This window comes from Stenotrophomonas sp. STEN020 (assembly GCF_056760195.1).
The window spans coordinates 1-51,996 of record NZ_JBRREI010000034.1 but is presented as its reverse complement, the minus strand read 5'-3'; the positions used below and the strand labels follow the sequence as shown (position 1 = coordinate 51,996).

The 51,996-nt window shown below is 61.7% G+C and carries 54 protein-coding genes and 5 tRNA genes; 56 read left to right on the top strand and 3 right to left on the bottom strand.

Going from position 1 to position 51,996, the window contains the following annotated elements; translation table 11 throughout:
* Window positions 1–167 precede the first annotated feature (167 nt).
* Both prfA and hemA read right to left on the bottom strand, forming a co-directional pair.
* Entirely contained in the window at window positions 168–1,253 is a 1,086-nt protein-coding gene (gene prfA, locus ACVOLZ_RS14680; RefSeq protein WP_481516767.1) for a peptide chain release factor 1, read from the bottom strand.
* The gene (hemA, locus tag ACVOLZ_RS14675; RefSeq protein ID WP_481516766.1) at window positions 1,231–2,514 is read right to left on the bottom strand and encodes a glutamyl-tRNA reductase; all 1,284 of its coding nucleotides are present in this window, start codon (window positions 2,512–2,514) and stop codon (window positions 1,231–1,233) included. The genes prfA and hemA overlap by 23 nt, the downstream gene beginning before the upstream one ends.
* Before the next feature lie 67 nt (window positions 2,515–2,581).
* Here hemA and ACVOLZ_RS14670 point away from each other — a divergent pair, with 67 nt between their 5' ends.
* From ACVOLZ_RS14670 to ychF, 8 genes are all read left to right on the top strand, one after another.
* A complete protein-coding gene (locus ACVOLZ_RS14670) occupies window positions 2,582–4,264 on the top strand; it encodes a tetratricopeptide repeat protein (protein WP_481516765.1) in 1,683 nt (560 codons plus the stop codon).
* A complete protein-coding gene (gene lolB, locus ACVOLZ_RS14665) occupies window positions 4,261–4,920 on the top strand; it encodes a lipoprotein insertase outer membrane protein LolB (RefSeq protein ID WP_481516764.1) in 660 nt (219 codons plus the stop codon). The genes ACVOLZ_RS14670 and lolB overlap by 4 nt, the downstream gene beginning before the upstream one ends.
* Window positions 4,917–5,795 (top strand): 4-(cytidine 5'-diphospho)-2-C-methyl-D-erythritol kinase, encoded by an 879-nt coding sequence (gene ispE, locus ACVOLZ_RS14660; protein WP_481516763.1) that lies wholly within the window; start codon window positions 4,917–4,919, stop codon window positions 5,793–5,795. The genes lolB and ispE overlap by 4 nt, the downstream gene beginning before the upstream one ends.
* A gap of 3 nt (window positions 5,796–5,798) precedes the next feature.
* Window positions 5,799–5,875: transfer RNA gene (locus tag ACVOLZ_RS14655), tRNA-Gln, on the top strand.
* 107 nt (window positions 5,876–5,982) lie between these two features.
* Entirely contained in the window at window positions 5,983–6,942 is a 960-nt protein-coding gene (locus tag ACVOLZ_RS14650) for a ribose-phosphate diphosphokinase (RefSeq protein WP_346498821.1), read from the top strand.
* A gap of 105 nt (window positions 6,943–7,047) precedes the next feature.
* A complete protein-coding gene (locus ACVOLZ_RS14645; protein ID WP_481516762.1) occupies window positions 7,048–7,650 on the top strand; it encodes a 50S ribosomal protein L25/general stress protein Ctc in 603 nt (200 codons plus the stop codon).
* Between the two features lie 53 nt (window positions 7,651–7,703).
* The gene (gene pth, locus ACVOLZ_RS14640) at window positions 7,704–8,285 is read left to right on the top strand and encodes an aminoacyl-tRNA hydrolase (protein ID WP_481516761.1); all 582 of its coding nucleotides are present in this window, start codon (window positions 7,704–7,706) and stop codon (window positions 8,283–8,285) included.
* A gap of 80 nt (window positions 8,286–8,365) precedes the next feature.
* A complete protein-coding gene (gene ychF / locus ACVOLZ_RS14635; RefSeq protein ID WP_481513051.1) occupies window positions 8,366–9,457 on the top strand; it encodes a redox-regulated ATPase YchF in 1,092 nt (363 codons plus the stop codon).
* Window positions 9,458–10,108: 651 nt separating this feature from the next.
* On the opposite strand, the gene ACVOLZ_RS14630 is transcribed toward ychF, so the two are convergent.
* The gene (locus ACVOLZ_RS14630; protein ID WP_481516760.1) at window positions 10,109–12,898 is read right to left on the bottom strand and encodes a TonB-dependent receptor plug domain-containing protein; all 2,790 of its coding nucleotides are present in this window, start codon (window positions 12,896–12,898) and stop codon (window positions 10,109–10,111) included.
* Between the two features lie 161 nt (window positions 12,899–13,059).
* Here ACVOLZ_RS14630 and ACVOLZ_RS14625 point away from each other — a divergent pair, with 161 nt between their 5' ends.
* From ACVOLZ_RS14625 to ACVOLZ_RS14390, 48 genes are all read left to right on the top strand, one after another.
* Entirely contained in the window at window positions 13,060–14,103 is a 1,044-nt protein-coding gene (locus ACVOLZ_RS14625) for a cyanophycinase (protein ID WP_481516759.1), read from the top strand.
* 187 nt (window positions 14,104–14,290) lie between these two features.
* A complete protein-coding gene (locus ACVOLZ_RS14620) occupies window positions 14,291–15,310 on the top strand; it encodes an isoaspartyl peptidase/L-asparaginase family protein (RefSeq protein WP_481516758.1) in 1,020 nt (339 codons plus the stop codon).
* Between the two features lie 137 nt (window positions 15,311–15,447).
* Window positions 15,448–15,533 (top strand) — tRNA-Tyr (locus ACVOLZ_RS14615).
* 28 nt (window positions 15,534–15,561) lie between these two features.
* Window positions 15,562–15,635, top strand: a tRNA-Gly gene (locus ACVOLZ_RS14610).
* Between the two features lie 38 nt (window positions 15,636–15,673).
* Window positions 15,674–15,749, top strand: a tRNA-Thr gene (locus ACVOLZ_RS14605).
* Window positions 15,750–15,798: 49 nt separating this feature from the next.
* Window positions 15,799–16,989: an elongation factor Tu gene (tuf, locus tag ACVOLZ_RS14600; protein WP_481513040.1), complete on the top strand. Its 1,191-nt coding sequence runs from the start codon at window positions 15,799–15,801 to the stop codon at window positions 16,987–16,989.
* Window positions 16,990–17,093: 104 nt separating this feature from the next.
* Window positions 17,094–17,169, top strand: a tRNA-Trp gene (locus ACVOLZ_RS14595).
* A gap of 50 nt (window positions 17,170–17,219) precedes the next feature.
* Entirely contained in the window at window positions 17,220–17,630 is a 411-nt protein-coding gene (secE, locus tag ACVOLZ_RS14590) for a preprotein translocase subunit SecE (RefSeq protein ID WP_346498829.1), read from the top strand.
* Between the two features lie 10 nt (window positions 17,631–17,640).
* Window positions 17,641–18,201 carry a transcription termination/antitermination protein NusG gene (gene nusG / locus ACVOLZ_RS14585; protein ID WP_057630031.1) on the top strand — a complete coding sequence of 187 codons (561 nt, stop codon included), beginning with the start codon at window positions 17,641–17,643 and terminating at the stop codon, window positions 18,199–18,201.
* 194 nt (window positions 18,202–18,395) lie between these two features.
* On the top strand, window positions 18,396–18,824 hold the full coding sequence (rplK, locus tag ACVOLZ_RS14580; RefSeq protein ID WP_057630030.1) for a 50S ribosomal protein L11: 429 nt from the start codon (window positions 18,396–18,398) through the stop codon (window positions 18,822–18,824).
* Window positions 18,825–18,828: 4 nt separating this feature from the next.
* The gene (rplA, locus tag ACVOLZ_RS14575) at window positions 18,829–19,527 is read left to right on the top strand and encodes a 50S ribosomal protein L1 (protein WP_481516757.1); all 699 of its coding nucleotides are present in this window, start codon (window positions 18,829–18,831) and stop codon (window positions 19,525–19,527) included.
* A 465-nt stretch (window positions 19,528–19,992) separates the two neighbouring features.
* Window positions 19,993–20,529: a 50S ribosomal protein L10 gene (gene rplJ / locus ACVOLZ_RS14570; RefSeq protein WP_481516756.1), complete on the top strand. Its 537-nt coding sequence runs from the start codon at window positions 19,993–19,995 to the stop codon at window positions 20,527–20,529.
* 63 nt (window positions 20,530–20,592) lie between these two features.
* On the top strand, window positions 20,593–20,958 hold the full coding sequence (rplL, locus tag ACVOLZ_RS14565) for a 50S ribosomal protein L7/L12 (RefSeq protein ID WP_303749025.1): 366 nt from the start codon (window positions 20,593–20,595) through the stop codon (window positions 20,956–20,958).
* Between the two features lie 313 nt (window positions 20,959–21,271).
* Window positions 21,272–25,462 (top strand): DNA-directed RNA polymerase subunit beta, encoded by a 4,191-nt coding sequence (rpoB, locus tag ACVOLZ_RS14560; protein WP_481516755.1) that lies wholly within the window; start codon window positions 21,272–21,274, stop codon window positions 25,460–25,462.
* A gap of 89 nt (window positions 25,463–25,551) precedes the next feature.
* Window positions 25,552–29,775 carry a DNA-directed RNA polymerase subunit beta' gene (gene rpoC, locus ACVOLZ_RS14555; protein ID WP_481516754.1) on the top strand — a complete coding sequence of 1,408 codons (4,224 nt, stop codon included), beginning with the start codon at window positions 25,552–25,554 and terminating at the stop codon, window positions 29,773–29,775.
* Window positions 29,776–30,003: 228 nt separating this feature from the next.
* A complete protein-coding gene (gene rpsL, locus ACVOLZ_RS14550) occupies window positions 30,004–30,378 on the top strand; it encodes a 30S ribosomal protein S12 (RefSeq protein ID WP_004145320.1) in 375 nt (124 codons plus the stop codon).
* A gap of 10 nt (window positions 30,379–30,388) precedes the next feature.
* The gene (rpsG, locus tag ACVOLZ_RS14545) at window positions 30,389–30,856 is read left to right on the top strand and encodes a 30S ribosomal protein S7 (RefSeq protein ID WP_057630019.1); all 468 of its coding nucleotides are present in this window, start codon (window positions 30,389–30,391) and stop codon (window positions 30,854–30,856) included.
* A gap of 136 nt (window positions 30,857–30,992) precedes the next feature.
* Window positions 30,993–33,134 carry an elongation factor G gene (fusA, locus tag ACVOLZ_RS14540; protein ID WP_481516753.1) on the top strand — a complete coding sequence of 714 codons (2,142 nt, stop codon included), beginning with the start codon at window positions 30,993–30,995 and terminating at the stop codon, window positions 33,132–33,134.
* Window positions 33,135–33,184: 50 nt separating this feature from the next.
* Window positions 33,185–34,375, top strand: a complete 1,191-nt coding sequence (gene tuf / locus ACVOLZ_RS14535; protein WP_481513040.1) for an elongation factor Tu — start codon at window positions 33,185–33,187, stop codon at window positions 34,373–34,375.
* Window positions 34,376–35,505: 1,130 nt separating this feature from the next.
* Window positions 35,506–35,817 carry a 30S ribosomal protein S10 gene (gene rpsJ, locus ACVOLZ_RS14530; protein ID WP_010341589.1) on the top strand — a complete coding sequence of 104 codons (312 nt, stop codon included), beginning with the start codon at window positions 35,506–35,508 and terminating at the stop codon, window positions 35,815–35,817.
* 11 nt (window positions 35,818–35,828) lie between these two features.
* Window positions 35,829–36,479 (top strand): 50S ribosomal protein L3, encoded by a 651-nt coding sequence (gene rplC, locus ACVOLZ_RS14525; RefSeq protein ID WP_282270285.1) that lies wholly within the window; start codon window positions 35,829–35,831, stop codon window positions 36,477–36,479.
* Between the two features lie 12 nt (window positions 36,480–36,491).
* Window positions 36,492–37,097 (top strand): 50S ribosomal protein L4, encoded by a 606-nt coding sequence (gene rplD / locus ACVOLZ_RS14520; protein ID WP_481513039.1) that lies wholly within the window; start codon window positions 36,492–36,494, stop codon window positions 37,095–37,097.
* Window positions 37,094–37,393 (top strand): 50S ribosomal protein L23, encoded by a 300-nt coding sequence (gene rplW / locus ACVOLZ_RS14515; protein WP_057629589.1) that lies wholly within the window; start codon window positions 37,094–37,096, stop codon window positions 37,391–37,393. The genes rplD and rplW overlap by 4 nt, the downstream gene beginning before the upstream one ends.
* A gap of 10 nt (window positions 37,394–37,403) precedes the next feature.
* Window positions 37,404–38,231, top strand: a complete 828-nt coding sequence (gene rplB, locus ACVOLZ_RS14510) for a 50S ribosomal protein L2 (RefSeq protein ID WP_057629590.1) — start codon at window positions 37,404–37,406, stop codon at window positions 38,229–38,231.
* Window positions 38,232–38,237: 6 nt separating this feature from the next.
* Window positions 38,238–38,507, top strand: a complete 270-nt coding sequence (gene rpsS, locus ACVOLZ_RS14505; protein WP_057629591.1) for a 30S ribosomal protein S19 — start codon at window positions 38,238–38,240, stop codon at window positions 38,505–38,507.
* Window positions 38,508–38,519: 12 nt separating this feature from the next.
* Window positions 38,520–38,855 (top strand): 50S ribosomal protein L22, encoded by a 336-nt coding sequence (rplV, locus tag ACVOLZ_RS14500; protein ID WP_017355410.1) that lies wholly within the window; start codon window positions 38,520–38,522, stop codon window positions 38,853–38,855.
* A gap of 18 nt (window positions 38,856–38,873) precedes the next feature.
* On the top strand, window positions 38,874–39,608 hold the full coding sequence (gene rpsC, locus ACVOLZ_RS14495; protein ID WP_057629592.1) for a 30S ribosomal protein S3: 735 nt from the start codon (window positions 38,874–38,876) through the stop codon (window positions 39,606–39,608).
* Between the two features lie 5 nt (window positions 39,609–39,613).
* Entirely contained in the window at window positions 39,614–40,027 is a 414-nt protein-coding gene (rplP, locus tag ACVOLZ_RS14490; RefSeq protein WP_057629593.1) for a 50S ribosomal protein L16, read from the top strand.
* On the top strand, window positions 40,027–40,212 hold the full coding sequence (gene rpmC, locus ACVOLZ_RS14485) for a 50S ribosomal protein L29 (RefSeq protein WP_054657204.1): 186 nt from the start codon (window positions 40,027–40,029) through the stop codon (window positions 40,210–40,212). Before rplP ends, rpmC begins: the two co-directional genes overlap by 1 nt.
* Before the next feature lie 11 nt (window positions 40,213–40,223).
* Window positions 40,224–40,493 (top strand): 30S ribosomal protein S17, encoded by a 270-nt coding sequence (gene rpsQ / locus ACVOLZ_RS14480; RefSeq protein WP_481516752.1) that lies wholly within the window; start codon window positions 40,224–40,226, stop codon window positions 40,491–40,493.
* Window positions 40,494–40,506: 13 nt separating this feature from the next.
* Entirely contained in the window at window positions 40,507–40,875 is a 369-nt protein-coding gene (gene rplN, locus ACVOLZ_RS14475; protein ID WP_125358566.1) for a 50S ribosomal protein L14, read from the top strand.
* Between the two features lie 16 nt (window positions 40,876–40,891).
* A complete protein-coding gene (gene rplX, locus ACVOLZ_RS14470; protein WP_017355416.1) occupies window positions 40,892–41,209 on the top strand; it encodes a 50S ribosomal protein L24 in 318 nt (105 codons plus the stop codon).
* A gap of 10 nt (window positions 41,210–41,219) precedes the next feature.
* Window positions 41,220–41,762 carry a 50S ribosomal protein L5 gene (gene rplE / locus ACVOLZ_RS14465; RefSeq protein WP_057629596.1) on the top strand — a complete coding sequence of 181 codons (543 nt, stop codon included), beginning with the start codon at window positions 41,220–41,222 and terminating at the stop codon, window positions 41,760–41,762.
* An 18-nt stretch (window positions 41,763–41,780) separates the two neighbouring features.
* Window positions 41,781–42,086 carry a 30S ribosomal protein S14 gene (gene rpsN, locus ACVOLZ_RS14460; protein WP_481513037.1) on the top strand — a complete coding sequence of 102 codons (306 nt, stop codon included), beginning with the start codon at window positions 41,781–41,783 and terminating at the stop codon, window positions 42,084–42,086.
* Window positions 42,087–42,301: 215 nt separating this feature from the next.
* Complete coding sequence (gene rpsH, locus ACVOLZ_RS14455; RefSeq protein ID WP_057629598.1) at window positions 42,302–42,700, top strand: 30S ribosomal protein S8; 399 nt, start codon at window positions 42,302–42,304, stop codon at window positions 42,698–42,700.
* 15 nt (window positions 42,701–42,715) lie between these two features.
* Window positions 42,716–43,243, top strand: a complete 528-nt coding sequence (rplF, locus tag ACVOLZ_RS14450) for a 50S ribosomal protein L6 (RefSeq protein WP_481516751.1) — start codon at window positions 42,716–42,718, stop codon at window positions 43,241–43,243.
* Between the two features lie 33 nt (window positions 43,244–43,276).
* Window positions 43,277–43,630, top strand: coding sequence for a 50S ribosomal protein L18 (gene rplR / locus ACVOLZ_RS14445; RefSeq protein WP_303749035.1), 354 nt, complete (start codon window positions 43,277–43,279; stop codon window positions 43,628–43,630).
* A gap of 162 nt (window positions 43,631–43,792) precedes the next feature.
* Window positions 43,793–44,335: a 30S ribosomal protein S5 gene (rpsE, locus tag ACVOLZ_RS14440; protein ID WP_057629601.1), complete on the top strand. Its 543-nt coding sequence runs from the start codon at window positions 43,793–43,795 to the stop codon at window positions 44,333–44,335.
* A complete protein-coding gene (gene rpmD / locus ACVOLZ_RS14435) occupies window positions 44,328–44,519 on the top strand; it encodes a 50S ribosomal protein L30 (protein ID WP_481513035.1) in 192 nt (63 codons plus the stop codon). Before rpsE ends, rpmD begins: the two co-directional genes overlap by 8 nt.
* 6 nt (window positions 44,520–44,525) lie before the next feature.
* Window positions 44,526–44,969: a 50S ribosomal protein L15 gene (gene rplO / locus ACVOLZ_RS14430; RefSeq protein WP_481516750.1), complete on the top strand. Its 444-nt coding sequence runs from the start codon at window positions 44,526–44,528 to the stop codon at window positions 44,967–44,969.
* Window positions 44,970–44,976: 7 nt separating this feature from the next.
* Entirely contained in the window at window positions 44,977–46,332 is a 1,356-nt protein-coding gene (gene secY, locus ACVOLZ_RS14425) for a preprotein translocase subunit SecY (protein ID WP_481516749.1), read from the top strand.
* Between the two features lie 347 nt (window positions 46,333–46,679).
* Window positions 46,680–47,036, top strand: a complete 357-nt coding sequence (rpsM, locus tag ACVOLZ_RS14420) for a 30S ribosomal protein S13 (protein ID WP_057633111.1) — start codon at window positions 46,680–46,682, stop codon at window positions 47,034–47,036.
* Between the two features lie 12 nt (window positions 47,037–47,048).
* Window positions 47,049–47,441 carry a 30S ribosomal protein S11 gene (gene rpsK / locus ACVOLZ_RS14415; protein ID WP_057629606.1) on the top strand — a complete coding sequence of 131 codons (393 nt, stop codon included), beginning with the start codon at window positions 47,049–47,051 and terminating at the stop codon, window positions 47,439–47,441.
* A gap of 14 nt (window positions 47,442–47,455) precedes the next feature.
* Window positions 47,456–48,085: a 30S ribosomal protein S4 gene (rpsD, locus tag ACVOLZ_RS14410; RefSeq protein ID WP_057629607.1), complete on the top strand. Its 630-nt coding sequence runs from the start codon at window positions 47,456–47,458 to the stop codon at window positions 48,083–48,085.
* A gap of 54 nt (window positions 48,086–48,139) precedes the next feature.
* A complete protein-coding gene (locus tag ACVOLZ_RS14405) occupies window positions 48,140–49,138 on the top strand; it encodes a DNA-directed RNA polymerase subunit alpha (protein ID WP_062169013.1) in 999 nt (332 codons plus the stop codon).
* Window positions 49,139–49,332: 194 nt separating this feature from the next.
* Window positions 49,333–49,719 (top strand): 50S ribosomal protein L17, encoded by a 387-nt coding sequence (rplQ, locus tag ACVOLZ_RS14400; protein ID WP_481509903.1) that lies wholly within the window; start codon window positions 49,333–49,335, stop codon window positions 49,717–49,719.
* Between the two features lie 145 nt (window positions 49,720–49,864).
* Complete coding sequence (locus ACVOLZ_RS14395) at window positions 49,865–50,380, top strand: disulfide bond formation protein B (protein ID WP_481516748.1); 516 nt, start codon at window positions 49,865–49,867, stop codon at window positions 50,378–50,380.
* Window positions 50,381–50,408: 28 nt separating this feature from the next.
* Window positions 50,409–51,776 (top strand): class II 3-deoxy-7-phosphoheptulonate synthase, encoded by a 1,368-nt coding sequence (locus ACVOLZ_RS14390; RefSeq protein WP_481516747.1) that lies wholly within the window; start codon window positions 50,409–50,411, stop codon window positions 51,774–51,776.
* The last annotated feature ends 220 nt before the right edge of the window (window positions 51,777–51,996 follow it).

The following is a 51,996-nucleotide window of genomic DNA, read 5'->3' as shown; positions in this document are numbered from 1 at the left end:
ATAAGGGAGGGAGCAAAGCCTATGCTGCGCATAAGGGAGGGAGCAAAGCCTATGCTGCGCATAAGGGAGGGAGCAAAGCCTATGCTGCGCATAAGGGAGGGAGCAAAGCCTATGCTGCGCATAAGGGAGGGAGCAAAGCCTGCGCTGCGCGCAAGGGAGGAGGCGTATTACGTCCCTTCAGCCAAGCGCGCCAGTTCATCCACCTGATGCTCGTGCTGCAGGCGTGCGATCAGGTCGTCCAAGCCGCCTTCGATGATGTTGGGTAGGTCGTACAGGGTCAGGCCTTCGACGCGGTGGTCGGTGATGCGGCCCTGCGGGAAGCTGTAGGTGCGGATGCGCTGGCTACGGTCACCGCTGCCTACCTGCAACCGGCGCGACTCGGCCTGGGCTGCGGCCTGCTTGCTGCGCTCGGCATCCAGTAGTTGCGCTTTCAGGCGCTTCATCGCCTTGTCGCGGTTGGCGTGTTGGCTGCGCTCGGTCTGGCATTCCACCACCACGCCGGTGGGGATGTGGGTGATGCGGATCGCCGACTCGGTCTTGTTGACGTGCTGGCCACCGGCGCCGGAGGAGCGGTAGGTGTCCACGCGCAGGTCGGCAGGGTTGATCACCACGTCTTCGACATCGTCGGCTTCGGGGATGATCGCCACCGTCGCTGCCGAGGTGTGGATGCGGCCCTGCGATTCGGTGGCCGGCACGCGCTGCACGCGGTGGGTTCCGGATTCGAACTTCAGCTTGGAATAGGCGCCGCGGCCAACCACCCGCGCTACCACTTCCTTGTAGCCGCCGTGTTCGCCGGGGTTGTCGGATTCGATTTCCACCTTCCAGCCCTGGCGCTCGGCATAGCGGGCGTACATGCGGAACAGGTCGCCGGCGAAAATCGCTGCTTCGTCGCCGCCGGTGCCAGCGCGCACTTCCAGGAACAGATTGCCTTCGTCGCGCGGATCGCGCGGTACCAACAGCAGTGCCAGTTCCTCGTCCAATGCCTGTAGACGGGCCTGGGCGGTGCTGATTTCTTCCTCGGCCAGTTCGCGCAGTTCCGGGTCGTTGCGCATGGCTTCGGCCGAGGCCAGGTCTTCCAGCGCACGGGTTTCGTTCGCCAATGCAGTGGCGATGGGTTCCAGTTGCGAGAACTCGCGGGAAAAGTTGCGGAAGCGCTCGTTGTCAGCGACCACATCCGGGTCGGAAAGCAGGCGTTCCAGTTCTTCTCGGCGCTCGGCCAGTGCCAGCAGCTTACGGCGCAGGGTCGGCGTCATCATTCCTCGCAGCGGGGTGGTGATACCCGGGCGTGGCCGGGAACAGGCGCTCGGCGGCGCGGGTGAGATCGGTATCGCCATCCTGCGCGGCTTGGCGCAGGGCGGCGGTGGGCGGATGCAGCAGGCGGTTGGTCAGGCCGTGCGCCAGCTGCTCCAGTACTTCGTCAGGCAGTTTGCCATGGGCCAGCTGTTGCCGGGCCTTGGCCAGCAATTCGGCGCGGGTGGCCTCGCCGAACGCGCGCAGCTGCCGGATGGGTGCCTGCAGGCGAGCTGCGCGCAGGTTTTCCAGGTAGCGGGTGACCTGCAGGTCGATGATGGATTCGGCCTCGGCGGCGGCCTCGCGGCGGCCGCGGCGGTTTTCTTCCACGGCCCGTTCCAGATCATCCACGGTGTACAGGTAGGCGTCGGCCAGCTTGCCAACCTCGGCTTCGATATCGCGTGGCACGGCCAGGTCGAACAGCAGCATCGGCTTGTGTCGGCGCAGGCGCAGTGCGCTGGCGACCTGGCGGTGCAGAATCACCGGTTCGCGCGCGGCGGTGGCCGAGAACACCACGTCGGCTTCGCCCAGATGGTGCTCCAGCTCGGTCAAGGGCAGCGCCACGCCGCCGTGGCGGCTGGCCAGGTCCTGCGCATTGGCCAAGGTGCGGTTGGCGATCAGCAGCCGCTTCACCTTGGCATCGCTGAGGTGCTTGGCGACCAGTTCCATGGTTTCGCCGGCACCGACCAGCAGCACGGTGGACTCGTCCATGCGCGCAAACGAGTCCTGCGCCAGCCGCACGGCGGTGGAGGCCACCGAGATTGGGTTGGCGCCGACGCGGGTGTCGGTGCGGGCTCGCTTGGCCACGGAGAAGGTCTGCTGGAACAACCGGTCCAATTGTTGCCCGATTGCGCCGCTGTCGTGGGCCAGCGCCCAGGCATCTTTTACCTGGCCCAGGATCTGCGGCTCACCCAGCACCATCGAATCCAGCCCGGTGGCGACCCGGAACAGGTGGCGTACGGCCTCGCCATCGCTGTGCTGGTAGAGATAGCCCTGCAGGCTGCCGGCGTGGTGTTCCAGCCAATGGCTCAGGGCCTTGCTGTCCTCGGCAACGGCATACAGCTCGGTGCGGTTGCAGGTGGACAGCAGCACTGCTTCGGCCAGTTGTGGGGTCTGCCGTAATGAATCCATCGCGCGCGGCAGGGCGTCTCCGCCAAAGGCAGCGCGTTCGCGCAGTTCTACCGGCGCAGTCTGGTGATTCAGTCCGAGCACCCACAGGGTCATCTGTTCAGTTGCTTGCGATAAGCTGCTGGCTGTTGAAGGCCGCCATTTTACGGCCCGGTTGCGCCAGATGCCCGTATTCAATCGCATATGCACCGTTCTGTTGCTTTCCCTGCCGGTTTTTCCGGTGCTGGCGGCCCCGGTTGCGCCAGTCCGGGCGCCATTGGCGGCTGAAGGCCTGCCGCTGACCCCTGTGCTGGCCGGCGAGTTCTCGCTGCAGGCCGGCAAGCTGCCCGATGCCGCCCGCTGGTACCTGCAGGCCGCCCAGGAAGCCAAGGGTGACGTGGGTCTGGCCGAACGCGCCACCCGCATCGCCATGCTGGCCGATGACGCCGACCGCGCCGAGCAGGCGCTGGCCCTATGGGCACAGCGCGACCCCGGCTCGGTAGCGGTGCGCGGCACCCGTGGTGCGCTGGCCATGCGCAATGGCGATGCCAAGCTGGCTCGCAAGGAGTTGTTGGCGGTGCTGCGTTCACCTGAACCACGGGCCTGGCGCTATGCGCTGCTGGCGCTGGCCACCGGTGGCCGCGACCCGGCGGTGCCGGCACAGGTGCTGGGCATGCTGGTGGACGCCAATGCGATCCCCAACGATCTGGAAGCCTGGCAGGAATTCGGCCGGCTGGCCCTGCGCATGGAAAGCCCCGAACTGTCGAGGCGGATGGTGGGCGAGGTGGTGCGGCGCTTCCCGGATGAGCCGCGGGTGGCGTTGCTGCATGCCTCCCAGCTCAACCAAGCCGGCAAGAAGGACGAGGCGCTGACCCTGCTCAAGGGCATCGAGCCCAAGGCGGAGAAAGACGACGAGCTGCGCGGTGCGCTGGCCATCGCCTATGACACGCTGGGTGAAACCGCTGCCGCCGAACATGTGCTGTCGGTAGGTGAGCAGAACCTGCAGAGCTGGGGCATGCGTGCCTCGCTGCTGGCCAAGCAGAAGGACGATGTGGCGCTGCTGGCGCTGTATCAGGACATCGCGGCCAAGGCCAGCAAGCCAGATCCGGACCAGCGGCTGTTGCTGGGCAAGATCGCCGAATACCTGAAGCGCTACCAGGAGGCCGTGGATTGGTATCACGGCGTGCCGGGTGGCGAGCATCGTGGTGAGGCGCAGTTGCGTGCGGTCAATGCGCTGCACCTGATGGGTGACAAGGCGCGCGCCGCCAAGGAAGTGCAGGCGGTGCAGGCCGATGCCTCGTTGGACGACGATGTGCGCCGCGACGCCTATCTGCTCGAGTCCGAGCTGCAGCTGCGCGACGGCCAGACCAAGGCCGAATTCGATGTACTGGCGCGTGGCTTGGCTGCGTTCCCGGATGACAGTGCCTTGCTCTACGCCCGTGCGCTGGCCTGGGAGCGCAATGACAATGTGCCGCGCGCCGAGGCTGACCTGCGCAAGGTGCTGGTGGCCGAGCCCGAGAACGTGGCGGCGCTGAACGCGCTGGGCTACACCCTGGCCGACCGCACCCAGCGCTACCAGGAGGCGTTGGAGCTGATTGACCGTGCGCGCGTGGCCGAGCCGGACAATGCCGCCATCGTCGACAGCTATGGCTGGGTGCTATATCGCCTGGGTCGCAACGATGAGGCGCTGGTACATCTGCGTCGCGCCTGGACCTTGAACAAGGACCCGGAAATCGCTGCGCACGTAGGCGAAGTGCTGTGGGTGCTGGGACAGAAAGATGAAGCCCGGCGCTACTTCGAAGAAGCCCGCAAGCTGGATCCGGACAACCGCGCGCTGCAGCGTGCGATCGAAAAGTTGGGTGTATGAACGTAATGATGTGGCGGGCGCCGTTGGCGCTGCTGGTAGTGGGGGCGCTCGCGGCCTGTGGTTCGGTGCCCAAGCGTCAGGCGGCGCCGGTAGCGGCTGAGGTGGCACAGGTGTCGGCGCAGGCGCAGGCAGCGGAACAGCAACGGCAGGCTGCGCTGCAGGCACAGCCGAACTGGTCATTCCAGGGCCGGGTGGCGATCAGCAAGGGGCGTAACGGCGGCAATGGCCGGATCGATTGGCTGCAGCAGGGGCCGTCCTATCAGGTCAGTCTGGCCGCGCCTGTTACCCGCCAGAGCTGGCAGCTCAGCGGCGGTGAACCGGGGCAGGCGGTGCGCCTGGACGGCCTTGAAGGCGGTCCGCGCACGGCCGATGACGCTGGCCAGCTGCTGTTGCAGGCCACTGGTTGGGAGATCCCAGTCGCCCAGCTGGCTGAGTGGGTGCGTGGCCTGCCGAGCGCCGGTGCCAGCCCGGAACACCTTGGTTTCGACGCCGAGGGCCGGCCACGGGTGCTGCGCCAGCAGGGCTGGCAGGTTGATTATCTGGACTGGTATCCGGCCGAAGCAGGACGTCCGTCGCTGCCGCGCCGGATCGAGGCGGTCAATGGCGATGCCAAGGTTCGTCTGATCGTGGATGAATGGGGTGCGGGCGCGCCATGATTGCCGTTGTTGATGCTGCGGGTTGGTCGTACTGGCCGGCCCCGGCCAAGTTGAACCTGTTTCTGCATATCACCGGGCGGCGCGCTGACGGCTACCACGCCTTGCAGACCGTATTCCGGTTGCTGGATTGGGGTGATCGCATCGGTCTGCGCCTGCGTGAAGACGGGCAGGTGCGTCGCGACGGGCCGTCCGTGGCAGGCGTTGCAGAAGCCGATGATCTGGTGGTTCGTGCGGCTATCGCGCTTAAAAATGCCACCAATTGCGCCCAAGGTGTCGATATCCGAGTTGAAAAGCGGATTCCGGCCGGCGGCGGCTTCGGTGGCGGTTCATCCGATGCGGCAACCGTGCTAGTGGCGCTGAATGCGCTCTGGGGCACCGGGCTGGACGAGGACGCATTGGCAGCCCTTGGTGTCGGTCTGGGCGCCGATGTGCCGGTATTTGTGCGCGGGCGCAGCGCTTGGGCCGAAGGGGTGGGCGAATTGCTGACGCCGATAGAATTGCCGGAAGCATGGTATTTGCTGGTGGATCCGGGTGTTCACGTGCCCACGGCTGAACTTTTTCGTTCACAGCATTTGACGCGGGATGCCAAGCCCGTGAAAATAGCGGACTTCGCTTCCGGGACCGTCCTCGGAAATGCGTTCGAGCCGGTACTACGGCGCCAGGAACCTGCCATCGAGGCGACGTTCCAGGCCTTGTCAGGTATTGGTCGGGCACGACTCACGGGGTCGGGAAGCGGTTGTTTCGTCGAGTTCGCTACGCGCGCTGCTGCAGAGCAGGCCTTGGCGGAATTGCCGCCGCAACTGCGAGCTTGGGTAGCTGCGGGTGTTGATCGCTCGCCACTGCTTGATGCGCTGGAAACGACGGGAATTGTTTGATGCAGGGGCGTCGCCAAGAGGCCCAAGGCACCAGGTTTTGATCCTGGCATTCGTAGGTTCGAATCCTACCGCCCCTGCCACACACTCCCAACGCTGTAAGCGCAATGGATGTGCGCCTGCCACACCCGCGCCATCGCCGCAGTAACCACGTTTCTTTTGCTACTCGCCCCCGCCCGAGAGAGCTGTCATGCAAGATTCCCCGAACCTGCTGGTCTTTTCCGGCAATGCCAATAAACACCTTGCGCAGAGCATCTGCAAGGAACTCGGGGTAAGACCGGGCAAGGCACTGGTTTCCAAGTTTTCCGATGGTGAAGTGCAGGTCGAGATCCAGGAGAACGTGCGTAAGCAGGACGTTTTCGTGGTTCAGTCCACCGGCGCTCCAAGTGCCGAAAACCTGATGGAACTGCTGGTGATCATCGACGCGCTCAAGCGCGCGAGCGCCGCCTCCGTCACTGCGGTGGTGCCGTACTTCGGCTACGCTCGCCAGGATCGTCGCATGCGTTCCTCGCGCGTGCCGATCACCGCAAAGGTTGCTGCAAAGATGTTCTCGGCTGTGCACACCGACCAGATCCTCACGGTCGATCTGCACGCCGATCAGATCCAGGGTTTCTTCGACATGCCGGTCGATAACGTCTATGCGTCGCCGCTGTTGCTGGCCGACATCTGGCGCGTCTATGGCACCGACAACCTGATCGTGGTCAGCCCGGACGTAGGTGGCGTGGTACGCGCCCGCGCCGTGGCAAAGCGCCTGGATGATGCCGACCTGGCCATCATCGACAAGCGCCGCCCGCGTGCCAATGTTGCCACCGTGATGAACATCATCGGTGACGTTGAAGGCAAGACCTGCGTGATGGTCGACGACATCGTCGACACCGCCGGCACCCTGTGTGCTGCCGCAGCCGCCCTCAAGGCGCGCGGAGCACTCAAGGTTGCCGCGTACTGCACCCACGCCGTGCTCTCGGGCCCGGCGGTGGACAATTTGAACAACTCCCAGCTCGATGAGCTGGTGGTGACCGACACGATTCCGCTTTCCGAAGTGGCTCGCGTCTGTCCCAAGATCCGCCAGATCAGCGTGGCCGAAATGCTGGCCGAGACGATGCGCCGCATCGCCTTCGGTGAGTCGGTCAGCTCGATGTACGTGGATTGATGGATCCGGTCCCCGGCTTGCCGGGGATCATCACGGGCTCTTCTGGTCGCGGAAGAGTCTTTACGCAACGCCGCGAGGCGATGCAACAACCTAGAGTAGTCAACAATGGCAAAGTCCCACGAAATCAAAGTCGCCCGTCGTGACGTGCAAGGTCAGGGTGCGAGCCGCCGCCTGCGTCACGAAGGCGTGGTCCCGGGTATCGTTTACGGTGGTAACAAGGAGCCGGTGAAGGTCCAGTTCAACCACAACGAAATCTGGCTGGCCCAGTTCAACGATTGGTTCTACTCGTCGATCATCGACCTGAACCTCGACGGCACCATCCACAAGGTGCTGCTGCGTGACATGCAGCGTCACCCGTACAAGCAGCTGGTCATGCACCTGGATTTCCAGCGCGTGAACGAAAATGAAGTGCTGCACGCTTCGGTCCCGCTGACCTTCATCAACGAAGACACCTCGCCGGCTGGCAAGGCTGCCGACGTGCTGGTCACCCACGAACTGAAGGAAGTGGCGATTGCCTGCTTGCCGAAGGACCTGCCGGAGTCGATCGAAGTCGACCTGGGCGAGCTGAAGGCTGGCGACATCATCTACCTGTCGGGCCTGAAGCTGCCGGCTGGCGTTGAAATCCCGGCACTGAAGCTGGGCAAGGGCCATGACGACGCCGTTGTCATCGCCAAGACTGCCGCTGCAGAAGAAGCAGCAGCCGAGTAATCGGCTATGTTGCGCCCGCTCTCCGGAGCGGGCGCAGCAGATGCATCTGACAGATGACTGGATTGCGATTGATCGTTGGTCTCGGTAACCCCGGACCCGAACACGCCCGAACCCGGCACAACGCTGGGTTTCATTTCGTTGAGGCCCTGGCAGAGCGGCAGGGTGCGCGCTGGGCGCTGGAAAGCAAATTGTTTGGCGAAGTCGCCAAGGTCGAGATTGCTGGGCAGCCGGTATGGCTGTTGAAGCCGGCCACGTATATGAATCTCGCCGGTAAATCGGTCACCGCCGCGCAGCGGTTCTGGAAGATCGAGCCGGAAGAAACCCTGCTTGCACACGACGAACTGGACATGCCGCCCGGCGTGGCCCGGCTCAAGTTCGACGGTGGTCATGGCGGCCAGAACGGCCTGCGTGACACCATCCGTCTGCTCGGTCATGGCAAGTTCCATCGCCTGCGTCTTGGCATCGGCCATCCCGGTCACAAGGACCGCGTGGTGGGTTGGGTTCTGGGCCGTCCGTCGCCAGATGACGCGGTGCTGATGGCGCAGGCCATCGATGCGGCCATCGACGTGATGCCGTTGGCGGTAGCTGGCGATTTCAGCGAAGCAATGAAGCGGTTGCACACAAGCGGCAAGTAGGGAATGGGGAATGGGGAATCGGAAGGCTGCGCGCTTTCCAATTCTCCATTCCCGATTCTCCATTCCCGAGGGACAGATCCATGGGTATCAAATGCGGCATCGTCGGTCTGCCCAATGTCGGCAAGTCGACCCTGTTCAATGCGCTGACCAAGGCGGGTATCGCTGCGGCCAACTTCCCGTTCTGCACGATCGAGCCGAACACCGGTGTGGTGCCGGTGCCGGACCCGCGCCTTGATGCGCTGGCGGCCATCGTCAAGCCGGAGCGGGTGATCCCGACCACGATGGAGTTCGTCGACATCGCCGGTCTGGTCGCTGGCGCCTCCAAGGGTGAAGGCCTGGGCAACAAGTTCCTGGCGCATATCCGCGAGACCGACGCCATCGCCCACGTCGTGCGCTGCTTCGAAGATGGCAACGTCATCCACGTGGCCAACAAGGTCGATCCGATCGCCGATATCGAAACCATCGATACCGAGCTGGCATTGGCCGACCTGGAATCCGTGTTGAAGGCACTGGATCGCGCTACCCGCGCAGCCAAGGCCAATGACAAGGAAGCGCTGGCCCGCAAGCCGGTGCTGGAAAAGCTCGCCTCGGCGCTGGATCAGGGCAAGTCGGCGCGTGCCGCCGGCCTCGATGCCGACGAGAAGGCGCTGATCCGTGACATGTTCCTGATCACGCTGAAGCCGTTGATGTACATCGCCAACGTTGCTGAAGACGGTTTCGAGAACAACCCGCTGCTGGACGTGGTGCGTGCCCGCGCTGAAGCCGAAGGTGCCGAAGTGGTGCCGGTGTGTGCGGCCATCGAAGAAGAAATGGCGCAGTTGGATGACGCCGACCGCGATGAGTTCCTCAAGGACCTCGGTCTGGAAGAGCCCGGCCTGAACCGCGTGATCCGCGCCGGCTACAAGCTGCTTGGCCTGCAGACCTACTTCACCGCAGGCGTGAAGGAAGTCCGCGCATGGCAGCTGCGTGCCGGTTCGACCGCGCCGCAGGCAGCAGGCGTGATCCATACCGACTTCGAGCGTGGCTTCATCCGCGCCGAAACCATCAGCTACGAGGACTTCATCAACCTCAAGGGTGAGCAGGGCGCCAAGGAAGCCGGCCGCCTGCGCCTGGAAGGCAAGGACTACATCGTCAAGGAAGGCGACGTGCTGCATTTCCGCTTCAACGTCTGATTCCTTGGATGTTGCAGTACAAACAAGGCCCCGCAATGCGGGGCCTTGTTGTATGTGTGGTTTGTTGTGTGGTCAAAATTTGATCACTATTTTGAAAGCCTTGCAGCGCAAGGCCTGCGCTCAGTTGTCCACAGCCTTCTCCATCCATTGCACACAGTTGCTGTGGAGCATTCCTGTGCGCAACAGAGTTGCTTGTGGGAGCGGCGTAAGCCGCGAAGCTGGCCTTCTTGAAGCTCCAAGCGCCTATGCAACCTGACGATGCATGAGCTTCACGGCTGACGCCGCTCCCAGAAAATGGGGTGGTCCGAATTTGTAGGAGCGGCGTCAGCCGCGAAGCTGACATTCCTGCAGCCGCGGGAGCCTGTGTCGCCTGATGATGTACGTGCTTCGCGGCTTACGCCGCTCCTACAAAAAGCCGCACGCCTTCGTCATAGTGCATTGGCTATAAATTCACCACTATTTTGAAAGCCTTGCAGCACAAGCCCTGCACGCAGTTGTCCACAGCCTTCTCCATTCATTGCACACAGCGGCTGTGGAGAAGAATCGGCTGGGTGCAGTCCGGGTACTGCCGACTGCTCGTGCCGCCAGGGCCTGCACAAACAACAAGGCCCGCCAGTGGCGGGCCTTGTTGGCAGTACAAGCGAGCAGGCCTTACAGCGCCTTGCCGCCCAGCTTCCAGGTGAGCTGCACGTAGTAGCTGCGGCCCATGCTGTCGAACCATGAGGTGTCGTAGTACGGGTAGTTCGACCAGGTCGGGTCCTTCGGCGGCATCTTGTCGAACAGGTTGTTGATCGACACGGATACGCGCAGATGGTCGGTGATGTCGTAGCGCGCGCCGGCGTTGAAGCGCCAGGTTGCTTCGGTCCATGCATCGTTGTCGTAGTTGGCAACCCGGCCCAGATAGCTGCCGAACAGACTGGCACCCCACGCCCCCTTGTCCCAGCTCACGCCCAGGTTGGACTTCACCCGCGGCAGGGTGGTGGCGCTGAAGCTGACATCGAGCATGTCTTCCTTCGGGTCGCCCGGGAACTGCTGGCGGGTGTGGCGATGGGTCCAGTTGTACTGGCCGGTGAAGCTGAAATCACCCGCGTTCGCAGTCTGCAGACGATAGTTGGCGGCAACGTCGATGCCCGAGGTTTCCTCGTTGGCGATGTTGATCGGGCCGAAATGTACGCTGGTGATGTTGCCATCGCCGTCGCGGATCACGCGTGCCAATGCATCCACGCAGGTAGGCGAGTTGATGTCGACCGCTGCGCCACTGTCGGTGCTGCCCAGGCGGCAGTTGGCTTCGGTGATGCGCAGCAGCTCGCGGTCCTGCGTCTGCACCTGGTTCTCGATCTGGATCTTGTAGTAATCCACCGCCAGATCGAAATTGGCTACGGGCGACCAGACAAAGCCGGCTGAGAACGACTTGCTGGTTTCCTCATCCAGGTTCATGTTGCCGCTGTAGACATCGAAGGTGCTGCCGTCATAGCTGCCGTCGTCGTAGCAGTAGCCATCGGTGACGCCCGGCTCGGCGGTGCGGCACTGGAAGTAATCGGTGGCAGCGCGGGTGCGGTAGTAGTCGTTTCCGGCAAACAGGTAGTGCATGTCCGGTGCACGGAAGCCGGTGCCGTAGGAGCTGCGCAGCAACAAGGTATCCAGCGGGCGCCACTCCAGGCCGGCGCTGTAGGTGAACTTGCCCGGGTTCTTGTTGCCGTAGCTGTAGCGGTCATAGCGCCCGGCCACGCTTGCCTGCAGAGTCGAGGCAAGTGGCACGCGCAATTCGCCGGCCGCACTCCAGTGGTCGCGGTCGCCATGGCCATCGCCGTAGCGCGGGCCGTAATAAGCGTCTTCGGTCAGTGCCAGTGGATCGGGGTTGATCTTATAGGACTGCTTGCCGTATTCCACGGCGCCTGCGAAGCCGACATCGCCAGCGGGCATAGAGAACAGCGAGGAGTTGTCTACCGTGAAGCTGAGGTTGTCGTTCTTGGCTTCGGGGCGGAAGGTGGACATTGCCGCGATCGAGGCAAACTCGGCCTGGGTCAGGGGCGTGAACAGACGTGCCGGATCCGGGGTGTAGATCGCGATGCCGTCATCGTCATAGCCCTGCAGCTCGCCCAAGAACAGGCGATTGGCTGCAGCCGCCTTGATACGCGGCATTTTGACGTCGGCCTTGTACTGGGAGTGGTTGTAGGCGCCTTCCCAGTTCCATTCCTCGCCGATCATGCCCTTCAGGCCAGTGGTCACCGCAAATGTCTTCTGGGTGGTGGTGTTCATGCGGTTGCGCAGGCCGCCCACTTCTTCCGGGGTGAACTGGCGCGCCCAGTTTTCGTAGCGCTCGGTAGTGGCGTTGTAGAAGATCTTGTTGCGGTAATTGCCGGTCGAGTTCGGGTCATGAAACTCCCAGCCCATATGGTCGCTGGCCACATCGTTGCCGTTGGTGCCGGTCAGCAGCTTGACCTTCTGTTGGCCCAGCTGGACATCGGCAAACCAGGACAGAGCGTCATTGAAGCGGTACTCGAACGAGCCATAGGCGTTGAAGCCTTTGCGCTCGTTCTGGATGGTGCGATAGGCAATGGCGCGCTCGCTGCCGCAATACGGGCCGAGGTCGTTCTCGGCGAGCACGGTGGTGCCGCCGTTGAGGCCGGCCATTGCGGCGCAGCCGTCAGCCGGTGCGATGTTTTCGTCGTCGTCCCAGTTCTGCAGCTGTGCGATCAGGCGCGGCAGGCGGCGTTCCTCAGCCGGCGAGTCCAGCGTCGAATCCTGCACACTGCGATCGGTGCCCCACAGTGGGCGCTTGTCGATCAGCTCAACGCCGACAATGCCGCTGAACTTCTCCCGCTCAAAGCCAGTGGTGATCGTCAAGTTATGCGATGAACCACCGCCGCGGCTGGTATCGCCAAAGCGGTAGTCGAAAGTGGTGCCGTCGGTGGATTTCTTCAGGATGAAGTTGATGACGCCGGCCATGGCGTCGGAGCCGTACACGGCCGATGCGCTGCCGGTCAGTACTTCAATCCGATCAATCATGCCCAGCGGGATATTGCCGACGTCGGTGAAGTTGCTGCGGCCATTGAGCGGCAGCGGGAAGTCAGCGATGCGACGGCCGTTGACCAGTACAAGGGTGTGATTCGGCCCCAAGCCGCGCAGGTCGACTGCCTGCGCGCCAGGGGTGGACTGAGCGCCCGTGGTGTTCTGCTGTCCCTGGGTGCTGCCGCTGTTCTGGCTCAGCGAGCGCAAGACGTCCGGAACCGAGGTGAAACCAGCGGACTTGATCTGCTCGGCGGTCACCACGGTGACCGGCGCTGGGCCTTCCACCTGGGCGCGCGGGATGCGCGAGCCGGTGACCTGCACCGTGTCGAGTTGTTGCGGTTGGCCTTGGGTGGCGGTCTGCGCCAGGGCGGGGGCGGCCATAGACAGCAGGGCCAGTTGGATTGAACACACCATCGCGTGCTTACGCATGAATCAGCTCTCTGATGAAAATATCCGGTTTTGTCCCGTCGGCATGTAGGGGAATGCCGGCCAACCCTGTCTGTAATGTGAATGGGTTGGCATCATCTAACACCTTTTTTACACGCTTGACCACTGCCGAAAAGTCTGGCATTACAGCTGTAAGCGGTTACATGCATCAGATTGAGGTTGTTATGAAACGTAAGAGTTCCTGGTGGGGGCGGCTGGCCCTGGTCGTGGCGGCTATCGCCACGGCAGGTGTGCTTCACGCCGAGGATTCGCGTGGCATCAGCGCAGCCGGCTACCGCTATTACGAAGTGGGTGATCTCGACGCACCGCGCCCGGGCAAGACCGAGGCCGCCATGATGTTGATGGGGGGGGGCGACTGGGTGCCGGAGGCCTTCCACTGGTGGGTTGAACGCGCCGGGCACGGCCGCGTGGTGATCCTGCGCGCCTCTGGTGACGACAACATGCAGAAGGAGCTGTACTACGACATCGGCGGTGTCACCGCTGTGCAGACGCTGGTGTTCGATAGTCGCAAGGCGGCCGATGATCCGGCAGTGCTGCGTGTGGTGCGTGGCGCCGATGCGATCTTCATCGCCGGCGGTGACCAGTCGCGCTACATACGCTTCTGGAAAGGCACCGAGCTCAATAATCTGCTCAATGAGCATGTCCGTGCTGGCAAGCCGATCGGCGGTACCAGTGCTGGCTTGGCCATCCTCGGTGGCTACGCTTATGGCGCGCTGGACGGTGGCAGTGTCAACTCACCGGCCGCTTTGAGCGACCCGATGGGGAGCAAGGTGACCATGGACCGGGATTTCCTGACCATGCCCTACCTGTCCAACGTAGTGACCGATACCCACTTCGCCAAGCGCGATCGTCTGGGGCGCTTGATTGTGTTTGTCGCCCGTGCCGCGCAGGAAAAAGGCAAGGACGATATTGTCGGCATCGGCGTCGATGAAGACACCGCCCTGTGCGTGGAGGCGGATGGCCGTGGCCAGGTGTATTCCTTGAACGATGGCTATGCCTGGCTGGTGATGCCGCAACGCACGGCGGATCGCTTGAGCAATGGTGAGCCCTTGGAATTCAGTTCTATTCCGGTCACTGGCGTGGGTGCAGGCAGTCGTCTGCATCTGGATGGGTTCAGGGTCGACAACGCTGCCTTCACTGCGATGGCCAGCGTGGTCGATGGCGAGTTGGAGCTGCATCCCAACTGAGCGCTAGCGATCAACAGACAAAGGGGCTTCGGCCCCTTTTTTGTTGCCCTTGGGAGTGGCTGCTGCAGGGGCAGAATGCAGGCGCGGGCTCGGCCGGTGTCAGAAAGAGGGAGTGGGCGACTTTGGTGACTGTTCAGAGTGGCTGGCACCTGCCTAGAATCGGGGTTCCATTCGGGAGTGAAGAAACATGAAGCTGACTTCTGCAGTACTGCTGGGCCTGGCGTCGCTGTCCTCGGGAGCTGCCGCGGCAGCCGAGGTTTCTCCCTTGCTGGTCATCCACGGTGGGGCAGGGGTCGAGCGCAAGGATTTCAGCGCTGCAGAAGAGCGTGCAGCACGCGCGGCGTTGACGGAGGCATTGCGCCAGGGCCATCAGGCTTTGGTTGCGGGCAAGCCTGCGCTGGATGCAGTGACTGCCGCGATCACCGTGCTGGAGAACGATCCGACCTTCAATGCAGGCCGGGGCGCGGTGTTCACCCATGATGGCAAGAATGAGTTGGATGCCTCGTTGATGGATGGCGCCACGCTGCGTGCCGGTGCTGTCGCCGGCGTGCATACCGTCAAGAATCCGATCTTGCTTGCGCGCGCGGTGATGGAGCATTCCCCGCACGTGATGATGGTGGGGCAGGGCGCGGAAATGTTTGCCGCCGAGCAGAAGATCGAACTGGTGGATCCGTCCTACTTCCGTACCGAGAAGCGCTGGGAGCAGTTGCAGCGCGCTTTGAAGGAAGAGGCTGCAGGGCAGGCGCATGTTGACCTGGAAACCGCCAAGCATTTCGGCACCGTCGGTGCGGTTGCGCTGGACAACCAGGGCAAGCTTGCAGCGGGCACTTCCACTGGTGGCATGACCAACAAGCGCTATGGACGTGTTGGCGATTCGCCGATCATCGGTGCTGGCACCTATGCCAGCGACCAGTGCGCGGTATCAGGCACGGGCTGGGGTGAGTACTACATCCGCCTGTCCGTCGCGCATGAGATCTGTGCACGCATGAAGTACTTGAAGGAAACAGCTGCACAGGCGGGCGATGAAGTGATCGTCAAGCGCATCCCCGAGCTCGGTGGTGATGGCGGCGGCATCGTGTTGTCTACCGATGGCAAGGCTGCGATGCCGTTCAACACCGAAGGCATGTATCGCGGCTGGATTGGTGCAGATGGTGTGCCGCACGTGGCGATTTTTGCCGACGAAAAGATTAAGATGCCCGGCGAGTGATCGGCACCGCCGGTGCAGAAAAAGAAATTTCACCGAATGTGAAGATTTCTGTTGACAGCATCGGCGTTGATCACCAAAATAGCGAGCTCACCCACCCCTGACCGGCAAGGCCGCGGTCCTCGACAAGGGAGTGGAATGGAGGGATACCCAAGCGGCCAACGGGGGCAGACTGTAAATCTGCTGGCTTACGCCTTCGGTGGTTCGAATCCACCTCCCTCCACCAGTTTTATGTTGTGACGTGTTTTCCCGGTGCGGGAGTAGTTCAACGGTAGAACCTTAGCCTTCCAAGCTAATGGTGCGGGTTCGATTCCCGTCTCCCGCTCCATTGAACGAAACGAAAAAACACGGCATAATAGACAACTCGCTCACGTAGCTCAGTCGGTAGAGCACCTCCTTGGTAAGGAGGAGGTCGAAGGTTCGATTCCTTTCGTGAGCACCATCTTTCGCAGATAGTGCACAACTAACCCTGTTACCGAGAAGAAGCAGCCATGTCCAAGAGCAAGTTCGAGCGTACCAAGCCGCACGTCAACGTCGGCACCATCGGCCACGTCGATCATGGCAAGACCACGCTGACTGCCGCGCTGACCAAGATCGGTGCAGAGCGCTTCGGTGGCGAGTTCAAGGATTACTCCTCGATCGATGCCGCGCCGGAAGAGAAGGCTCGTGGTATCACGATCTCGACCGCGCACGTTGAGTACGAATCTGCTTCGCGTCACTACGCCCACGTGGATTGCCCGGGCCATGCTGACTACGTCAAGAACATGATCACCGGTGCTGCCCAGATGGACGGCGCGATCCTGGTCTGTTCGGCTGCTGACGGCCCGATGCCGCAGACCCGCGAGCACATCCTGCTGTCGCGTCAGGTCGGCGTGCCGTACATCGTCGTGTTCCTGAACAAGGCCGACATGGTTGACGATGCCGAGCTGCTGGAACTGGTCGAAATGGAAGTCCGTGAGCTGCTGAGCAAGTACGACTTCCCGGGCGACGACACCCCGATCGTGCACGGTTCGGCCCGTATGGCGCTGGAAGGCGACCAGAGCGAGATCGGCGTGCCGGCCATCCTGAAGCTGGTCGATGCACTGGACAGCTGGATCCCGACCCCGGAGCGTGACGTCGACAAGCCGTTCCTGATGCCGGTGGAAGACGTGTTCTCGATCTCGGGCCGCGGCACCGTGGTGACCGGTCGTATCGAGCGCGGCGTGATCAAGGTCGGCGAAGAAATCGAAATCGTCGGTATCCGTCCGGTCCAGAAGACCACCGTCACCGGCGTGGAAATGTTCCGCAAGCTGCTGGACCAGGGTCAGGCAGGCGACAACGCCGGTCTGCTGCTGCGCGGCACCAAGCGTGACGACGTCGAGCGTGGCCAGGTTCTGGCCAAGCCGGGTTCGATCAAGCCGCACACCCAGTTCGAAGCCGAAGTGTACGTTCTGTCGAAGGACGAAGGCGGCCGTCACACCCCGTTCTTCAAGGGCTACCGTCCGCAGTTCTACTTCCGTACCACCGACATCACCGGCGCTTGCGAGCTGCCGGAAGGCGTCGAGATGGTGATGCCGGGCGACAACGTCAAGATGACCGTCACCCTGATCAACCCGGTGGCAATGGACGAAGGCCTGCGCTTCGCAATCCGTGAAGGTGGTCGTACTGTCGGCGCCGGCGTGGTTGCAAAGATCGTCGCTTAATAAGCCTGTAGCGCCAGCAGTAAACGCTGTTGGTTGCGCGAAAGGCGGGCCGGGTAACTCGGTCCGCCTTCGCCGTCTAAGGTGATGTGTAACAGTCAAGTCATACGCCAGTAGCTCAATTGGCAGAGCAGCGGTCTCCAAAACCGCAGGTTGGGGGTTCGAGTCCCTCCTGGCGTGCCACTTGCAACTCTCTATCCAGTGACCTTGGTCGCACCAGCTACAAGAGTCGGATGAACAGCAAGATCGAACATTCCAAGTCCGCCGCGTCATCGGGTGGTGATATCGTCAAGTACGTCGGCGCTGCGCTGTTGGTGCTGGCGGGTCTGTTTGTCTGGTTCTGGTTTGCCGATCAGCCGCGTGCTGCCCAGTTGGGCGCGTGGGCCGGTCAGTGGCGTGCGCTGGCAGTGGTTTTGGGTCTGGTGGCTGGTGGTGCAGTGTTCCTGCTGACCACGAAGGGCCGTCAGACAATCGAATTCCTTTCTGAATCCCGTTTTGAGCTGCGCAAGGTTGTGTGGCCGACCCGCCAGGAAGCTATCCGCATGACGTGGGTGGTGGTTGTGGTGGTGATCGTGCTGAGCCTGCTGTTGGGTGGCTTTGATTTCGTGATCCAGAAGCTGACCCAGTGGTTCTTGGGTCGTTAAGGAGATATCTGTGAAGCGTTGGTACGTCGTTCACGCCTATTCAGGTTTTGAGAAGTCGGTTGCGCAGGCGCTGCGTGATCGCATTGCGCGTGACGAGATGCAGGAGCTTTTCGGTGATGTGCTGGTCCCCACTGAAGAAGTGGTGGAAATGCGCGCAGGCCAGAAGCGCCGCTCCGAGCGTAAGTTCTTCCCGGGTTACGTGCTGGTACAGATCGAAACCCACGAAGAAGCCGGTATCCCGCGCATCGACAACGAAAGCTGGCACTTGGTGAAGGAAACCCCGAAGGTCATGGGTTTCATCGGTGGCACTGCCGACCGGCCTCTGCCGATCCAGGACAGTGAAGCCGCTGCCATCCTGAATCGCGTTCAGGAAGGTGTCGAGAAGCCGCGTCCGAAGGTGCTGTTCGAGCCGGGCCAGATGGTCCGTGTCACCGAAGGCCCGTTCAACGATTTCAACGGCGTTGTCGAAGAGGTCAATTACGAAAAGAGCCGCCTGCGCGTCTCGGTGCTGATCTTCGGTCGCGCCACCCCGGTCGAGCTCGAGTTCGGCCAGGTCGAGAAGGCGATCTAAGGCGCTGCGCGCCACCTGTTCAGGTGGCGTCGCAAAAAGCTGCTACAATTTTCGGCTCCCCAATGTGGGAGCAAATCAAGGGCTGCCGCGAGGTGGCCTTTGGTGCGATTTCATAACGCGATGCCGGGACGCGTGATTCCCGGTCCGATGGGGAGCCTGTTGTCGCAAGGCGCTAGCACCCGGAGAGCACTTCAATGGCAAAGAAAGTAGTTGGTTATATCAAGCTGCAGGTAAAGGCCGGCCAGGCCAATCCCTCGCCGCCGGTCGGTCCTGCGCTGGGTCAGCGCGGCCTGAACATCATGGAATTCTGCAAGGCGTTCAACGCCGCAACGCAGAAGCTGGAACCGGGTCTGCCGGTGCCGGTGATCATCACGGCCTATTCGGACCGTACGTTCACCTTCATCACCAAGAGCACCCCGGCGACCACGCTGCTGAAGAAGGCCGCTGGCATTTCTTCGGGCTCGAAGAAGCCGAACACCGACAAGGTGGGCAAGGTGACGCGTGCGCAGCTGGAAGAAATCTGCAAGGCGAAGGAGCCCGATCTGACGGCTGCCAGCCTTGACGCCGCCGTGCGTACGATTGCGGGCTCTGCCCGTTCCATGGGCTTGGTGGTAGAGGGTTAATCTGATGGCACTGAATAAGCGTGAGAAGGCCATCAAGGCCGCCGTTGTCCCGGGTAAGGCGTATGCCTTCGAGGACGCAATCAATATCCTGAAGACCGCCACCAAGGCCAAGTTCGTCGAGTCGATCGACGTTGCCGTGCGTCTTGGCGTGGACGCCAAGAAGTCCGACCAGCAGGTGCGCGGTTCCACCGTGCTGCCGGCCGGTACCGGTAAGTCGGTCCGCGTTGCCGTGTTCGCTCCGGCCGGTGCCAAGGCTGACGAAGCCCTGGCCGCTGGCGCCGAAGCTGTCGGCATGGACGACCTGGCTGAGAAGATGCAGGCCGGCGATCTGAACTATGACGTCGTCATTGCTACCCCGGACGCGATGCGCGTTGTCGGTAAGCTGGGCACCCTGCTGGGCCCGCGTGGCTTGATGCCGAACCCGAAGGTCGGCACCGTTTCGGCCAACCCGGGCGAAGCCGTCAAGAATGCCAAGTCGGGTCAGGTGCGTTACCGCACCGACAAGGCCGGCATCATCCACTGCACCATCGGCAAGGCCAGCTTCGAAAACGGCGCGCTGCAGTCGAACCTGCAGGCACTGCTGGTTGACCTGATCAAGGCCAAGCCGGCCACCTCGAAGGGCCTGTACCTGCAGAAGGTTTCGGTCAGCTCGACGATGGGCCCGGGCGTGACTGTTGACCAGTCCTCGCTGACCCTGAAGTAGTTGTTTGAAGCGGCCTCGGTACCTTTGGTGCCGGGGCCGTCATTTTGAAGGCGTCGCGCAGGTTTACCTGCGTGGAGCCGTCAAAGACCGCAGGCGCGGTCAGCGCATATCGGCGACGGGCACGGAAGCTCGATTTGGCAGGGAGTCGCCGCCGGTACAGCGAGGTCGCTTAATCGATTCGTTCTCGGATCACCCTGCGTAGATGGTGCCGCCCTTCTGGATTTTTCTGGTTCACGTATGTCTGGGTCCGCCCAGGTCTGCACACTCCAGCTCTAGAACGGCCACCACCGGAACATCACCCGATGTTCCCGGCGTCCAGGACGGATGCCGCCCAGGACCGCACACGGCTAGGAGCCGTAAGCGGAATATGTTTGAAGCAGAGATTAGTGGTTCGTTGTCGGCGGTGCGGTTGATCCGCCTGCGCTGGTTCCGAATCCCCAGTCCCCGCTTAAACGGAGGAGTGCAATGGCTCTCAATCTGTCCCAGAAGCAAGAAGTAGTCGCCGAGCTGGCAGACATCGCCGCCAAGGCTCACTCCTTGATCGCAGCCGAATACGCTGGCACCACGGTCGCTCAAATGACCGCGATGCGTAAGCAGGCCCGCGAAACCGGTGTTTTCTTGAAAGTTGTCAAGAACACGCTGGCCTCGCGCGCCGTTGAAGGCACCGATTTCGCAGTTGCAAAAGACCAGATGGTTGGTCCGCTGCTGTATGCGTTTTCGCTTGAGGAGCCCGGCGCAGCCGGTCGCCTGATCAAGGATGCAGCCAAGGGTAACGACAAGCTGAAGGCGAAAGTCGTGGCAATCGGCGGGGAAGTTTTCCCGGCCAGCCACGTCGACGTGCTGGCATCGTTGCCGACCCGTGATCAGGCACTGGCCATGTTGGCCCGCGTCCTGACCGAGCCGGTCACCATGTTCGCCCGCGCCATCAAGGCTATCGGTGAGAAGCAGGAAGGCGGTGCAGCGGAAGCTGCCGAGCCGGCCGCTGAAGCTGAAGCTGTCTAAGCTCGACGTCCACGTGGTTCCGCACGGAACCTCAATCCAGAATATTTTTAAAAGGTAATCAAAATGTCCCTTACCAACGATCAGATCGTCGACGCGATCGCCGAAAAGTCCCTGATGGAAGTGATGGAGCTGGTCAAGGCCATCGAAGAGAAGTTCGGCGTCTCGGCTGCTGCCCCGGTTGCAGTTGCTGCTGCTGGCCCGGCTGCTGTTGTTGAAGAGCAGACCGAATTCAACGTCATCCTGAAGGATGCCGGCGCGAAGAAGGTCGAAGTGATTAAGGCTGTCCGCGCCATCACCGGCCTGGGCCTGAAGGAAGCGAAGGACCTGGCTGAAGCCGGCGGCGTCGTGAAGGAAGGCGCTTCGAAGGAAGACGCTGACAAGTTCAAGAAGGAACTGGAAGCCGCCGGCGCGACCGTCGAGCTGAAGTAATCAGTTCTTGCATCGTCATCGATTCACGGCGATGCAGCCAAGGCTGGGGGCGTAAAGCCCCCGGCCTTTGGTCGTTTCAAATCGTTGTAATGCCGGGCGTGCCTGGCAGGCAATAGAAAGACCAACGTGGCAAGTGTCAGGCGCTGCGCTCCAGACGATGGAGTGACCCGCAGCCGATACAAGCGAGTTGGCAGTTGGAAGTAGCAATAGAAGGCGTGCTGGTGCCGGCAATACCAGCGACTTCCAACTGACAATTTCAAGATTTCCTTACGGGTCGTGGACGCACGGCTCGCACAACAAGGTGGAAGACCTCATGACGTCCTATTCGTACACCGAAAAAAAGCGCATCCGCAAAGATTTCGGCAAGCAGCGCTCGATCCTCGAGGTGCCGTTCCTGCTCGCGATCCAGGTTGATTCGTACCGCGAATTCCTGCAGGAAAACATCGACCCGGCCAAGCGCTCCGACCACGGCCTGCATGCTGCGCTGAAGTCGGTGTTCCCGATTTCCAGCTACAGCGGCAATGCTGCCCTGGAATACGTCGGCTACAAGCTGGGCGACCCGGTGTTTGACGAGCGCGAGTGCCGTCAGCGCGGCATGAGCTACGGCGCGCCGCTGCGCGTCACCGTGCGTCTGGTCATCTACGACCGCGAGTCGTCGACCAAGGCGATCAAGTATGTGAAGGAGCAGGAGGTCTATCTGGGCGAAATCCCGTTGATGACCGACAACGGCACCTTCATCGTCAACGGTACCGAGCGCGTCATCGTGTCGCAGCTGCACCGTTCGCCGGGCGTGTTCTTCGACCACGACCGTGGCAAGACCCACAGCTCGGGCAAGCTGCTGTACAGCGCCCGCATCATTCCGTACCGCGGTTCCTGGTTGGATTTCGAGTTCGACCCGAAGGACGCACTGTTCACCCGTATCGATCGCCGCCGCAAGTTGCCGGTGTCGGTGCTGCTGCGTGCGCTGGGCTACAACAACGAAGAGATGCTGGCCGAGTTCTTCGAGGTCAACACCTTCCACATCAACCCGGACGAAGGCGTGCAGCTGGAGCTGGTGCCGGAGCGTCTGCGTGGCGAAACGCTGAACTTCGACCTGGCTGACGGCGACAAGGTCATCGTGGAAGCCGGCAAGCGCATCACCGCGCGCCACATCAAGCAGCTGCAGGCATCGGGCATTGCTGCCCTGGCCGTGCCGGACGATTACATCGTCGGCCGCATCCTGTCGCACGACGTGGTTGATGCCAACACCGGCGAGTTGCTGGCCCAGGCCAACGACGAAATCAGCGACGAGCAGCTGCAGAACTTCCGCAAGGCGGGCGTTGATGCAGTGGGCACGCTGTGGGTGAACGATCTGGATCGTGGCCCGTACCTGTCCAACACCCTGCGCATCGATGGCACCAAGACCCAGCTCGAAGCGCTGGTCGAAATCTATCGCATGATGCGTCCGGGCGAGCCGCCGACCAAGGACGCCGCGCAGAACCTGTTCCACAACCTGTTCTTCACCTTCGAGCGCTACGACCTGTCCACGGTCGGCCGCATGAAGTTCAACCGTCGTGTCGGCCGCAAGGAAGTCACCGGTGAGTCGGTGCTGTATGACCGCAAGTACTTCGGCGAGCGTAACGACGAGGAATCCAAGCGCCTGGTCGCCGCACACGGCGAAGGTTCGGACATCCTTGACGTGATCAAGGTGCTGACCGAGATCCGCAACGGTCGCGGCGTGGTCGATGACATCGATCACCTGGGTAATCGTCGCGTGCGTTCGGTCGGTGAAATGGCCGAGAACGTGTTCCGCGTGGGCCTGGTCCGCGTCGAGCGCGCGGTCAAGGAGCGCCTGTCGATGGCCGAGTCGGAAGGCTTGACCCCGCAGGAACTGATCAACGCCAAGCCGGTTGCTGCCGCGATCAAGGAATTCTTCGGCTCCTCGCAGCTGTCGCAGTTCATGGATCAGAACAACCCGCTGTCGGAAGTGACGCACAAGCGTCGCGTCTCGGCGCTGGGCCCGGGCGGTCTGACCCGCGAACGCGCTGGCTTCGAAGTGCGCGACGTGCACCCGACCCATTACGGCCGCGTCTGCACCATCGAAACGCCGGAAGGCCCGAACATCGGCCTGATCAACTCGCTGGCCGTGTTCGCACGTACCAACAAGTACGGCTTCCTGGAAACCCCGTACCGCAAGGTGCATGACGGCAAGGTCTCCGACGAGATCGAGTTCCTGTCGGCCATCGAAGAAAACGAGTACGTCATCGCCCAGGCCAACGCCCTGACCGATGCCAAGAACATGCTCACCGAGCAGTTCGTACCGTGCCGCTTCCAGGGTGAGTCGCTGCTCAAGCCGCCGGCAGAAGTCCACTTCATGGACGTCTCGCCGATGCAGACCGTGTCGGTCGCTGCGGCACTGGTTCCGTTCCTGGAGCACGATGACGCAAACCGCGCACTGATGGGCGCCAACATGCAGCGTCAGGCCGTGCCGACCCTGCGTGCACAGAAGCCGTTGGTGGGTACCGGTATCGAACGCGCCGTGGCCCGTGACTCCGGTGTGACCGTGAACGCACTGCGTGGCGGCGAGATCGTGCAGATCGACGCCGGCCGCATCGTGGTCAAGGCCAACGAGAACGAGATCACCGATCCGGCAGATGCCGGCGTGGATATCTACAACCTGATCAAGTACACCCGTTCGAACCAGAACACCTGTATCAACCAGCGTCCGCTGGTGAACGTGGGTGATGTGATCGCGCGCGGCGACGTGCTGGCCGATGGTCCGTCCACCGATATCGGTGAACTGGCGCTGGGCCAGAACATGCTGATCGCCTTCATGCCGTGGAACGGCTACAACTTCGAAGACTCCATCCTGCTGTCCGAGCGTGTGGTCGAGGAAGATCGTTACACCACGATCCACATCGAAGAACTGACCTGCGTTGCGCGTGACACCAAGCTGGGGCCGGAGGAAATTTCCGCCGATATCCCGAACGTGTCCGAGCAGGCGCTGAACCGTCTGGACGAATCCGGCGTGGTGTACATCGGTGCGGAAGTGCGCTCCGGCGACATCATGGTTGGCAAGGTCACGCCGAAGGGCGAGAGCCAGCTGACCCCGGAAGAGAAGCTGCTGCGCGCGATCTTCGGCGAAAAGGCTTCGGACGTTAAGGACAGCTCGCTGCGCGTTCCGCCGGGCATGGACGGCACCGTCATCGACGTGCAGGTCTTCACCCGCGACGGTATCGAGAAGGACAAGCGCGCACGCCAGATCGAAGAAAACGAGATCAAGCGCGTCAAGAAGGACTTCGACGACCAGTTCCGCATCCTGGAAGGCGCCATCTACGCACGTCTGCGTTCGCAGATCGTGGGTAAGGTTGCCAACGGCGGCGCCAACCTGAAGAAGGGTGACGTTGTTTCCGACGCGCTGCTGGACGGCCTGAAGAAGTCCGATTGGTTCACCCTGCGCATGAAGGACGACGACGCGTCCGACGCCATCGAACGTGCCCAGATGCAGATCCAGGCACACGAGAAGGAATTCGAGCGTCGCTTCGCCGACAAGCGCGGCAAGATCACCCAGGGCGACGATCTGGCACCGGGCGTGCTGAAGATGGTCAAGGTGTTCCTGGCCGTGAAGCGTCGCATCCAGCCGGGTGACAAGATGGCAGGCCGCCACGGTAACAAGGGTGTGGTCTCCAACGTGGTGCCGGTCGAAGACATGCCGTACATGGCTGACGGCAACACCGTGGACATCTGCTTGAACCCGTTGGGCGTGCCGTCGCGTATGAACATCGGCCAGATTCTGGAAGTGCACTTGGGCTGGGCCGCAAAGGGCCTGGGCAAGCGCATCCAGGGCATGCTGGAACAGCAGCGTGCGGTCAGCGAACTGCGTGAGTTCTTGGGCAAGATCTACAACCATGACTCGGCCATTTCCGAGCAGCGCGTGGACCTGTCCCAGTTCAGCGACGAAGAACTGCTGAACCTGGCCAAGAACCTGACCGACGGCGTGCCGATGGCAACCCCGGTGTTCGACGGCGCGGCGGAAGAAGAAATCCGCGAGATGCTGAATCTGGCCTACCCGGATGAAGCACCGGAAACCGCTCGCCTGGGCTTCAACGCCAGCAAGACGCAGATGCAGCTGTATGACGGCCGCACCGGCGAAGCCTTCGACCGCAAGACCACGGTTGGCTACATGCATTACCTGAAGTTGAACCACTTGGTCGACGACAAGATGCATGCCCGTTCGACCGGTCCGTACTCGCTCGTTACCCAGCAGCCGCTGGGTGGTAAGGCGCAGTTCGGTGGTCAGCGCTTCGGTGAAATGGAAGTCTGGGCACTGGAAGCCTACGGCGCGGCCTACACCCTGCAGGAAATGCTGACGGTGAAGTCCGATGACGTACAGGGCCGTAACCAGATGTACAAGAACATCGTCGACGGTGAGCACGAGATGGTTGCGGGCATGCCGGAATCCTTCAACGTTTTGGTGAAGGAAATCCGCTCGCTGGCCATCAACATGGAACTGGAAGGCGGTTGATTGCGCAGGCGCTGCTGCATTGATGCAGCCGCGCCGCCAGCACTGACTGACAGCCCATCGACACAGATTTCCTCCTTTCGGAGAACACCATGAAAGACCTGCTCAACCTCTTCAACCAGCAGCGCCAGACGCTGGACTTCGACGCGATCAAGATCGCGCTGGCCTCGCCGGACCTGATCCGTTCGTGGTCCTTCGGCGAAGTGAAGAAGCCGGAAACCATCAACTACCGTACCTTCAAGCCGGAACGTGACGGCCTGTTCTGCGCCGCCATCTTCGGACCGGTCAAGGACTACGAGTGCCTGTGCGGCAAGTACAAGCGCATGAAGCACCGCGGCGTCGTCTGCGAAAAGTGCGGCACCGAAGTAACCCTGGCCAAGGTGCGCCGCGAGCGCATGGGCCACATCGACCTGGCATCGCCGGTCGCGCACATCTGGTTCCTCAAGTCGCTGCCGTCGCGCATCGGCCTGATGCTGGACATGACCCTGCGTGACATCGAGCGCGTGCTGTACTTCGAAGCCTACGTGGTGACCGAGCCGGGCCTGACCGCCCTGGAGCGCCGCCAGCTGCTGACCGAAGAACAGTACCTGCAGGCACGCCAGGAGCATGGCGATGACTTCGACGCCGCCATGGGCGCCGAGGCCGTCTACGAACTGCTGCGCACCATCGACCTGCAGGCCGAAATGGTCCGCCTGCGCGAGGAAATCGCCTCGACCGGTTCGGAAACCAAGCTCAAGCGTCTGACCAAGCGCATCAAGCTGGTCGAAGCCTTCCTCGAGTCGGGCAACCGCCCGGAGTGGATGGTGATGACCGTGCTGCCGGTGCTGCCGCCGGATCTGCGCCCGCTGGTTCCGTTGGACGGTGGCCGCTTCGCGACCTCGGATCTGAACGATCTGTACCGCCGCGTCATCAACCGTAACAACCGTCTGCGTCGCCTGCTGGAGCTCAACGCTCCGGACATCATCGTGCGCAACGAAAAGCGCATGCTGCAGGAATCGGTTGACGCCCTGTTGGACAACGGCCGTCGCGGCCGTGCCATCACCGGCACCAACAAGCGCCCGCTCAAGTCGCTGGCCGACATGATCAAGGGTAAGCAGGGTCGCTTCCGTCAGAACCTGCTGGGCAAGCGCGTCGATTACTCGGGCCGTTCGGTGATCACCGTGGGTCCGTACCTGAAGCTGCACCAGTGCGGCCTGCCGAAGAAGATGGCGCTTGAGCTGTTCAAGCCGTTCGTGTTCGCCAAGCTGCAGCGTCGTGGCCTGGCCACCACCATCAAGGCAGCCAAGAAGCTGGTTGAGCGCGAGGAAGGCGAAGTCTGGGACGTCCTGGAAGAAGTCATCCGCGAACATCCGGTGCTGCTGAACCGTGCGCCGACCCTGCACCGACTGGGCATCCAGGCGTTCGAACCGCTGTTGATCGAAGGCAAGGCCATCCAGCTGCATCCGCTGGTCTGTACCGCATTCAACGCCGACTTCGACGGTGACCAGATGGCCGTCCACGTACCGCTCTCGCTGGAAGCCCAGCTGGAAGCGCGTGCGCTGATGATGTCCACCAACAACATCCTGTCGCCGGCCAACGGCGAGCCGATCATCGTGCCGTCGCAGGACGTCGTGTTGGGCCTGTACTACATGGCTCGCTCGCTGGTGAACAAGCAGGGCGAGGGCATGGTGTTCGCGAACACCGACGAAGTGAAGCGTGCCTACGACAACCGCCTGGTTGAACTGCACGCCCGCGTCAAGGTGCGCATCGTGCAGGTCGAGCGTGACGAAGACGGCAACAAGGTCAAGAAGACCTCGATCGTCGACACCACCGTCGGCCGTGCACTGCTGAGCGAGATCATGCCGGAAGGCCTGCCGTTCGAGCTGTGCAACACCGAGATGACCAAGAAGAACATCTCGCGCCTGATCAACCAGAGCTACCGTCTGCTGGGTCTGAAGGACACCGTGGTGTTCGCCGACAAGCTGATGTACACCGGCTATGCCTACGCAACCCGCGCCGGCGTGTCGATCGGCATCGACGACATGCTGATCCCGGACGAGAAGAAGGGCATCCTCGGCGAAGCCGAAGCCGAAGTGCTGGAAATCCAGGAGCAGTACCAGTCCGGTCTGGTCACCGCCGGCGAGCGCTACAACAAGGTGGTCGACATCTGGTCGCGCACCAATGAGCGCATCGCCAAGGCGATGATGGAAACCATTGGTACCGAGAAGGTCGTGGGTAGCGACGGTGAGCTGGTCGACCAGAAGTCGATGAACTCGCTGTACATCATGGCCGACTCCGGTGCCCGTGGTAGCCAGGCACAGATCCGTCAGTTGGCCGGTATGCGTGGCCTGATGGCGCGTCCGGATGGCTCGATCATCGAGACGCCGATTAAGGCGAACTTCCGTGAAGGCCTGAACGTGCAGGAGTACTTCAACTCCACCCACGGTGCCCGTAAGGGTCTGGCCGATACCGCGTTGAAGACGGCGAACTCGGGTTACCTGACCCGTCGTCTGGTCGACGTGGCACAGGACGTGGTGATCACCGAGGTCGATTGCGGTACCTCCGAAGGCCTGACCATGATTCCGATCGTGGAAGGCGGCGACGTGGTTGAGCCGTTGAAGGACCGCGTGCTGGGTCGCGTTGTGGCCGAGGACGTGTTCCTGCCGGGCAACGACGAAGATCCGATCGTGACCCGCAACACCGTGCTCGACGAGCAGTGGGTGAACAAGCTGGAAGAAGCCGGCGTGCAGACCATCAAGGTCCGCTCGACCATCACCTGCGCCTCCTCCTTCGGCGTCTGTGGCCTGTGCTACGGCCGCGATCTGGCCCGCGGCCACATCGTCAACATCGGTGAAGCGGTCGGCGTCATCGCCGCTCAGTCGATCGGTGAGCCGGGTACCCAGCTGACCATGCGTACGTTCCACATCGGTGGTGCGGCATCGCGTGCGGCTGCGGTTGACAACATCACCGTCAAGACCACCGGTTCGGTGAAGTTCTCCAACCTGAAGCACGTCGAGCAGGCCAGCGGTTCGCTGGTTGCGGTCTCGCGTTCGGGTGAAATCTCCGTGCTCGACCCGCATGGTCGTGAGCGTGAGCGTTACAAGCTGCCCTACGGTGCCAGCATCGGCGTCAAGGACGGTGCAGAAATCAAGGCTGGCCAGACCGTGGCCAACTGGGATCCGCATAACCACCCGATCGTGTCCGAAGTGGCCGGTTTCGTGCGCTTCATCGACTTCATCGATGGCGTGACCGTGATCGAGAAGACCGACGAACTGACCGGTCTGGCCTCGCGCGAAATCACCGATCCGAAGCGTCGTGGCTCGCAGGCCAAGGATCTGCGTCCGCTGGTCCGCATCGTCGATGGCAAGGGCAATGACCTGACCATCCCGGGCACCGACCTGCCGGCACAGTACCTGCTGCCGCCGCGCTCGATCGTCAACCTGCAGGATGGCGCGCCGGTAGGCGTGGGCGACGTGGTTGCCAAGATCCCGCAGGAAGCCTCGAAGACCCGTGACATCACCGGTGGTCTGCCGCGCGTTGCCGACTTGTTCGAAGCCCGCAAGCCGAAGGACCCGGCGATCCTGGCCGAGCGTTCGGGTATCATCAGCTTCGGCAAGGACACCAAGGGCAAGCAGCGCCTGATCATCAAGGACACCGATGGTTCGGAGCACGAAGAGCTGATTCCGAAGTACCGTCAGATCATCGTGTTCGAAGGTGAACACGTGACCCGCGGTGAAACCGTGGTGGACGGCGAGCCGAGCCCGCAGGACATCCTGCGCCTGAAGGGCGTGGAAGAGCTGGCCCGTTACCTGGTCAAGGAAATCCAGGACGTTTACCGCCTGCAGGGCGTGAAGATCAACGACAAGCACATTGAAGTGATCTCGCGTCAGATGCTGCGCAAGGTGGAAATCGTTGACCAGGGCAGCAGCAAGTTCCTCAATGGTGAGCAGGCCGAGCGCCAGCGCGTCATCGAAGAGAACGTCAAGCTGGCCGCACGCAACGAGCTGCCGGCCCGTTTTGAGCCGGTGCTGCTGGGTATCACCAAGGCATCGCTGGCAACCGAGTCGTTCATTTCGGCGGCTTCGTTCCAGGAAACCACCCGTGTGCTGACCGAGGCTGCCGTGCGCGGCACCTCCGATGGCCTGCGCGGTCTGAAGGAAAACGTGATCGTCGGCCGCCTGATTCCGGCGGGTACCGGCCTTGCGTACCACGCCCAGCGCCGCCGTAACGCGTCGGGTCTGACCGATTCGGAAATCGCAACCCTGGCCGGTCCGGCCGTGGTCGCTGAACCGGCGGTCGTGGCACCGGAAGCTGAACCGGCGACCGGTGAAGAGTAAGTAGTTTGATCGGCCGGTCCGCTCGCGGACCGGCAGTTCGACCTGAACGGGGTATATGGAGATCCCCCTGTAACAGCTCTGGATCAGGGCTGGCTTGGCATGGGCTTGTTTGACTGGGCTCTTGACAAGTTGCTACAATCGTCTGTCTCAGCAGGCCAAAATTTTGGCCTGCTTTACAATTTCCGCATCCTGGCCGTTTTTTGCGGCCCCAATCAGAAGAACCTACTGATGGCGACGATCAACCAGCTGGTACGCAAGCCGCGTCAAGCTACCACCTACAAGAGTGCCTCGCCGGCACTCGACAAGTGCCCGCAGCGCCGTGGCGTCTGCACGCGCGTGTACACCACCACCCCGAAGAAGCCGAACTCGGCTCTGCGTAAGGTTGCAAAGGTTCGCCTGACCAACCAGGAAGAAGTGATTTCCTACATCGGTGGTGAAGGCCATAACCTGCAGGAGCACTCCGTGGTCCTGATCCGTGGCGGTCGCGTCAAGGATCTGCCGGGTGTGCGTTACCACACCGTCCGTGGCTCGCTCGATGCCGCCGGCGTTGCCAAGCGTCGTCAGGCGCGTTCCAAGTACGGCGCAAAGCGTCCGAAGGCCTGAGGAATAAGACATGTCACGTAAAGGTAATACTCCCCAGCGTTCGGTCCTGCCGGATCCGAAGCACAAGAGCGAAACCATTGCCCGCTTCATCAACATGGTCATGTTGAGCGGCAAGAAGTCCGTTGCTGAAAAGATCGTCTATGGCGCCATGGACGTGATCAGCGAAAAGAACCCGAACGCAATCGAGCTGGTGCAGAAGGCACTGGACAACGTTGCTCCGGGCGTGGAAGTGAAGTCGCGTCGCGTCGGTGGTGCCACCTATCAGGTGCCGGTCGAAGTGCGCGCTTCGCGCAAGATGGCCCTGGCCATGCGTTGGCTGATCGACTCGGCGCGTAAGCGCGGCGAGAACACCATGCCGCGCAAGCTGGCTGCTGAACTGCTGGACGCTTCGGAAAACCGCGGCGGCGCCATCAAGAAGCGCGAAGAAACCCACCGTATGGCGGAAGCGAACAAGGCCTTCGCTCACTACCGCTGGTGAGTTGTGGGGGCCTTGGAAACAGGGCCCCTGGCACCCATGTTGGTGCTGCTTGTAGCGTTTTGAGCGCTGCTTAAATCCGAAGGCCGCCGCAAGGCGGCGTTCGGCCATCCGAATTCCAAGAAATTGAGAGGCTCCCGTGGCCCGCACCACTCCTATCGAGCGTTACCGTAACTTCGGCATCATGGCCCACATCGATGCCGGCAAGACCACCACGTCCGAGCGCATCCTGTTCTACACCGGTAAGAGCCACAAGCTCGGTGAAGTGCATGACGGCGCCGCCACCATGGACTGGATGGAGCAGGAGCAGGAACGTGGTATCACGATCCAGTCCGCTGCTACCACCGCGTTCTGGAAGGGCATGGACAAGTCCCTGCCGGAGCACCGTTTCAACATCATTGACACCCCCGGGCACGTTGACTTCACCATCGAAGTCGAACGCTCGCTGCGCGTGCTCGACGGTGCGGTGTTCGTGCTGTGCGCCGTTGGTGGCGTGCAGCCGCAGTCCGAGACCGTGTGGCGCCAGGCCAACCGTTACCAGGTGCCGCGCATCGCGTTCGTCAACAAGATGGACCGTACCGGTGCCAACTTCCTGAAGGTCCGTGACCAGCTGAAGGCAAAGCTCGGCGCTGTCGCCGTGCCGATGCAGCTGCCGATCGGCGCTGAAGAAGGCTTCAAGGGCGTGGTCGATCTGCTCAAGATGAAGGCCATCCATTGGGATGAGGCTTCGCAGGGCATGAAGTTCGAGTACGGCGAAATCCCGGCTGACATGCAGGCAGCGGCTGAAGAAGCCCGCACCTTCATGATCGAAACCGCGGCTGAAGCCAGCGAAGAGCTGATGGAAAAGTACCTGGGCGGCGAAGAGCTGAACGAAGGCGAGATCATCCAGGCCCTGCGTACCCGTACGCTGGCCGTTGAAATCGTGCCGATGTTCTGTGGCTCGGCGTTCAAGAACAAGGGCGTGCAGGCCATGCTCGACGGCGTGATCCAGCTGCTGCCGTCGCCGATCGACGTGCCGGACGTGAAGGGCACCGACGTTGACGATGACTCCATCGAGATGACCCGCAAGTCGGACGACAAGGCTCCGTTCTCGTCGCTGGCGTTCAAGATCATCACCGATCCGTTCGTTGGCGCGCTGACCTTCTTCCGTGTCTACTCGGGCACCCTGAACGGTGGTGACACCGTGCTGAACTCGGTGAAGAACAAGAAGGAGCGCATCGGCCGCATCCTGCAGATGCACTCGAACAACCGCGAGGAAATCAAGGAAGTTCTGGCTGGTGACATCGCTGCTGCCGTGGGCCTGAAGGACACCACCACCGGTGACACGCTGTGCTCGCTTGAAGCACCGATCGTGCTCGAGCGCATGGTGTTCCCGGAGCCGGTGATCTCGATGGCTGTCGAGCCGAAGACCAAGTCGGACCAGGAAAAGATGGGTCTGGCACTGGGTCGTCTGGCACAGGAAGATCCGTCGTTCCGCGTCAAGACCGACGAAGAATCCGGCCAGACCATCATCTCCGGCATGGGCGAGCTGCACCTGGACATCATCGTTGACCGCATGAAGCGCGAGTTCAACGTTGAAGCCAACGTCGGCAAGCCGCAGGTGGCCTACCGCGAAACCATCCAGATGGCCGACGTCAAGTCGGACTACAAGCACGCCAAGCAGTCCGGTGGTAAGGGTCAGTACGGTCACGTCGTGATCGAGCTATCGCCGATCACCGCTGAGGACCGTGCCGATCCGAAGCTGTCTGCGGCGATCAAGGATGACTTCCTGTTCATCAACGACATCACCGGCGGCGTGATCCCGAAGGAATTCATTCCTTCCGTGGAAAAGGGCCTGCGCGAAACCATCACCAGCGGTCCGCTGGCTGGCTTCCCGGTGGTGGACGTCAAGGTCAAGCTGGTGTTCGGCTCGTACCATGACGTTGACTCCTCGGAAATGGCGTTCAAGCTCGCCTCGTCGATGGCCTTCAAGCAGGGCTTCGCCAAGGCCAAGCCGGTTCTGCTGGAGCCGATCATGAAGGTCGAGATCGTGACCCCGGAGGAATACCAGGGTGACGTGATGGGCGACGTAAGCCGTCGTCGTGGCGTTCTGCAGGGTTCGGGCACCACCGGTGACGGTTCGGCCAGCATCATCAATGCGATGATCCCGCTGGGCGAAATGTTCGGTTACGCCACCGCGCTGCGTTCGCAGACCCAGGGTCGCGCAACCTTCACGATGGAATTCGACCATTACGAGCCGGCGCCGAACAACATCGCCGAAACCGTTATCAAGAAGGGCTGAGTCTCGGACTCAGCCTCTCCTTCCAAGTCTTAGTTAATTAAGGAACAACAATGTCCAAGAGTAAGTTCGAGCGCACCAAGCCGCACGTCAACGTCGGCACCATCGGCCACGTCGATCATGGCAAGACCACCCTGACCGCAGCTCTGACCAAGATCGGTGCAGAGCGCTTCGGTGGCGAGTTCAAGGATTACTCCTCGATCGATGCCGCGCCGGAAGAGAAGGCTCGTGGTATCACGATCTCGACCGCGCACGTCGAGTACGAATCCGCTTCGCGTCACTACGCCCACGTGGATTGCCCGGGCCATGCTGACTACGTCAAGAACATGATCACCGGTGCTGCCCAGATGGACGGCGCGATCCTGGTCTGTTCGGCTGCTGACGGCCCGATGCCGCAGACCCGCGAGCACATCCTGCTGTCGCGTCAGGTCGGCGTGCCGTACATCGTCGTGTTCCTGAACAAGGCCGACATGGTTGACGATGCCGAGCTGCTGGAACTGGTCGAAATGGAAGTCCGTGAGCTGCTGAGCAAGTACGACTTCCCGGGCGACGACACCCCGATCGTGCACGGTTCGGCCCGTATGGCGCTGGAAGGCGACCAGAGCGAGATCGGCGTGCCGGCCATCCTGAAGCTGGTCGATGCACTGGACAGCTGGATCCCGACCCCGGAGCGTGACGTCGACAAGCCGTTCCTGATGCCGGTGGAAGACGTGTTCTCGATCTCGGGCCGCGGCACCGTGGTGACCGGTCGTATCGAGCGCGGCGTGATCAAGGTCGGCGAAGAAATCGAAATCGTCGGTATCCGTCCGGTCCAGAAGACCACCGTCACCGGCGTGGAAATGTTCCGCAAGCTGCTGGACCAGGGTCAGGCAGGCGACAACGCCGGTCTGCTGCTGCGCGGCACCAAGCGTGACGACGTCGAGCGTGGCCAGGTTCTGGCCAAGCCGGGTTCGATCAAGCCGCACACCCAGTTCGAAGCCGAAGTGTACGTTCTGTCGAAGGACGAAGGCGGCCGTCACACCCCGTTCTTCAAGGGCTACCGTCCGCAGTTCTACTTCCGTACCACCGACATCACCGGCGCTTGCGAGCTGCCGGAAGGCGTCGAGATGGTGATGCCGGGCGACAACGTCAAGATGACCGTCACCCTGATCAACCCGGTGGCAATGGACGAAGGCCTGCGCTTCGCAATCCGTGAAGGTGGCCGTACCGTCGGCGCCGGCGTGGTTGCAAAGATCGTTGCCTGATAACGCTGCGCTTCCTCGCGAAGCAAGGTGTTGAAGAAGGGTGGCCTCCGGGCCGCCCTTTTTTTTGAATGGACGGAGCGGGGTAGGGCTTTGGTGATGGCGGGCGTATTTGGCGTTTGTGGCTTGAAAAGCTTGGGGCCTCAAGGGTCGATAGGTTCCGGCGGCAGAGGCTTCAGGGCCATGAATAGTAGGGTTCCAGGGTTCAGTAGGCTGGAAATCCGTAAGCCGTAAGCCGTAAGCCGTAAGCCAGAAATCAAAGGCCAAAAGTCGAAAATCAAAAGCTTTCCCTCACCCCAACCCCTCTCCCGTAAACGGGAGAGGGGCTCGAAATGCGTCGGTCGCTAGCGGACTGCGGGCCGGCGGAGTACTTGCCCCTCTCCCGTTTACGGGAGAGGGGTTGGGGTGGGGGCGGCTTTTCGCGGCGAGCCCGGAAAATCTGAATAGGCTGAGACTGCAGACGGGGTGGATTTGTACTTCCGTTCCGCCGGCGTGGATAATGCCGCTCCCGGCGGAAGTGGCGGGGACGGCGTATTCACATTCAGTCCTGTTCAGGGTTTGCCTGGCTCCGGCCGGCACAATTGCTGCGCCTGGATGGGGTAGGGCGCTGGGCGCAGTACCGTTGCACGAGTTTCCCGGCCTCGCCGCTGTCGCACCTGCCGCCTGGCCATTCATCCCGCAGTTAGCCGGGATATCCGCATCCGCGCAGATCCGCCGCGCGGTTGCCAGCGGCAAAACCCGCGTATACGCGGAAAACCCCGTAAATCCTGCTGCCAGCTGAAGTACCCCATACCTCGGCAGAGGGGTGAGTTGCAATAGGAAAAGAATACTGACAGAATGCACGACCACTCGCGGAAGTGCTCGTTTACGAGAATTCCGCAACCAGCGAAAAGAGGGGCAGGACGCACCTCGTATTCGCCAGACAAGGACAGGTCGCATGGGAGGCACTCCGTTCAACGGGGTGTTTTTTGTGCGTTTGAACAAGTCTGGGGCGGGCCGGGAAACCGGGCCGCCTTGCTGTTATGAAAGGATTCGCGCGACGGGCAGTGCTTCGGCGCTAAACGTCGTTTTCATGGGGTTCGGCACACTCAGGGGCCGAACCTGTCGCTCTTTAGACCCATAGGAATACCGTCATGGCGGACCAAAAGATCCGAATTCGGTTGAAGGCGTTTGATCATCGTTTGATCGACCGTTCGGCCAGCGAGATCGTTGAAACGGCAAAGCGGACCGGCGCGCAAGTGCGTGGCCCGATCCCTCTGCCCACCAAGATCGAGCGTTACACCATCCTCGTCTCCCCGCACGTCGACAAAGACGCGCGTGACCAGTACGAGACCCGCACGCACAAGCGCGTGCTCGATATCGTCGACCCCAACGACAAGACCGTGGACGCGCTGATGAAGCTCGAACTGGCTGCCGGCGTCGACGTTCAGATCAAGCTGACCTAAGGACTACGACCATGACGAAGAAATATTCGTTGGGCTTCGTGGGCCGCAAGGCTGGCATGAGCCGCGTTTTCACTGAAGATGGCCAGTCCATCCCAGTGACCCTGATTGAAGCAACCCCGAACCGCATCGCGCAGATCAAGACCGTCGAAACCGACGGCTACAGCGCCGTGCAGGTGACCGTCGGCGCTCGTCGCGCTGCGCTGGTCAACAAGCCGGAAGCCGGTCACTTCGCCAAGGCGAAGGTCGAAGCCGGTCGTGGCCTGTGGGAATTCCGCGTTGAAGACGCACAGATCGGCGATTTCGCCGTCGGTGGCGAAATCAAGGCAGACATCTTTGAAGTCGGCCAGACGGTTGACGTCCAGGGCGTCACCAAGGGTAAGGGCTTCCAGGGCACCATCAAGCGCTACAACTTCCGTATGGGCGATGCAACCCACGGTAACTCGCTGTCGCATCGCGCGCCGGGTTCCTTGGGCCAGCGCCAGACCCCGGGTCGCGTTTTCCCGGGCAAGAAGATGTCCGGCCACATGGGTTCGGTGCAGCAGAGCACGCAGAATCTGGAAGTGGTCAAGGTCGATGTCGAGCGTGGTCTGATTGCCATCCGCGGCGCCGTGCCTGGCGCAGCCGGTGGTGACGTGATCGTGCGTCCGGCTAGCAAGGCATAAGGAGAGATGACGATGGAACTCGTTATCACGGGTAGCAATAACAAGGTCTCGGTCTCCGACGCCGTGTTCGGTCGCGATTTCAGCGAAGATCTGGTTCACCAGGTCGTCGTTGCCTACCGCAACGCCGCACGTTCGGGCACCAAGGCACAGAAGACGCGTTCTGAAGTGGCTGGTACCACCAAGAAGTCGAAGAAGCAGAAGGGTGGTGGCGCTCGTCACGGTGCCCTGACCGCTCCGATCTTCGTCGGCGGTGGTGTCACCTTCGCGGCCAAGCCGCGTAGCTTCGAACAGAAGGTCAATCGTAAGCAGTATCGCGCCGCCATGTGCGCCATCCTGTCCGAGCTGAACCGCCAGGGCCGCCTGACCATCGTTGAGTCGTTCGATGTCGAAGCGACCAGCACCAAGGCTCTGATCACCAAGCTGGCTGGCCTGGAAGTGGGCAAGCGCCCGCTGATCGTCACCGAAGAAGCTTCCGAGCACCTGTACCTGTCGGCTCGCAACATTCCCTACGTGGAAGTGCGTGACGTGCAGGGTCTGGACCCGGTTTCGCTGGTCGGTGCCGACACGGTCGTCATCACCGCTGACGCGGTCAAGAAGGTCGAGGAGTGGCTGGCATGAGCGCCAACGAAAAAATCTTCAGCGTGCTGCGTGCACCGCGAGTCTCTGAAAAGACCGCGCGCCTGCAGGAAATCTCCAACCAATACGTCTTCGAAGTTTCGAACGAAGCCACCAAAGCCGATGTAAAGGCCGCGGTTGAGCAGTTGTTCGACGTCAAGGTCGAGTCGGTCAATGTGCTGAACGTGAAGGGCAAGAACAAGTCCTTCCGTAACCGTGCAGGCCGCCGCGGCGATTGGCGCAAGGCGTATGTGCGTCTCGCCGATGGCCAGTCCATCGATGTAACGGCCAAGGCCTGAGGTACATCCCATGCCATTGATGAAATTCAAACCCACTTCTCCCGGCCGTCGTTCGGCCGTGCGCGTGGTCACTCCTGATCTGCACAAAGGCGCGCCGCATGCTGCGTTGCTGGAGCCGCAGAGCAAGTCCGGCGGTCGTAACCACCACGGCCGCATCACCACCCGTCACGTGGGTGGTGGTCACAAGCAGCACTACCGTCTGATCGACTTCAAGCGCAACAAGGAAGGCATTCCGGCACGCGTGGAACGTATCGAATACGATCCGAACCGCACTGCCCATATCGCCCTGCTGTGCTATGTCGACGGCGAGCGTCGCTACATCATCGCCCCGAAGGGCCTGAAGGCTGGTGACCAGGTCATCTCGGGTGCTCACGCCCCGATCAAGACCGGTAACACCTTGCCGCTGCGCAACATCCCGGTCGGTACCACCGTCCACGGGATCGAGCTGAAGCCGGGTAAGGGCGCTCAGATCGCTCGTGCCGCTGGTGCAGGCGTGCAGCTGGTCGCTCGTGAAGGTATCTACGCCACCCTGCGCCTGCGCTCGGGTGAAATGCGTAAGGTGCCGGTCGAATGCCGCGCCACCATCGGTGAAGTCGGTAACGATGAGCACAACCTGGAAAAGCTGGGCAAGGCTGGTGCCAAGCGCTGGCGCGGCGTCAAGCCGACCGTCCGCGGTGCGGCCATGAACCCGGTGGATCACCCGCACGGTGGTGGTGAAGCCAAGGCCGGCCAGGGTAATCCGCACCCGGTCACCCCGTGGGGTGTTCCGACCAAGGGTTACAAGACGCGTCATAACAAGCGCACTCAGCAGTTCATCGTCCGCGATCGTAGGGGCTAATCGACCATGGCACGTTCACTTAAGAAGGGCCCGTTCGTCGATCACCACCTCGTCAAGAAGGTGGAGGCCGCTGCGGGTAGCAAGAAGCCGATCAAGACCTGGTCGCGCCGTTCGATGATCCTGCCGGAAATGGTAGGCGTCACCATCGCCGTTCATAACGGTAAGAACCACGTTCCAGTGCTCGTTAACGAGAACATGGTCGGCCACAAGCTCGGCGAATTTGCCGTCACCCGGACCTTCAAGGGTCACGGTGGCGACAAGAAGTCGGGCAAGTAAGGAGAGATGACAATGGAAGCGAAAGCAATCCTGCGCTCCGCGCGCATCTCTGCGCAGAAGGCTCGTCTGGTCGCTGACCAGGTGCGCGGTCTGCCGGCCGAGCGTGCGGTCAACCTGCTGAAGTTTTCGGATAAGAAGGCTGCCCACCTGATCAAGAAGGTGGTGGAGTCGGCTATCGCAAATGCCGAAAACAACCAGGGCGCTGACGTCGACGAGCTGAAGGTCCAGACCATCATGGTTGATGAAGGTCCGACCCTGAAGCGTTTCATGGCGCGGGCGAAAGGCCGCGGTACCCGCATCCTCAAGCGCACCAGCCACATCACTGTGGTTGTGGGCGCCGGCAAGTAAGCGGAAAGGATAAAGACCATGGGTCATAAAGTTCATCCGGTTGGTATCCGCCTCGGTATTTCCAAGGACTGGAACTCCAAGTGGTACGCCAACAAGGCCGAGTTTGCTGGTTACCTGGCAGCCGACCTGAAAGTTCGCGAGATGCTGCGCAAGAAGCTTGCACAGGCCGGCATCTCCAAGATCCTCATCGAGCGTCCGGCAAAGACGGCTCGCGTGACGATCCACACCGCCCGTCCGGGCGTGGTGATCGGCAAGCGTGGTGAGGACATCGAAAAGCTGCGTAAGGAAGTGAGCGAAATGATGGGCGTCCCGGCGCACATCAACGTCACCGAAGTGCGCAAGCCGGAGTTGGACGCACAGCTGGTTGCCGAGTCGATCGCGCAGCAGCTGGAGCGCCGCATCATGTTCCGCCGTGCAATGAAGCGCTCGGTCGGCAATGCGATGCGCCTGGGTGCCCTGGGCATCAAGGTCAACGTCGGCGGCCGCTTGAACGGCGCTGAAATCGCCCGTTCGGAGTGGTACCGCGAAGGCCGCGTGCCGTTGCACACCCTGCGTGCGGATATCGACTACGGTTTCGCTGAAGCCAGCACCACCTACGGCATCATCGGCATCAAGGTTTGGATCTACAAGGGTGAAGTCTTTGATTTCTCCCAGGTTGGCCAGGAAAAGCAGGACGACAGCCCGCGCAACGATCGTAACGATCGCGGCGACCGCGGTGACCGTCCGTCGCGCCCGGCTCGTGAAGCGAGGTAACGGCAATGTTGCAACCCAAGCGAACCAAATACCGCAAGATGTTCAAAGGCCGCAATGACGGTCTGAGCTGGAGCGCGAATGCCGTCAGCTTCGGCGAGTACGGTCTGAAGGCTACTGCCCACGGTCAGCTGACTGCGCGTCAGATCGAAGCGGCTCGCCGCTCGATCAGCCGCTACGTCAAGCGCGGTGGCAAGATGTGGATCCGTGTGTTCCCCGACAAGCCGATCACCAAGAAGCCCATCGAAGTCCGAATGGGTGCTGGTAAGGGTGGCGTGGAATACTGGGTCGCTCAGATCCAGCCGGGCCGCATGATTTATGAAGTCGAGGGTGTGACCGAGGAAGTGGCACGCGAGGCGTTCCGCCTGGCCGCTGCCAAGCTCTCGGTGACCACCACTTTCGTAACCCGGACGGTGCGCTGATGGACATCAAACAACTCCGCGAGAAGTCGGCTGACGAACTCAAGGCCCACCTGACCGACCTGCGTAAGGAGCAGTTCTCGCTCCGTATGCAGCAGGTCACCGGCCAGCTGCCGAAGACCCACGAAACCCGCCGGGTGCGTCGCGAGATTGCTCGCGTCAAGCACCTGATCGGCAGCACGAAGTAAGGATGGCTGCTATGAGCGAAAATACTGAAAAGAAGACGCTGCGCACGGTCGAAGGCCGTGTCGTCAGCAACAAGATGGACAAGACGGTCACCGTGTTGGTGGAGCGCCAGGTCAAGCACCCGTTGTACGGTAAGTACATCAAGCGCTCGTCCAAGCTGCACGCACACGACGCCGACAACACCTGTAAAGAAGGTGATGTCGTTCGTGTGACCGAGATTGCTCCGATGTCCAAGACCAAGAACTGGCGCGTGGTGGAAGTCATCACGCGTGCGGCTGAATAAGGAGATCTGACTCATGATCCAGATGCAGAGCTACCTTGACGTTGCGGACAACTCCGGTGCCAAGGAACTGATGTGCATCAAGGTGCTTGGTGGTTCCAAGCGCCGTTATGCCCACATCGGCGACATCATCAAAGTCACCGTGAAGGACGCAATTCCGCGCGGCAAAGTCAAGAAGGGTGAAGTGTATGACGCCGTCGTGGTGCGTACCCGTAAGGGTGTGCGTCGCGCCGATGGCTCGCTGATCCGTTTCGACGGCAACGCCGCGGTCCTGCTCAACAACAAGCAAGAGCCGATCGGCACCCGCATCTTCGGACCGGTGACCCGTGAACTTCGTTCCGAGAAGTTCATGAAGATCGTCTCGCTCGCTCCCGAAGTTCTGTGAGCGCCAGGAGATAATCATGGCTAACCGTATCAAGAAGGGCGACCAGGTCGTCGTCAACACCGGCAAGGACAAGGGCAAGCAGGGCGAAGTCGTCCGCGTCGACGGCGATCGTGTGATCGTCGCCAACGTGAACATCGTCAAGCGCCACACCAAGCCGAACCCGCAGGCAGGCGTTGCCGGCGGCGTGGTCGAGCGTGAAGCGTCGATCCATATCTCCAACGTGAATGTGCTGAACCCGGCTTCGGGCAAGGGCGAGCGCGTTGGCTTCAAGGTGCTGGAGGATGGACGCAAACTGCGTGTGTTCCGCTCCAGCGGTGAGGCGCTCGACGCCTAAGGACTGACCGATGAATTCACGTCTCGAAAAGTTTTACAAGGAAGAAGTGGTACCGGCGCTGACCAAGCAGTTCGGTTACACCAATCCGATGCAGGTCCCGCGTCTGGTCAAGGTCACCTTGAACATGGGCGTTGGTGAAGCTGCGACCAACAAGAAGGTTCTTGAGAACGCCGTTGGCGACATGACCAAGATCACCGGCCAGAAGCCGGTTATCACCAAGTCGCGCGTCTCGGTGGCATCGTTCAAGATCCGTGATGGTTGGCCGATCGGCTGCAAGGTCACGCTGCGTCGTGACACCATGTTTGAGTTCCTGGATCGCCTGATCAACATCTCGCTGCCGCGCGTGCGTGACTTCCGCGGCGTGTCGGGTCGTTCGTTCGACGGCCGTGGCAACTTCAACATGGGTGTGAAGGAACAGATCATCTTCCCGGAAATCGACTTCGACGCCGTCGACGCGATCCGCGGTATGGATATCGCCATCACCACCACCGCCAAGACCGACGCGGAAGCGAAGGCGCTGCTCGCAGCGTTCAAGTTCCCGTTCCGTAACTGATTCGTCGAGGATACCGAAATGGCAAAGACCTCAATGGTCAACCGCGACATCAAGCGGAAGAAGCTGGCTCTGAAGTTCGCCGACAAGCGTGCAGCTCTGAAGAAGATCGTGTCCTCGGTGGACGCGAGCTACGAAGAGAAGGCTGAAGCCGTGATCAAGTTGTCGAAGCTGCCGCGCGATTCGTCGCCGAGCCGCCATCGCAACCGTTGCGAGCTGTCGGGCCGTCCGCGTGGCGTGTACAGCAAGTTCGGCCTCGGCCGTAACAAGCTGCGCGAAGCCACCATGCGCGGTGACGTGCCGGGCCTGCGCAAGGCTAGCTGGTAAGCAACAACCGGTTCGGGCCGCAAGGCCCGAACCGGCCGCCGGAAGGGCAACCTGAAGGTAAAACAAAAAGTCCGACGCAAGTCGGGCTTTTTGTCGTATAATCCCGCTCCTTGCCTGCCCGAAACTGGCGGCAGGTGCGTCAAGGGCCCTGGCCCATCCCAGGAAAACACAAGATTTTCGCGAAAGCGGATATCGGTGCACTCAAAGGTATCTACATGAGCATGACTGATCCCATCGCCGACCTGCTGGTACGCATTCGAAATGCGGCCGCGGTTGGCAAGCAGACGGTGAAAGCCCCGTCGTCCAAGGTCAAGGTGGCTATTGCCCAGGTCCTGAAGGACGAGGGTTACATCACCGACCTGCGCGTCAACAACATCGAAAACAACAAGGCCGAGATCGAAATCGTCCTGAAGTATTTCGAAGGCAAGCCGGTTATCGCGACCCTGAAGCGCTTCTCGCGTTCGGGCCTGCGCCAGTACCGCGGCAAGTCCGATCTGCCGAAGGTCATGAACGGCCTGGGTATTTCGATCATTTCCACCTCCAAGGGCATCATGACTGATGCGCAGGCGCGCCAGTTGGGCGTCGGCGGCGAAGTCCTGTGCTTCGTGGCCTAAGGGAAGGAGTCCACTATGTCCCGTGTAGCCAAGAAGCCGATCAACCTGCCCAAGGGCGTTGAACTGACCATCCAGCCGGAAGTTGTGAGCGTGAAGGGCCCGAAGGGCGCCCTGTCGCTGAACAAGACCGCTGGCGTTGAAATCACTCTCGACAACGGCGTTGCCACGCTGAACCCGAAGGACATCTCCTTCGACGCGCTGGCCGGCACCGTGCGTGCGATCCTGGCCAACATGGTGCAGGGCGTGTCCGAAGGCTTCGAGCGCAAGCTTGAGCTGGTCGGCGTGGGTTACCGCGCTGCCATGCAGGGCAAGGACCTGAACCTGTCGCTGGGCTTCTCCCATCCCGTCCTGTTCGTGGCGCCGGAAGGCATCACCCTGTCGACCCCGACGCAGACCGAAATCGTCGTGCAGGGCGTGGACAAGCAGGTTGTTGGTGAAGTTGCCGCCAAGATCCGTGGTTTCCGTCCGCCGGAGCCCTATAAGGGCAAGGGTGTGAAGTACGCCGGTGAAGTCATCATTCGCAAGGAAGCCAAGAAGGCCTAATTCTTAGGTTTTCAGCTTTCGAGGATAAAGAACATGAACAAGAACATCGCCCGTCTGCGTCGCGCCAAGTCGACCCGTTCGCACATCCGTACCCTGGGTGTTGCGCGCTTGTCGGTCCTGCGCACCGGTCAGCACCTGTACGCACAGATCTTCACCGCCGACGGTTCGCTGGTATTGGCTGCTGCCAACACCGCACAGGCCGACGTCAAGGAAGGCCTGAAGAGCGGCAAGAACATGGAAGCCGCCACCAAGGTTGGCAAGCTGATTGCAGAGCGCGCCAAGGCTGCTGGTATCGAGAAGGTCGCTTTCGACCGCTCGGGCTACCGCTACCACGGTCGCATCAAGGCTCTTGCTGATGCTGCCCGCGAAGGCGGCCTGCAGTTCTAAGCAATACAGGAAAGGGGCCTTTGGCCCCTTTCCGCCTGCCTGCCGGTACGGGTTTGTACCGGGCGCCCTTCGTTCTTCTGCAGCGTCTGGCGATTCATAGCTTCACTACACAACCATAAGCGGCTTCGAGCCGTACATAACCCAATCAATCAAGGAATCGAAATGGCAGAAGAACGTCAGCAGCGGGGTCGCGATCGCGACCGTAACCGCGAAGAGAAAGTCGACGACGGCATGATCGAAAAGCTGGTCGCGGTCAATCGCGTCAGCAAGACCGTCAAGGGCGGTCGCCAGTTCACCTTCACCGCACTGACCGTGGTCGGTGATGGCGAAGGCAAGGTTGGCTTCGGTTACGGCAAGGCACGCGAAGTGCCGGTCGCCATCCAGAAGTCGATGGAGCAGGCTCGCAAGAACCAGGTCAGCGTTGATCTGAACAACGGCACGTTGTGGCACACCATCAAGGATGGTCACGGCGCAGCTCGCGTGTTCATGCAGCCGGCTTCGGAAGGTACTGGCGTCATCGCCGGCGGTGCCATGCGCGCCGTGCTGGAAGCCGTTGGCGTGAAGAACGTGCTGGCCAAGGCTGTGGGTTCGCGTAACCCGATCAACCTGGTCCGTGCCACCCTGAAGGGTCTGGCAGGTGCACAGTCCCCGGCCCGTATTGCTGCCAAGCGCGGCAAGAAGGTGGAGGATCTGAACCATGGCTAATGAAGTCGCCAAGACTGTCAAGGTGCGCCTCGTGCGCGGCCTGCGTGGCACCCAGTCGCGTCACCGCCTGTCGGTGCGTGCCCTGGGCCTGAACAAGCTCAATGATGTGCGTGAACTGAAAGACAGCCCGCAGGTTCGCGGTCTGATCAACAAGGTTCAGTACCTCGTCCAGGTTGAGGAGTAATCGACCATGACTATGCGTCTCAATGAACTGAGCCCGGCACCGGGCGCTCGTACCGTGCGCACCCGCGTCGGTCGCGGCATCGGCTCCGGCCTGGGCAAGACCTGCGGCCGCGGCCACAAGGGTTCGTTCGCTCGTAAGGGCGGCGGCAAGATCAAGGCTGGCTTCGAAGGCGGCCAGACCCCGATGCAGCGTCGTCTGCCGAAGATCGGCTTCTTCTCGCACAAGGCCAAGGACACTGCAGAAGTGCTGTCCTACCACCTTGATCGTCTGGAAGCTGGTGAGATCGACCTGGCCGCACTGCGTGCAGCCAAGCTGATCCCGTCGACCGCGAAGAAGGCCAAGGTCGTCTTCAAGGGCGAGCTGAGCAAGGCATTCACCCTGAAGGGTATTGCTGCTACTGCCGGCGCCAAGGCCGCGATCGAAGCTGCCGGCGGCAGCGTACAGGAGTAACTGGAACATGGCGCAAGCTGGCATCGGTAACCTCGCGGCAGGGGCAGGCAAGTTCACTGAACTTCGCCAGCGCCTCCTGTTCGTACTTGGGGCATTGCTCGTCTATCGCATCGGCTGTTATGTGCCGGTGCCGGGCGTCAATCCCGAGGCCATGCTTGCGCTGATGCAGGCGCAGGGCGGCGGCATCGTGGACATGTTCAACATGTTCTCGGGCGGCGCCCTGCACCGTTTCAGTATCTTCGCGTTGAATGTGATGCCGTATATCTCGGCATCCATCGTGATGCAGCTGGCGGTCCACATCTTCCCGGCCTTGAAGGCCATGCAGAAGGAAGGTGAGTCGGGTCGTCGCAAGATCACCCAGTATTCGCGCATTGGCGCGGTGCTCCTGGCGGTAGTGCAGGGCGGCAGTATCGCGCTGGCACTGCAGAACCAGGTGTCGCCGGGCGGCGCACCGGTGGTGTATGCCCCGGGTATGGGCTTCGTGTTGACCGCGATCATCGCGCTCACCGCAGGCACCATCTTCCTGATGTGGGTAGGTGAGCAGGTGACTGAGCGTGGCATCGGCAACGGTGTATCGCTGATCATCTTCGCAGGCATCGTGGCTGGCTTGCCGGCTGCTGTGATCCACACCGTCGAAGCCTACCGTGACGGCAACATGAGCTTCATCTCGTTGCTGATCATCGTGCTGGTGGTGCTGGCCTTCACCTACTTCGTGGTGTTCGTGGAGCGCGGTCAGCGTCGTATCACGGTCAATTACGCCCGCCGTCAAGGTGGCCGTAATGCCTATATGAACCAGACCTCGTTCCTGCCGTTGAAGCTCAACATGGCAGGCGTGATCCCGGCGATCTTCGCATCCAGCATCCTTGCCTTCCCGGCAACGCTGGCGATGTGGTCCGGTCAGGCCAGCTCGGCCACGTGGCTGCAGAAGGTGGCAAACGCGCTGGGTCCGGGCGAGCCGCTGCACATGATCGTCTTCGCTGGCTTGATCACCGGTTTTGCGTTCTTCTACACCGCGCTGGTGTTCAACTCGCAGGAAACCGCTGACAACCTGAAGAAGTCGGGCGCGCTGATCCCGGGCATCCGTCCGGGCAAGGCTACCGCTGATTACATCGATGCCGTGCTGACCCGTCTGACGGCTGCTGGCTCGCTGTACCTGGTGATCGTCTGTCTGCTGCCGGAAATCATGCGTACCCAGCTCAACGCCTCGTTCTACTTCGGCGGCACCTCGCTGCTGATCGTGGTGGTGGTTGTGATGGATTTCATCGCACAGGTTCAGGCACATCTGATGTCGCACCAGTACGAGAGCCTGTTGAAGAAGGCCAACCTGAAGGGTGGCAACCGCGGCGGTTTTGCACGCGGCTGATTCACCGGTTATACTTTCCGCTTCATAGCGAGAAACCCGCTCCGGTTCCCGGGGCGGCTTTCCAAACAGAAGGGCGGCCCCTGCAGCGGTTTCGGGTGGGGGTGTGATGTGGTTGTTCCGCGCGGGAGTAGCGCGGGCGGCTGGGAGACCTCTCTCCTTGCCAGGCACATCCGGCGCCGGAGCATGGGCACACTCCCCACGCCGGGCTTGTGGAACTGTATGTTCCACGGGCTTCCAAGCAAACCGAAGCCTTGTTAGTATCGCTAGTTCACATTTTTGATCCATCCTGCCGGATTGGCGCGCCTTATGGTGCGTATTCGGCCATCACTCAGCTGGAGAACCGCGTCATGGCGCGTATTGCAGGCGTCAACCTGCCAGCCCAGAAGCATGTCTGGGTCGGGTTGCAAAGCATTTACGGCATCGGCCGTACCCGTTCGAAGAAGGTCTGCGAAGTCGCAGGCGTTGCTTCGACCACCAAGATCCGCGATTTGTCGGAGCCGGAAATCGAGCGTCTGCGTCTCGAAGTCGGCAAGTACATTGTCGAAGGCGATCTGCGCCGCGAAATCGGTATCGCAATCAAGCGTCTGATGGACCTGGGTTGCTACCGCGGCCTGCGTCATCGTCGCGGTCTGCCGCTGCGTGGCCAGCGTACCCGTACCAACGCCCGCACCCGTAAGGGTCCGCGCAAGGCGATCAGGAAGTAAGGGACCTAAGAAATGGCTAAGCCCGCTGCTGCAAAAACCAAGAAGAAGATCAAGCGCGTCATCACTGATGGCGTTGCCCACGTCCACGCTTCGTTCAACAACACCATCGTGACCATCACCGACCGTCAGGGCAATGCACTGTCCTGGGCGACCTCCGGTGGCGCTGGCTTCCGTGGTTCGCGTAAGTCGACTCCGTTTGCTGCTCAGGTTGCCGCCGAAAAGGCTGGCAAGGCTGCGCTGGATTACGGCTTGAAGTCGCTGGAAGTCCGCATCAAGGGTCCGGGTCCGGGCCGTGAGTCGGCCGTACGTTCGTTGAACAACGTCGGCTATAAGATCACCAACATCATCGACGTGACGCCAATCCCGCACAACGGGTGCCGTCCGCCGAAGAAGCGTCGCGTCTAAAGGAGCGATAAGAAATGGCTCGTTATATCGGTCCTACCTGTAAGCTCGCCCGCCGCGAAGGCGCCGACCTCTCTCTGAAGAGCCCGGCCCGCGCGTTGGATTCCAAGTGCAAGCTGGAGCAGAAGCCCGGCCAGCACGGCGCCACTGCCCGTAAGGGCAAGCTGTCCGACTACGCTACCCAGCTGCGCGAAAAGCAGAAGGTCAAGCGTATCTACGGTCTGCTGGAGCGTCAGTTCCGCAACTACTACAAGAAGGCCTCGACCAAGAAGGGCAACACCGGCGAGAACCTGCTGCAGTTGTTGGAAACCCGTCTGGACAACGTCGTCTACCGTATGGGCTTCGCAGTGACCCGTCCGGCTGCTCGTCAGCTGGTCTCGCACCGCGGCGTCACGGTCAATGGCAAGTCGGTCAACCTGGCTTCGTACCAGATCAAGGCCGGCGACGCGATTGCGCTGTCTGAAAAGGCTGCCAAGCAGCTGCGCGTCCAGGAAGCCCTGGTCGTTGCCGAACAGCACGACCTCAGCCCGTCGTGGGTCGAAGTCGATTCGAAGAAGTTCAGCGGCGTCTTCAAGGCTGTGCCGGATCGTGCGGACCTGCCTGCGGATATCAACGAAGCGCTGATCGTCGAGTTGTATTCGAAGTAATTCACAATGGAGAACCTCCGGGTTGCACCGGAGGTTCGCAGGAGAACCCGCAACATGACGGTTACCGCAAACCAGGTTCTGCGTCCTCGCGGTCCGCAGATCGAACGCCTTACCGAGACCCGCGCCAAGGTCGTGATCGAGCCTTTGGAGCGTGGTTACGGGCATACGCTGGGCAACGCCCTGCGTCGCGTGCTGCTGTCGTCCATCCCGGGCTTCGCCATTACCGAAGTCGAGATCGACGGCGTGTTGCACGAGTACACCACTCTGGAAGGCCTGCAGGAAGACGTGCTTGACGTCCTGCTGAACCTGAAAGACGTGGCGATCCGTATGCACACCGGCGACAGCGCCACCGTTTCCCTGTCCAAGCAGGGTCCGGGTGTTGTCACCGCTGCCGACATCAAGGTTGACCACAACGTCGAAGTGATCAACGGCGACCATGTGATCTGCAACCTGACCAAGGACACTGCGATCAACATGCGTCTGAAGGTCGAGCGTGGCTTCGGCTACCAGCCGGCTGCCGCACGTCGTCGTCCGGACGAAGAATCGCGTGCGATTGGTCGTCTGGTGCTGGACGCTTCGTTCTCGCCGGTCCGCCGCGTCGCTTATGCGGTGGAAGCCGCTCGCGTCGAACAGCGTACCGACCTGGACAAGCTGGTCATTGATATCGAAACCAACGGCACGATCGATGCCGAGGAAGCTGTCCGCACTGCGGCCGACATCCTCAGCGATCAGCTGTCGGTGTTCGGTGATTTCACCCACCGCGACCGCGGTGCGGCCAAGCCGGCCAACAACGGTGTGGATCCGGTGCTGCTGCGCCCGATCGACGACCTGGAATTGACCGTGCGTTCGGCCAACTGCCTGAAGGCTGAGAGCATTTACTACATCGGCGATCTGATCCAGAAGACCGAAGTTGAACTGCTCAAGACCCCGAACCTCGGCAAGAAGTCGCTGACCGAGATCAAGGAAGTGCTGGCCCAGCGCGGTTTGTCGCTTGGCATGAAGCTGGAGAACTGGCCGCCGGCCGGTGTCGCCGCTCACGGCATGCTCGGCTGATAAGTAATACCTGTTCCCCCGCATGGGCGACCATGCGGGGGAATATTGTTTCAGCAGTACCCGCATTGACGGTTAAACAACGCCGCAATGCCGGTCGTCCAGGACGGGCGACCAGGACCATCCGCAGTCCACTTTCAACGCCAGGATGGCGACAACGATGTCCAACGTCTCACCATTAACCAAGGAATACACCCATGCGTCATATGAAGTCGGGCCGCAAGTTCAACCGTACCAGCGCCCACCGCGAAGCAATGTTCAAGAACATGGCTGCGTCGCTGTTCAAGCACCAGCTGATCAAGACCACCCTGCCGAAGGCCAAGGAACTGCGCCGCGTTGCCGAGCCGCTGATCACCCTGGCCAAGGTTGATTCGGTTGCCAACCGTCGTCTGGCGTTCGCCCGTCTGCGTGACAAGGAAGCCGTAGGCATCCTGTTCACCATCCTGGGCCCGCGCTACGCCAACCGTCCGGGCGGCTACCTGCGTCTGCTGAAGTGCGGTTTCCGCGCTGGCGACAACGCTCCGATGGCCTACGTTGAACTGGTTGACCGTCCGGTCGCCGTTGCGGAAGAAGTCGGCGAGTAATCGCACGCTTCCGTCCATCGACGGATGCAAGAGAAGCCCGGCCTACGCCGGGCTTTTTTGTTTATGTGGTTACAGCTGCCATCACTGCTGATCGCGCGCGGAGGGCCTGTTACTCTTGTTGCATTGTTCAACCCGGAAAGTTGCGATGAACCCTTTGCGTTGGAGTTTCCGCGCGCAGTGCCTGCTGGGCTTCCTGACCTGTGCTGGCCTGCTCGCATTTGCGATCTACATGCAGATCCAGATGGGGCTGGAGCCGTGCCCGCTGTGCATCTACCAGCGCATCGCATTCGCCGCCGTCGGCGTGCTGTTCCTGCTCGGTGCACTGCACGGGCCGACCAGTCGCGGTGGCCGTGCCGGCTATGGCGTGTTGACGTTCCTGGCAGCCATGGTGGGCATTGGCATCGCTGGGCGCCATGTGTACGTGCAGTTGTTGCCGAAGGACCTGGGCAGCAGCTGCGGCCCGCCGCTGAGCTTCCTCGCGGAAACCATGGGCCCGTTCGAAGTGTTCCGTACCGTGCTGACCGGCACCGGCGACTGCGGCAACATCGATTGGACCTTCCTCGGCCTGAGCATGCCGATGTGGAGCCTGGTGTGGTTTGTACTGCTCGCTGGTTGGGCGCTGTATGCCGGCCTGCGCACACGTAAAAAACGTTTGATCTGACTCTTTCACTTCTTCAACTGGTATCTGCATGAACGCTTCCTCCTCCCCGTCATCCGTCGCCACCGCCAGCAGCTGGGCGCCGGATAGCTGGCGTGGCAAGCCCGCGCTGCAGATGCCGACGTACCCCGATCCGCAGGCGCTGGAGGCCGCGTTGGGCGAGTTGCGGCAGTTGCCGCCACTGGTGACTTCGTGGGAGATCTTCGCGCTCAAGCAGCAGCTGGCCGAGGCGCAGGAAGGCAAGCGCTTCCTGCTGCAGGGCGGCGATTGCGCCGAGAACTTCGTCGACTGCGAATCGGGCACGATTTCCAACCGTCTCAAAGTATTGCTGCAGATGAGCCTGGTGATGGTGCACGGCCTGCGCATGCCGGTGATCCGGGTGGGCCGCTTTGCTGGCCAGTACGCCAAGCCGCGCTCGGCCGATACCGAAACCCGTGACGGGGTGACCTTGCCCAGCTATCGCGGCGACGTGATCAATGCACCGGCGTTCACCGAGGCGGCACGCGTGCCGGATCCGCAGCGGATGATCACCGCGCATTCGCGCTCGGCGCTGACGATGAACTTCGTGCGCGCGTTGATCGATGGCGGCTTCGCCGACCTGCACCACCCCGAGTACTGGAACCTGGCGTGGATGCGCTGCTCGCCGCTGGCCGAGGAGTACCAGAAGATGGTGGCCTCGATCGGCGACGCGGTGCGCTTCATGGAGACCTTGTCGGGCTCGCAGGTGCATAACCTCAACCGGGTCGACTTCTATACCTCGCACGAGGCCTTGCTGCTGCCGTACGAGCAGGCGCTGACCCGGCAGGTGCCGCGCCAGAACGGCTGGTTCAACCTGAGCACGCATTACCCGTGGATCGGCATGCGCACCGCGGCGCTGGATGGTGCACACGTGGAGTACCTGCGTGGTGTGCGTAACCCGATTGCGATCAAGGTAGGTCCGTCGGTGCAGCCGGATCAGCTGCTGCGTTTGATCGATGTGCTGAATCCTGAAGATGAGCCGGGCCGCCTGAGCTTCATCCATCGCATGGGCGCGGGCCAGATTGCCGACAAGCTGCCGCCGCTGCTGGATGCGATCAAGCGAGATGGCCGCCGGGTGCTGTGGGTCTGCGACGCCATGCACGGCAATACCGAGAGCACCAGCAACGGTTACAAGACCCGGCGGTTTGACAACATCCGCAGCGAGGTTGAGATGTCCTTCGACCTGCACGCAGCGGCCGGTACGCGCTTGGGTGGCGTGCACCTGGAGCTGACCGGCGAGGATGTCACTGAATGCACCGGCGGCGCGCGTGAGCTCACTGAGCGCGATCTGGAGCGTGCCTACCGCTCCAGCGTCGATCCGCGCCTGAATTACGAGCAATCGCTGGAAATCGCCATGGCCATCGTCCGCAAGCAAGGCTGAAAGCAGCACGGTAGTGCCGAGCCATGCTCGGCAGGGGCCTTACCGGCAAGGCTGAACCTGTAATGCCGAGCCATGCTCGGCAGGGGCCTTACCGGCAAGGCTGAACCTGTAGTGGGGGGGGGGGGGGGGGGGGGGGGGGGGGGGGGGGGGGGGGGGGGGGGGGGGGGGGGGGGCCGGGCGGGGGGGGGGGGGGGCGGGCGCGGCGGGGACGGGGGGGAGG

What these genes read in the sequence shown, in the direction of transcription:
- prfA (WP_481516767.1), bottom strand. Translation starts at nt 1,253, where the DNA reads ATGACGCCGACCCTGCGCCGTAAGCTGCTGGCACTGGCCGAGCGCCGA.
- hemA (WP_481516766.1), bottom strand. Translation starts at nt 2,514, where the DNA reads ATGACCCTGTGGGTGCTCGGACTGAATCACCAGACTGCGCCGGTAGAA.
- ACVOLZ_RS14670 (WP_481516765.1), top strand. Translation starts at nt 2,582, where the DNA reads ATGCCCGTATTCAATCGCATATGCACCGTTCTGTTGCTTTCCCTGCCG.
- lolB (WP_481516764.1), top strand. Translation starts at nt 4,261, where the DNA reads ATGAACGTAATGATGTGGCGGGCGCCGTTGGCGCTGCTGGTAGTGGGG.
- ispE (WP_481516763.1), top strand. Translation starts at nt 4,917, where the DNA reads ATGATTGCCGTTGTTGATGCTGCGGGTTGGTCGTACTGGCCGGCCCCG.
- ACVOLZ_RS14650 (WP_346498821.1), top strand. Translation starts at nt 5,983, where the DNA reads ATGCAAGATTCCCCGAACCTGCTGGTCTTTTCCGGCAATGCCAATAAA.
- ACVOLZ_RS14645 (WP_481516762.1), top strand. Translation starts at nt 7,048, where the DNA reads ATGGCAAAGTCCCACGAAATCAAAGTCGCCCGTCGTGACGTGCAAGGT.
- pth (WP_481516761.1), top strand. Translation starts at nt 7,704, where the DNA reads ATGACTGGATTGCGATTGATCGTTGGTCTCGGTAACCCCGGACCCGAA.
- ychF (WP_481513051.1), top strand. Translation starts at nt 8,366, where the DNA reads ATGGGTATCAAATGCGGCATCGTCGGTCTGCCCAATGTCGGCAAGTCG.
- ACVOLZ_RS14630 (WP_481516760.1), bottom strand. Translation starts at nt 12,898, where the DNA reads ATGCGTAAGCACGCGATGGTGTGTTCAATCCAACTGGCCCTGCTGTCT.
- ACVOLZ_RS14625 (WP_481516759.1), top strand. Translation starts at nt 13,060, where the DNA reads ATGCATCAGATTGAGGTTGTTATGAAACGTAAGAGTTCCTGGTGGGGG.
- ACVOLZ_RS14620 (WP_481516758.1), top strand. Translation starts at nt 14,291, where the DNA reads ATGAAGCTGACTTCTGCAGTACTGCTGGGCCTGGCGTCGCTGTCCTCG.
- tuf (WP_481513040.1), top strand. Translation starts at nt 15,799, where the DNA reads ATGTCCAAGAGCAAGTTCGAGCGTACCAAGCCGCACGTCAACGTCGGC.
- secE (WP_346498829.1), top strand. Translation starts at nt 17,220, where the DNA reads ATGAACAGCAAGATCGAACATTCCAAGTCCGCCGCGTCATCGGGTGGT.
- rplK (WP_057630030.1), top strand. Translation starts at nt 18,396, where the DNA reads ATGGCAAAGAAAGTAGTTGGTTATATCAAGCTGCAGGTAAAGGCCGGC.
- rplA (WP_481516757.1), top strand. Translation starts at nt 18,829, where the DNA reads ATGGCACTGAATAAGCGTGAGAAGGCCATCAAGGCCGCCGTTGTCCCG.
- rplJ (WP_481516756.1), top strand. Translation starts at nt 19,993, where the DNA reads ATGGCTCTCAATCTGTCCCAGAAGCAAGAAGTAGTCGCCGAGCTGGCA.
- rplL (WP_303749025.1), top strand. Translation starts at nt 20,593, where the DNA reads ATGTCCCTTACCAACGATCAGATCGTCGACGCGATCGCCGAAAAGTCC.
- rpoB (WP_481516755.1), top strand. Translation starts at nt 21,272, where the DNA reads ATGACGTCCTATTCGTACACCGAAAAAAAGCGCATCCGCAAAGATTTC.
- rpoC (WP_481516754.1), top strand. Translation starts at nt 25,552, where the DNA reads ATGAAAGACCTGCTCAACCTCTTCAACCAGCAGCGCCAGACGCTGGAC.
- rpsL (WP_004145320.1), top strand. Translation starts at nt 30,004, where the DNA reads ATGGCGACGATCAACCAGCTGGTACGCAAGCCGCGTCAAGCTACCACC.
- rpsG (WP_057630019.1), top strand. Translation starts at nt 30,389, where the DNA reads ATGTCACGTAAAGGTAATACTCCCCAGCGTTCGGTCCTGCCGGATCCG.
- tuf (WP_481513040.1), top strand. Translation starts at nt 33,185, where the DNA reads ATGTCCAAGAGTAAGTTCGAGCGCACCAAGCCGCACGTCAACGTCGGC.
- rpsJ (WP_010341589.1), top strand. Translation starts at nt 35,506, where the DNA reads ATGGCGGACCAAAAGATCCGAATTCGGTTGAAGGCGTTTGATCATCGT.
- rplC (WP_282270285.1), top strand. Translation starts at nt 35,829, where the DNA reads ATGACGAAGAAATATTCGTTGGGCTTCGTGGGCCGCAAGGCTGGCATG.
- rplD (WP_481513039.1), top strand. Translation starts at nt 36,492, where the DNA reads ATGGAACTCGTTATCACGGGTAGCAATAACAAGGTCTCGGTCTCCGAC.
- rplW (WP_057629589.1), top strand. Translation starts at nt 37,094, where the DNA reads ATGAGCGCCAACGAAAAAATCTTCAGCGTGCTGCGTGCACCGCGAGTC.
- rplB (WP_057629590.1), top strand. Translation starts at nt 37,404, where the DNA reads ATGCCATTGATGAAATTCAAACCCACTTCTCCCGGCCGTCGTTCGGCC.
- rpsS (WP_057629591.1), top strand. Translation starts at nt 38,238, where the DNA reads ATGGCACGTTCACTTAAGAAGGGCCCGTTCGTCGATCACCACCTCGTC.
- rplV (WP_017355410.1), top strand. Translation starts at nt 38,520, where the DNA reads ATGGAAGCGAAAGCAATCCTGCGCTCCGCGCGCATCTCTGCGCAGAAG.
- rpsC (WP_057629592.1), top strand. Translation starts at nt 38,874, where the DNA reads ATGGGTCATAAAGTTCATCCGGTTGGTATCCGCCTCGGTATTTCCAAG.
- rplP (WP_057629593.1), top strand. Translation starts at nt 39,614, where the DNA reads ATGTTGCAACCCAAGCGAACCAAATACCGCAAGATGTTCAAAGGCCGC.
- rpmC (WP_054657204.1), top strand. Translation starts at nt 40,027, where the DNA reads ATGGACATCAAACAACTCCGCGAGAAGTCGGCTGACGAACTCAAGGCC.
- rpsQ (WP_481516752.1), top strand. Translation starts at nt 40,224, where the DNA reads ATGAGCGAAAATACTGAAAAGAAGACGCTGCGCACGGTCGAAGGCCGT.
- rplN (WP_125358566.1), top strand. Translation starts at nt 40,507, where the DNA reads ATGATCCAGATGCAGAGCTACCTTGACGTTGCGGACAACTCCGGTGCC.
- rplX (WP_017355416.1), top strand. Translation starts at nt 40,892, where the DNA reads ATGGCTAACCGTATCAAGAAGGGCGACCAGGTCGTCGTCAACACCGGC.
- rplE (WP_057629596.1), top strand. Translation starts at nt 41,220, where the DNA reads ATGAATTCACGTCTCGAAAAGTTTTACAAGGAAGAAGTGGTACCGGCG.
- rpsN (WP_481513037.1), top strand. Translation starts at nt 41,781, where the DNA reads ATGGCAAAGACCTCAATGGTCAACCGCGACATCAAGCGGAAGAAGCTG.
- rpsH (WP_057629598.1), top strand. Translation starts at nt 42,302, where the DNA reads ATGAGCATGACTGATCCCATCGCCGACCTGCTGGTACGCATTCGAAAT.
- rplF (WP_481516751.1), top strand. Translation starts at nt 42,716, where the DNA reads ATGTCCCGTGTAGCCAAGAAGCCGATCAACCTGCCCAAGGGCGTTGAA.
- rplR (WP_303749035.1), top strand. Translation starts at nt 43,277, where the DNA reads ATGAACAAGAACATCGCCCGTCTGCGTCGCGCCAAGTCGACCCGTTCG.
- rpsE (WP_057629601.1), top strand. Translation starts at nt 43,793, where the DNA reads ATGGCAGAAGAACGTCAGCAGCGGGGTCGCGATCGCGACCGTAACCGC.
- rpmD (WP_481513035.1), top strand. Translation starts at nt 44,328, where the DNA reads ATGGCTAATGAAGTCGCCAAGACTGTCAAGGTGCGCCTCGTGCGCGGC.
- rplO (WP_481516750.1), top strand. Translation starts at nt 44,526, where the DNA reads ATGACTATGCGTCTCAATGAACTGAGCCCGGCACCGGGCGCTCGTACC.
- secY (WP_481516749.1), top strand. Translation starts at nt 44,977, where the DNA reads ATGGCGCAAGCTGGCATCGGTAACCTCGCGGCAGGGGCAGGCAAGTTC.
- rpsM (WP_057633111.1), top strand. Translation starts at nt 46,680, where the DNA reads ATGGCGCGTATTGCAGGCGTCAACCTGCCAGCCCAGAAGCATGTCTGG.
- rpsK (WP_057629606.1), top strand. Translation starts at nt 47,049, where the DNA reads ATGGCTAAGCCCGCTGCTGCAAAAACCAAGAAGAAGATCAAGCGCGTC.
- rpsD (WP_057629607.1), top strand. Translation starts at nt 47,456, where the DNA reads ATGGCTCGTTATATCGGTCCTACCTGTAAGCTCGCCCGCCGCGAAGGC.
- ACVOLZ_RS14405 (WP_062169013.1), top strand. Translation starts at nt 48,140, where the DNA reads ATGACGGTTACCGCAAACCAGGTTCTGCGTCCTCGCGGTCCGCAGATC.
- rplQ (WP_481509903.1), top strand. Translation starts at nt 49,333, where the DNA reads ATGCGTCATATGAAGTCGGGCCGCAAGTTCAACCGTACCAGCGCCCAC.
- ACVOLZ_RS14395 (WP_481516748.1), top strand. Translation starts at nt 49,865, where the DNA reads ATGAACCCTTTGCGTTGGAGTTTCCGCGCGCAGTGCCTGCTGGGCTTC.
- ACVOLZ_RS14390 (WP_481516747.1), top strand. Translation starts at nt 50,409, where the DNA reads ATGAACGCTTCCTCCTCCCCGTCATCCGTCGCCACCGCCAGCAGCTGG.